This window comes from Streptomyces sp. NPDC007971 (genome assembly GCF_042958635.1).
GTDB lineage: Bacteria > Actinomycetota > Actinomycetes > Streptomycetales > Streptomycetaceae > Streptomyces.
In genome coordinates, this window is sequence record NZ_JBIBJK010000002.1 from 493,709 (window position 1) to 551,379 (window position 57,671).

The following is a 57,671-nucleotide window of genomic DNA, read 5'->3' on the forward strand; positions in this document are numbered from 1 at the left end:
TCCTACCGCTGGGTGTACTACGGCAACTCAACGACCGGCTTCGCCACCAGCGCGGCCGACCACGTCGACGTGCGCTGACGCCCTGCAGCGGCGGGTCCCGCGCAGCCCTCGGCCCCGGCCGGCGTGATCCTCGCTCGGTCGCGTAGCCCGCGTCCCGTCACGGCGGCCACCTCGGCGGCGGTCGCTGGGGTGCCTGTGGGGCAGATGGGGTCTGTAGATCCACCGCGTCGCCGCAATCGGGCCGCCCCCGGGCCGTCCCTGGGCCGTCCGAGAGGGACTGGCAACGGCCGCTGACGACCAAGGACACACAACGAGGGCACGGCTGCCAGCCGTGCCCTCGTTGTGTGTCCACGCAGCTAGACCCAGGTGTCCAGCCACATCCGCGAGCGCCACGAGTCGATCGGGATCGCCGTCCCCGTGTACAGGGGCCAGAAGTAGATGAAGTTCCAGGTGATGAGCAGGACCAGGACGCCCGCCGCCGATGCGCCGATCACGCGGCGGGTGTCGGACGAGCCCGGCGGGCCGACGATCGCGCCGATCAGCATCGCCACCGCCAGGCACAGGAACGGCAGGAAGACGACCGCGTAGAACAGGAAGATCGTCCGCTCCTGGTACATGAACCAGGGCAGGTACCCGGCCGCGATCCCGCAGGCGATGGCGCCGGCGCGCCAGTCGCGGCGCAGCAGCCACCGCCACAGCACGTACAGGATCGCGAAGCAGGCCGCCCACCACAGCAGCGGTGTGCCAATGGCCAGCACCTCCCGGGCGCACTTCTGTCCGGCGTCGGCCGGGCAGCCGTCGGCGCCGGGCGAGGGGGACTCGTAGAAGTACGACACCGGGCGGCCCAGCACGATCCAGCTCCACGGGTTGGACTGGTAGGTGTGCGGGGACGACAGGTGGACGTGGAAGTTGTAGACCTCGTGCTCGTAGTGCCACAGGCTGCGCAGCCAGTCCGGCAGGAACGTCCAGTTACCGCCCTTGCCGTCGGTCTCCGCCCAGTTGCGGAAGTAGCCGCCGTTGCCGTCCGTGGGGGACAGGATCCAGCCGATCCAGGACAGCAGGTAGACACCGATCGCCACCGGGACCGTCGCCAGGAAGGTGAGGCCGGTGTCGTACTTGAGGGCCGCCCGGTACGGGTGCCGGGCCCCGGCCGTCCTGCGGGCACCGACGTCCCACAACACCGCCATGACACAGAACGCGGCCAGGACGTACAGGCCGTTCCACTTCGTGCCGAAGGCCAGGCCCAGCATCAGTCCGGCAGCCCAGCGCCAGGGCCGCAGACCGAAGCGGAAGGTGTCGCCGACGTCCGCGTCCGGGCGGACCCGGCCGTCCGCGCCCGCGGGCAGCGCCACCGCCAGTCTCTGCCGCGACCGGTCCCGGTCGACGACCAGGCAGCCGAACGCCGCGACCACGAAGAACATCAGCACACCGTCGAGCAGCGAGGTCCGGCTCATCACGAAGTGCAGGCCGTCCACCGCCATCAGCGCGCCCGCCAGGCAGCCGAGGAACGTCGAGCGGAACATCCGGCGGCCGATCCGGCACAGCAGCAGGACGGAGAGGGTCCCGAGCAGCGCCGTCATGAACCGCCAGCCGAACGGGTCGAACCCGAACACCAGCTCGCCGAGGCCGATGACGTACTTGCCGACCGGCGGGTGCACGACATAGGCCGCGTCCGTCGGAATGGCGAGGTGCCCGTGGCTCTGCAGGACGAGGTCGTTGGCGTTCTTGTCCCAGTTGACCTCGTAGCCGCGGTGGACGAGCGCCCAGGCGTCCTTGGCGTAGTACGTCTCGTCGAATATCACCGCCCGCGGGCTGCCCAGGTTCCAGAACCGCATCACGCCCGCCATCAGCGTCACCAGCAGCGGACCGCCCCAGCCGGACCAGCGGGTGATCCGCTCCGCGAGGACCGGCGGGAGGCCCAGCACCTGCCACAGGCGCGGGCTCGGCTCGGCGTAGGGCGGCACCAGCCGGTCGCGTACGTCGCCCGAGGGGGCGTCCTGGGCGGGCGTGTACCCGAATCGTCGCAGCCGCTGCTGCCAGGACGGCCGCTGGTCGTGCGGCGCCTGGCCCTGCCGGAGGTCCGTGGAGGACGCGGTACTGGTCACCGCGCCATCGTAGGGAACCCGTCTGTGTGAGTCCCGTGCATGGGTGGTACCGGTTGGGGCGAGGTCGTTCCCGGCCGCCTCCTGCCTCGGGCCGGTGAGCCCTGCGGGAGGGGCCCGGCCGGGCCCTGCGCAGCGCCCCCCGAGAGCCGGGAGCGCCGCTCGGTCCCGTCCCCGAGAGCCGGGAGCGCCGCTCGGCCCCACCCCGCCCCCCCCGAGAGCCGGGAGCGCCGCCCCCGGGTGCCGGGAGGAGCTTTTCCGGGGTCCTGGGAGGATGGGGGCGTGACTGGAACCCTTGTCCTGGCAGGTACCCCCATCGGCGACATCGCGGACGCACCGCCCCGGCTGGCCGAGGAGCTGGCGGGCGCCGACCTCGTCGCCGCCGAGGACACCCGGCGGCTGCGCCGGCTCACCCAGGCGCTGGGCGTGACGCCCAGAGGCCGCGTCGTGTCGTACTTCGAGGGCAACGAGTCCGCCCGCACGCCCGAGCTGGTCGAGGAGCTGCTCGGCGGCGCGCGCGTGCTGCTGGTCACGGACGCGGGGATGCCGTCGGTCTCCGACCCCGGCTACCGGCTCGTCGCGGCCGCCGTGGAGAAGGACATCCGGGTCACCGCCGTCCCCGGGCCCTCCGCCGTGCTCACCGCCCTCGCCCTGTCCGGGCTGCCCGTCGACCGGTTCTGCTTCGAGGGCTTCCTGCCCCGCAAGGCCGGGGAGCGGCTGTCCCGGCTGCGCGAGGTCGCCGCCGAGCGGCGGACGCTCGTCTACTTCGAGGCCCCGCACCGGCTCGACGACACCCTCGCCGCCATGGCCGAGGTCTTCGGCGCGGACCGGCGGGCCGCCGTCTGCCGCGAGCTGACCAAGACGTACGAGGAGGTACGCCGCGGTCCGCTCGCCGAGCTGGCCCGGTGGGCCGCCGAGGGCGTCCGCGGGGAGATCACCGTGGTCGTGGAGGGCGCCCCCGAGGCTGGTCCCGAGGAACTGGACGCCGAGGAGCTGGTGCGGCGGGTGCGGGTCCGCGAGGAGGCGGGCGAGCGGCGCAAGGAGGCCATCGCCGCGGTGGCGGTGGAGGCCGGGCTGCCCAAGCGGGTCGTCTTCGACGCGGTGGTCGCGGCGAAGCGGGTCGGCGAGTAGGCCGGTTCGGGGGAGCGCCGCCGGGCTGTTTACTTCTGGTGGGGGAGCGCCGTCAGGTTTGTTCCCTTCAATGGGGGAGCGGCGTCGGGCTGGTTCCTTTCGGTGGGGGTGCCGTCGGGCTGGTTCCTTTCGGTGGGGCGGGCCCGTGTGTGGCTGGTTGCGCTCTTGCGGCGGAGCCCCGGATCGGCGCGGAACCGCGCTCCACATCGGGGGTGCCGCGCGCCCCCGGCCCGGGGGCCGCGCGCCTTGGGTGCCTGCCTTTATTTGCCCTCTGAGCAGGGCGCTTCTCCCATGAGCGCGCGCCCCATGCGAGGGCAAAAGGGGGGCGCGAAAAGCAAAGACCAGACCCCCTGCCAGGGGCTCCTTTGGCAAGCACCTTCCAAATCGCCTCCAACACTCGACAGGCCTGATGCATTCGGTCCCGTGGAGGCGTCCACTGGTCGAAGGGACGCACCCGTCCCTCGTCCCAGGGATTCCGGGGGGAATCCGTTCAGGGGCGCTTGTCCAGCGGACAAGAGGAGCTGGCATGAGTGAGATCGCAGGGCAGACCGGCCTCCGGGGTACGGCCACAGCCGTTGTTCACGAGTCGTATGCGTTCGCGTGCATGCGCTGCGGGCACGGCTGGGAGCAGTCGTACGAGATAGAGCACCACACGGACGCCGACGGTCACGAGTTCGTCCAGTACGTCGCCGAGGGCCGCATCGTGCCGTCCCCGCTGAGCCGGCCCGCGTGCCAGAACTGCGACGGCCACGTCGTGCGGATCATGCGCGCGGGGCAGGTCGCTTCGGTGCGCAGCGCGGCCCACCACCGTCACGAGGTGCCGCCGGCGGGACCGGTGGAGGTGCCCGTCGTGCCGGACGGGCCCGCCGCGGACGGCGGCGACGGCGGGACCGGGCGCCACCACTGGCACCTGTCCGATCTCCTGCACCCCTTCCACCGCAAGGCGAGCTGACCCCTCGCACGACGGGCGGTCCGGACGCCCGGCCGGCCCGTCGTGCCCCTTTCGTAGGATCGGGGCATGCCTTCGAACGCCGGGCGCGCCGCCCAGGACAAGAACGACAAGAGCGCCGCACCGCCGCTCCCGGCCCCTCTGCGGGTGCCCGTCGCCGACTCCCACACCCACCTCGACATGCAGTCCGCAACTGTCGAGGAAGGGCTCGCCAAGGCGGCGTCGGTGGGCGTGACGACGGTCGTCCAGGTCGGCTGCGACGTCAAGGGCTCGCAGTGGGCCGCCGAGACGGCCGCCGCGTACGAGAACGTCCACGCCGCCGTCGCCCTCCACCCCAACGAGGCCCCGCGCATCGTCCACGGCGACCCCGACGGCTGGTCCCGGCAGGGCGCCCGCGAGCCGGGCGGCGATGCCGCGCTGGACGAGGCCCTCGCCGAGATCGACCGGCTCGCCGCCCTGCCGCACGTCCGGGGCGTCGGTGAGACCGGCCTCGACCACTTCCGCACCGGCCCCGAGGGCAAGGCGGCCCAGGAGCGGTCCTTCCGCGCCCACATCGAGATGGCCAAACGGCACGGCAAGGCCCTCGTGATCCACGACCGCGACGCCCACGACGACGTCCTGCGCGTCCTGAAGGAGGAGGGCGCCCCCGAGCGCACCGTCTTCCACTGCTACTCCGGCGATGCCGAGATGGCCCGGATCTGCGCGCGCGAGGGATACTTCATGTCCTTCGCCGGCAACGTCACCTTCAAGAACGCCCAGAACCTGCGCGACGCCCTGGCCGTCGCCCCGCTGGAACTCGTCCTCGTGGAGACCGACGCGCCCTTCCTCACCCCGGCGCCGTACCGCGGACGGCCCAACGCCCCGTATCTCGTTCCGGTCACGGTGCGCGCGATGGCGGCCGTGCGCGGCATGGACGAGGATGCGCTGGCGACAGCCCTGGGCGCGAACACCGCCCGCGCTTTTGATTACTGAGAGTATTCGATTCGTCACCGAAGGGTAACGCTCGGCGAGGCTCCGAGCCCCTTGTGGCTACTTTGTGTAGTCGAGTCGCTTTGGAGAGTGACCGACCCTCCGCTAGGTTCTGGGCCCGATCCGGACCCCTCTGGCCCCCGGGAGTGTGTCGGCGTGAGCAACTCGCAGTACGAGCGGTACGAGGCATACGGCCCCTACAGCGCACCGGGCGGTGCGTACGACGGTGCACCGGGCGGTGCGTACGACAGCGCGCCCGGCGGTGCGTACGGCGGTGCGTACGACAGCGCGTACGACGGTGCGCCCGGCAGTGTGTACGACGGCGGTGCGTACGGCGGTGGGTGGCCCGGTCTGCACGACGCGGAGACGGTCGCGTACGGAGTGGCGCACGGCGTCGCCTACGGCATGACCTACGGGGTGATGTACGACGACACCTACCGTCCCGCGTACGAGATGCAGCCGCCCGCGCCGGCCCAGCTGCCGACGCGGACCCCGGGGTACGCACGGGTGAGGGAACCCGTGCTGCCACGACAGCACGGGAGCGCCTTCGAGGGCGACGGGGGCACGCTCGTCGACGAGGAGAGCCCCGTCCACGACGGCGGGAGCCCGCTCGCCGAGGGGACCCCGTTCGCCGAGGGGACCCTGCTCGCCGAGGGGACCCCGTTCGCCGAGGGGAACCCGTTCTACGAGGACGAGGGCCCGTTCCACGAGGACGAGGGCGGCGGCGCGTTCCCCGACGACGGGCGTGCGGCGGGTGAGGAGGCGCGCCGGCGTCGTGCCCGGGCCGGGGCGAGGCGGCGGGTCGCGCGCCGGCGCCGGGCACGCTCCGCCGAGCGCCCGGAGTCCGCGGTGCGCCGGCTGCTGCCGCAGGCGCTGGTCGTCGCGTTCCTCGCCGGCGGCACCACCGCCTTCGTCGCCGAGGACAAGACGATCGAGCTGAGCGTCGACGGCAGGCAGCGCACCCTGCACACCTTCGCGGACGACGCGTCGGAACTGCTGGCCGCGGAGGGCGTGCACGTCGGGGAGCACGACAGGATCGCGCCCGCCCCCGGCACGGCGCTCGCCAGCGGCGACCAGGTCGCGGTGCACTACGGGCGCCCCGTACGGCTCACGCTGGACGGCCAGCCGCGCGAGGTGTGGACCACGGCACGCACGGTGGACGGTGCGCTCAAGGAGCTGGGGGTCCGCGCGGAAGGCGCGTACCTGTCGGCCTCGCCCTCCCGGAACATCGGCCGCACCGGGCTCACGCTCGACGTACGCACCGAACGCGCCGTCACGATCATGGCGGACGGCCGCACCCGCACCATCCGCACCAACGCGGCCAGCGTCCGCGAGGCCGTCGAGGAGGCCGGCGTCACCCTGCACGAGCAGGACATCACCTCCGTACCGCTCACCAGCTTCCCGCGCGACGGGCAGACGGTGAGCGTGCTGCGGGTGACCGGCGTCACCGAGGTGCGCGAGCAGCTGATCCCGTTCGGGGTGGAGCGGACCGAGGACCCCACCCTCTTCAAGGGCACCGAGGTGATCGAACGGCTCGGCCGGCCCGGACTGCGGCGCATCACCTACCTCCTGCGCACTGTCAACGGTGTCCAGGAGAAGCCGCGCCAGGAGAACTCCGAGGTGGTGCGCAAGCCGGCCAAGCAGGTGGTCAAGGTGGGCACCAAGCCCCGGCCGAAGTCCGTGAAGGGCGCCGACCACCTCAACTGGCACGGCCTCGCCGCCTGCGAGTCCGGCGGCCGCCCGGGCGCCGTCGACCCCTCGGGGACCTACGGCGGGCTCTACCAGTTCGACGCGAGCACCTGGCACAGCCTCGGTGGCAGCGGACGGCCGCAGGACGCGACCTCGGAGGAGCAGACCTTCCGCGCGAAGAAGCTGTACGTGCGGCGCGGCACGAGCCCCTGGCCGGCCTGCGGGGCGCGACTGCACGGGTGAGCGGGGAGCCCGAGGCCGTCCAGCCGGGGCAACCGGGGGCGTGGCCCGGCTGCGGGTGCGTGGGGGGTTGGTCGCGCCCACGCGGCGGAGCCGCATGCCGTCACGGCCCCGCGCCCCTTCGGGTTCGGGGCCGCCCGGCCGAGGGCGGCCGTGCGGGCCCCCGCGAGCGGCCCCCGGGCACCCTGGCCGCCCCGGCATCCACACCCCCGTACCCTTGTCCCGTGAGCAGCCCCACCCCCGACGCCCTTCTCGGACCGGCCGACATCCGTGAACTCGCGGCAGCGCTCGGTGTCCGTCCCACCAAACAGCGCGGCCAGAACTTCGTGATCGACGCGAACACGGTCCGCCGTATCGTCCGCACCGCGGAGGTCCGCCCCGAGGACGTGGTCGTCGAGGTCGGCCCGGGACTCGGCTCCCTCACCCTCGCGCTGCTGGAGGTCGCCGACCGGGTCACCGCCGTCGAGATCGACGACGTGCTGGCCGCCGCGCTGCCCGCCACCGTCGCCGCCCGCATGCCGGAGCGCGCCGACCGGTTCGCGCTGGTGCACTCCGACGCCATGCACGTGACGGAGCTGCCCGGCCCCGCACCGACGGCCCTGGTGGCCAACCTGCCCTACAACGTGGCCGTACCGGTGCTGCTGCACATGCTCGACACCTTCCCGGGCATCGAGCGCACCCTCGTGATGGTCCAGTCCGAGGTCGCCGACCGGCTCGCCGCCGCGCCCGGCAACAAGGTGTACGGCGTGCCGTCCGTGAAGGCCAACTGGTACGCCGAGGTGAAGCGCGCCGGCGCCATCGGGCGCAACGTCTTCTGGCCCGCGCCGAACGTCGACAGCGGGCTGGTCTCGCTGGTCCGGCGGACCGAGCCGATCAGGACCACGGCCTCCAAGAAGGAGGTCTTCGCGGTCGTCGACGCGGCGTTCGCGCAGCGCCGCAAGACCCTGCGGGCGGCTCTCAGCGGCTGGGCCGGGTCCCCCGCGGCCGCCGAGGCGGCCCTGGTCGCGGCCGGCGTCTCGCCGCAGGCGCGCGGCGAGTCCCTGACGGTGGAGGAGTTCGCTCGCATCGCCGAGCACAAGGAGGCGGGCAAGTGAGCGTGACGGTCCGGGTGCCGGCGAAGGTCAACGTCCAGCTCGCGGTCGGCGCCGCCCGCCCCGACGGTTTCCACGACCTCGCCAACGTCTTCCTCGCCGTCGGCCTGTACGACGAGGTCACCGTCACCCCGGCGGACGAGCTGCGCATCACCTGCGAGGGGCCGGACGCCGACCAGGTCCCGCTGGACGGCACCAACCTCGCCGCACGCGCTGCCGTGGCCCTCGCCGCGCGCCGGGGCATCGAGCCGGCCGTGCACATCCACATCGCCAAGGACATCCCGGTCGCCGGCGGCATGGCCGGCGGCAGCGCGGACGGCGCGGGCGCGCTGCTCGCCTGCAACGCGCTGTGGAGCGCCGGCGCCTCCCGCGCCGAACTCCTCGCCATCTGCGCCGAACTGGGCAGCGACGTCCCCTTCAGCCTGGTCGGCGGCGCGGCCCTCGGCATCGGGCGCGGCGAGCAGCTGACCGCGCTGGAGACCGGCGGCACCTTCCACTGGGTGTTCGCGATGGCCGGACGCGGCCTGTCGACCCCGGCCGTCTTCCGCGAGTTCGACCGCCTCGCCGAGGGACGTGACATCCCCGGACCGGTCGCCTCGCAGAGCCTCCTCGACGCGCTCGCCGAGGGGGACGTCGACGCGCTCGCGGCCGCCGTCTCCAACGACCTGCAGCCCGCCGCGCTCTCCCTCTTCCCGGAGCTGGCCGACACGCTGGACGCGGGCCGCGGCGCCGGCGCCCTCGCCGCACTCGTCTCCGGCTCGGGTCCCACCACGGCCTTCCTCGCCCGCGACCCGGAGTCGGCCGCGAAGATCGCCGACGCCCTCGGCTCCTCCGGCACCTGCCGCACGGTACGCACGGCGACGGCGCCCGCACCGGGCGCCACGGTGACGGGCCTCCCCACCGGGCGGTAATCCGGCGGCCTCACCGGGTGGGTAATCCGGCTGCCCCACCGGGCGGCATCCGGGTGCCTCACCGGGCGGTAATTCGGCTGCCCCCGCCGAAGGGATCCCTCTAGGCTCGCCCGGCCGGTTCCGCGGGGGAGCGGCCGACGGCAAAAGGGGCACGCATGGGGGACGGGGGACGGCTCGTCGCAGCCGTACGGAGCGGGGACGCGGAGCAGGTCCGGGAGCTGCTGGACGCCGGGGCCGATCCGGACACGCTCGACGAGAGCACGGACCTGCCCGTGCTCTGCTCGGCGATCGCCGCGTACGACGAGCCGGTCGCCGAGGCTCTGGTGGAGTACAGGGCCGACGCGCTGCGGCGGCTGCCCGACGGCACCACCCCGTTGCTGCGGGCGGTGGAGAGCGGCTCGCTGTGGCTGATGTGGGCCGTGTTCCCCGAGGTGGCGCAGCGTCCCGGCCCGGCCCGCGAGGAACTGCTGGACCGGGCCCGCCACTGGGCACGGACCGATCCGGAAGCCGAGCTGCGGCGCAGGGCCGGCCTGCCGGGCCCCGTCGAGCGCACCAGGCTGGAGGACGAGACCGGCTGCTGGTACGAGAGGCTCACGCTCGGCGGGCAGACGCTGCACGACGGACACCTGGCGATCCTCACCTCCCTGGAGGCGAAGCTCCGGCTGCGCACGCCCTTCGGTGAACTCCTCGCGCGCGCCCGGGCCCATCCGGACCGGGATCACCAGACGTGGTCGGAGACGGTGCTGGCGCTGGGCAGGCGGCTGGACGACGAGACCTGGGCCGCGGCCGAGGACCTGAGCCGCGACCCCGACCCGCTGAACCGTCTCTTCGCCGCCGACGCGCTGCTCTCCCTGATCGTCGGTGACCCGGTGCGAGGGGACCAGCCGTTCCCGGACCGGGCCAAGGAGCTGGTCCCCTGGGCCGGACGGGAGCGGGACGTGGAGGTTCTCGATGTCCTGCTCAACGCGCTGACCTGGGCCGAAGACCTCGGGACCAAGGGGGTCGGCCTGCGCTGCGCCGCACATCCGGATCCCCGGATCCGTTCCTGGGCGCCGGAGCTGCTGGACGTCGACGAGGACCGGCTCAGCCCGCAGAGCCTGGCCGTCCTTCTTACCCTGGCGCGCGACCCGGACGCCGACGTGCGCGCCCGGACGTGCCACTGGCTCGAACACCACCGAGGTCCCGAGCCGGAGATCGGGGACGCGCTGCTGGAACTCACGCGCGACGAGCGGCAGCTCACCCGGATCCACGCCGTCGCCGGTCTGGCCCACCGCGACGACCCGCGCTGTGTGGAGGCCGAGGCACGCATCGGCCCCCTGGAGGCGGACCTCGGCGAGGTGGAGCCGCCGCTGCTGGCCGTCCGGTACTACCGGCGGCGCCAGGAGGAGCAGAAGAGCGAGGGCTGACCTCCGACTACCCTGGAGGGTCGATCCATCCCCCGGGGCAGGAGTGAAATGGCCGTCAACCTGGTCAATGTCGAGAACGTCAGCAAGGTGTACGGCACCCGTGCCCTGCTGGACGGCATCTCGCTCGGCGTGTCCGAGGGCGACCGCATCGGCGTGGTGGGTCGCAACGGCGACGGCAAGACCACCCTCATCCGGATGCTCGCCAAGCTGGAGGAGGCGGACACCGGACGCGTCACCCACTCCGGCGGGCTGCGCCTCGGCGTGCTCACCCAGCACGACTCCCTCGACCCCGCCGCGACCGTCCGCCACGAGGTCATCGGCGACATGGCCGACCACGAGTGGGCGGGCAACGCCAAGGTCCGCGACGTGCTGACCGGACTGTTCGGCGGGCTCGACCTGCCGGGCTTCCCCAAGGGCCTGGACACCGTCATCGGACCGCTGTCCGGCGGCGAGCGGCGCCGCATCGCGCTCGCCAAGCTGCTCATCGAGGAACAGGATCTCCTCGTCCTCGACGAGCCCACCAACCACCTCGACGTCGAGGGCATCGCCTGGCTCGCCCGGCACCTGCAGAACCGGCGCTCGGCGCTGGTGTGCGTGACCCACGACCGCTGGTTCCTCGACCAGGTCTGCACCCGCATGTGGGACGTGCAGCGCGGCGACGTGTTCGAGTACGAGGGCGGCTACTCCGACTACGTCTTCGCACGCGCGGAGCGCGAGCGGATCGCCGCCACCGAGGAGGCCAAGCGGCAGAACCTGATCCGCAAGGAGCTGGCCTGGCTGCGGCGCGGGGCGCCCGCCCGCACCTCCAAGCCGCGCTTCAGGGTCGAGGCCGCCAACGAGCTGATCGCGGACGTGCCCCCGCCCCGGGACACCAGCGAGCTGATGAAGTTCGCCTCCACCCGCCTCGGCAAGACGGTCTTCGACCTGGAGAACGTCACCGTGCAGGCCGGCCCCAAGGTGCTCCTCCAGCACGTCACCTGGCAGCTCGGCCCCGGCGACCGCATCGGCCTGGTCGGCGTCAACGGCGCCGGCAAGACCTCCCTGCTGCGGGCCATGGCGCAGGCGGCCCGCACCGAGGGCGAGGCGCAGCCGGCCGGCGGGCGCGTCGCCGTCGGCAAGACCGTCAAGCTCGCCTACCTCTCCCAGGAGGTCGCCGAACTCGACCCCGCCCTCAGGGTCCTGGAGGCCGTGCAGCAGGTCCGCGAGCGCGTCGACCTCGGCAAGGGGCGCGAGATGACCGCCGGTCAGCTGTGCGAGACCTTCGGCTTCAGCAAGGAGAAGCAGTGGACGCCGGTCGGCGACCTCTCGGGCGGCGAGCGCCGCCGCCTGCAGCTGCTGCGCCTGCTCATGGACGAGCCGAACGTCCTCTTCCTCGACGAGCCCACCAACGACCTCGACATCGACACCCTCACCCAGCTGGAGGACGTCCTCGACGGCTGGCCCGGCTCGATGATCGTCATCTCCCACGACCGGTTCTTCGTGGAGCGCACCACGGACCGGGTGTTCGCCCTCCTCGGTGACGGCGCCCTGCGCATGCTGCCGCGCGGCATCGACGAGTACCTGGAGCGGCGGCAGCGGATGGAGGAGGCGGTCGCCGCACAGACGGCCGCCGCTGCGCCCAGGGCCGCCTCGCCGGAGAAGAGCGCCGCCGACCAGCGCGCCGCCAAGAAGGAACTCCAGAAGATCGAGCGCCAGTTGGACAAGATCTCCGAGAAGGAGTCCAGGCTGCACGCCCAGATCGCCGAGAACGCCACGGACTTCGGGAAGGTCGCCGAACTCGACGGCCAGCTGCGGGACCTGGCCGGTGAGCGTGAGGAACTGGAGCTGCGCTGGCTGGAACTGGCGGAGGACGCATAGGGGGCGCGAACCGGCCGGGCCATGCTGTTGCGTGCGCCGCGTGAAGGGGGCGTGAAGGCGCATAACGGCGGCGTCACAGGCGGGTCCTCCCTTGGGAACAGCGGCACCCTGGCGCCCGTGCACTGTCGGTGCCGGGTGATAGAAAGAGCCGTCTGAGAACTGTCTGAGTACGACCTTGGGTCCGTGAGCGAACCTCGGGGCGTGGCTAAAAATCAGTGAACGAGGGGGAAGAGCGCTGATGACTCAGCCGCCCAACCAGCCGCCGCAGGGTGGCTTCGGAGCACCACAGGACCAGCCACCGCACGGCGGCGGATTCGGCGCCCCGCAGTCGCCGCCTCCGCCGCCGGCCCAGCCGCCGCAGGCACCGGCTCAGCCCCCGCAGCCCCAGCCCGGCTACGGTTACCCGTCCCAGCCCGGCCCCTACGCCCAGCCGGGCCCGTACGGCCAGCCCGCGCAGCCCGGCCCGTACGCGCCGCAGGCCGGCCCGTACGCCGCGCAGCCCGGCTACGGCCACCCGCAGCAGCCGCAGTACCCGGGCCAGCCGCAGTACCCGGGCGCGCCCGGCACCCCGCCCGCCGGCCCGCCGGCGTCCAAGGGCCGGACCGCGCTGATCATCGGCGCGGCGGCGGCCGCGCTCCTCGTCATCGGCGGCACCGTCTACGCGGTCACGAGCGACGGCGGTGGCGGCAAGAAGAAGCCGGTCGCCGAGAAGAGCGACGACGGCAAGCAGTCCTCCTCCGGCGAGCCTGCCGACCCCGGCAACGGCAAGGGCAACGGCGGTGCCGACCCGGAGAACCTCAACGACGGCCGCAAGCCCGGCGAGGCGAAGGTGCTCTGGTACAAGTCGGCACCCGACGCCCCGGGTTCCGGCGCGGACGCACCCGGCATGTGGATCACCGGTACGACGGCGGTCAAGGCTGCGTACAAGCAGGTCTTCGCCTACACCGTGGGCAACGGCAACGCCGCCTGGGACCCGATCGCCTTCCCGCAGAAGATCTGCGCGGTCACCCCGCAGAAGACGGCCGACGACAAGATCGTCGTGGCGTACATGAACGGCGTCAGCAGCCGTGCCAAGTGCAACCAGCTCCAGCAGATCGACCTGGACACCGGCAAGAAGGGCTGGAGCGGCGAGGTCGCCGACGGCGGCCTGTTCGACAGCGCGATCAGCATCGAACTGACCGTCAGCGGCAAGACGCTGATGGTGGGCCGCTCGGAGTCGGGCACGGCGTACGACATCGACAGCGGCCGCAAGCTGTACGACAAGGAGAAGTACGGCTCGGCCTGCTTCCCGGCCGGGTTCGCGGGCGGCTCCGGCCGGCTGGTCCAGGTGGCCTCCTGCGGCGCGGGCGGCAGCAACGCGCACGACGAGCTCCAGGAACTCGACCCGGCCACCGGCAAGGTCAAGTGGACGCAGCCGGTCAAGAAGGGCTGGCAGGTCTCGCGGGTGTACTCCCTCGACCCGCTCGTGGTCTATCTGACCAACCAGGACAAGAAGGCCTGGAACATCTCCACCTTCACCAAGGCCGGCAAGTTCCGCTCCGAGGTCAAGGTGGACGAGAAGTTCGCCCCGCGCTGCGACCTGTCGTTCCTCGCGCGCGACCTGCAGGGCTGCCAGGGCGTCGCCGCCGACGCCGACACGCTCTACCTGCCCACGAGCGCGACGACCGGCGCCAACCAGATCGTCGCCATCAGCCTCGCCAACGGCAAGGCGAAGTGGCGCGTCAAGTCGCCGGCGGACGAGTCGATGTTCCCGATCAGGACCGAGGGCGGCAAGCTCATCGCCTATGTGCAGCCGTCGTACGACACCGGCGGCCAGATCGTGTCCGTCCCGGTCACCGGCGGCTCGCACGGGACGACCAAGCTGCTGCAGAACCCTTCGGGCAGCGCGGAGATCGAGAACAGCTTCTTCCAGGGCGCCATCGACTGGGCCGGCGGGCGCTTCTACATCTCCTCCACCCGGCTGACCGGCAGCGACTCCTCGAAGGAGAAGCTGATGATGGCCTTCGGCAAGTGAGCCACGGCCCGTTCTCCGTCCCCCTTCCGCCGTCCGGCCCCGAGCGTTTCACCGAGGTACCTCCGTCATGACCCAGCCGCCCCCTCCGCCGCCGAACCAGCCGCCCAACCAGCCCCCGCAGCAGGGTGGTTTCGGCCCGCCCCAGGACCAGCCGCCCACGGCCCCGGCGATGCCGCCGGCCCCCACCGGCCCACCGGCACCCCAGCCCCCCACCGGCCCGCCGGCATCCCCGACCCCGCCCGGTCTGCAGAAGGGCGGCCCCCAGCCCGGCTACGGCTACCCCCAGCAGCCCCCGGCGCCCCAGCAGCCCCAGCCCGGCTACGGGCACCCGCAGCCCCAGTCCGGTTACGGGCACCCGCCGCAGGCCCCCCAGCCGCCGCAGCCCGCCTACGGCTACCCCCAGGCCCCGCAGCAGCCGCAGCCCGGCTACGGCTATCCGGGCGCGCAGCAGAACCCGTACGGCCAGCCCGGCGCGCCGACCAGCCCGTACGGCCAGCCGGGGTACGGCCACCCGGGCGCGCCCACCGCGCCGATGCAGATGCAGCCCGCGCCGACGGGCGGCGGCCGCAACAACGCCACGGTGGCCATCGTCGTCTCGGCGCTCGTCGTGATCGCCCTGATCGTCGCCGGCGGTGTCTGGTACGCCAAGTCCTCCGGCGGCGACGACAAGAAGCACGACACCGCGAGCTCCGGCGGCGGCACGGGCGGCAAGGACGGCTCCGGCGGGACGACCGGCGGCAAGGAGAAGGTGCCCTCGGACCCCGCCGCCAAGGTCCTCTTCCAGGTCCCGATGCCGACGACGAGCGACACCGTCGTCACCACCGGCTCCTGGCTGACCGACAAGGTGTACGCCAAGAGCGGCGTCGCCGAGGTCGTCGGCTACGACCCCGCCAAGGGCACCAAGCTGTGGACGCTCAAGCTGCCCGGCCCGGTGTGCGCGGCCACCAAGCACGTCACCGCCGACAACAAGACGGCGATCGCCTTCCAGCCGAAGATGCCCGCGAAGAACAGCACCGCGGGATGCAGCCAGATCGCGGCCATCGACCTCGACCGGGGCGCCCGGCTGTGGACCAGGACGGTCAAGAACGGTGACTCCCCGATATTTTTGGACAACGTGACGGTCGCCCAGCACACGGTCGCGGTCGGCAGCAGCGACGGCGGCGCGGCGTTCGACATCGACTCCGGCAAGGTGCTGTGGCAGCCCAAGCCGGGCGACACCTGCTACGACGACGGGTACGGCGGCGGCACCAAGCTGGTCGCGGTGCGCAAGTGCGGCAGCTACGACAACCGCCAGCTGCACATCCAGAACATCGACCCGGTCTCCGGGAAGGTGATCTCCGAGTACAAGATGGACCCGGGCATCGAGTACGCCGCCGTCGTCTCCACCGACCCGCTGGTGGTGGCCGCCCGGGTGGGAGACAGCGGCGGCGGTGACGACGGCTTGGACTACTTCTCCATCGACAACAAGACCGGCAAGCTGCTCAGCCACATCTCCGCGCCCGGCGACACCTACGGCGGCCGCTGCGACGGCATCACCCGTGTCGAGGACTGCAAGGAGATCGTCGCCGGCAACGGCAAGCTGTACGTGCCGACGGTGGAGCACGACGGCACCGGGCAGTACAGCAAGACCAACGAGATCATCGCCTTCGACCTGAACACCGGCAAGGAGACCGGCCAGAAGGCCGACGCCGGCGACGGCTACACGATCTACCCGCTGCGCATGGACGGCGGCAACCTGCTCGCCTACAAGCACCCGCCGTACGACAAGGGCGGCCAGGTCGTCAGCATCGACGGAGGCTCCTTCAAGGCGACCAAGCTGCTGGAGAACCCGGCCGCGCAGGACGCACGGCAGGCGGAGAGCACGATGCTGCCGGACTACGCGGAGTTCCTGTACGGGGACGGCCGGCTGTACATGTCGTCGGTGTTCGCGCACAAGGCGTCCTACGGCAAGGAGTACCTGCTGCTCGCCTTCGGCGCGGGCGCCTGACCGTACGCCTCCCGGCGCTTCCGGGCGCCGGGCCCCATACGAGGGATTACCAGGGGAGTGCCCCGGATTTCATCGATCCGGGGCACTTCTCCTGCGTAGGGGCAGCGCGACGTCGAACAAGCGTGTAGCTTCCGGGGGCATATGGAGGGCGGGGTGCCGGGGGGCCCTCTGTCCTTGTGGTCCCGTGGGCGTCCATAGTGGGGCATCCATGGGGGGGACTGGGGGGTTGCTCTAATGGGAGTGCGGCTCATGGTCGTCGACGACCACCGGCTGCTCGCGGAGGCGCTGGCGTCGGCGCTGAAGCTGCGCGGGCACCGGGTGCTGGCTGCGGCTGCGCCGGCCGCGGGCGCGGCGGATCTGGTGATCGCGCGGGCGCCGGAGGTGTGCCTGCTGGGCACGGCGGCCCCGGCCGAACCGGGGACCTTCGATCCGGTGGTGAAGATCAAGCGGGAGCGGCCGCAGGTCGCGGTGCTGGTGCTGGGCCCGGTGCCGTCCCCGCGGGGCATCGCCGCCGCCTTCGCCTCCGGTGCGTCGGGGTACGTACGGCACGACGAGCGGATCGAGGGCGTCGAGCGGGCCATCATGAAGGCCAGGGCGGGGGAGGCGGCGGTGGCGCCTCAGCTGCTCCAGGGCGCCTTCGGTGAGCTGCTCAACCCGGCGGCCCAGCCCGACGACGAGGGGCAGCGGCTCTTGCAGATGCTGACGCCGCGGGAGGTGGAGGTGCTGGTCCGGGTCGCCGACGGCGAGGACACCCGGCTGATCGCGGCCGGCATGGGCATCGCGCCGAGCACCGCGCGTACGCATGTGCAGCGGGTGCTGATGAAACTCGGCGTGGGCTCCCGGCTGGAGGCGGCGGCCCTGGCCGCGCGGACGGGCCTGCTGGACCGGGCGGGGCCGCTGCCGGACTCGTCGGGGCCGGAGCTGTAGGCGACTTTGCGCCCCTGAGGGCGCGGGGCCGTATCGATGTGCGGCTTCGCCGCGTGGGCGCGATCGGCCACGGCGGCCCCGCGACCGGGGACTGCCTGCAGTACCACGGTGCTGCGACCGGTCCCCGGGTTACTCCTTCTCCTCCGGCAGCCCCTCCTGAGGAACCGGCGGCGGTGTGGGCCGCAGCTTGAGCCAGGCCAGGAAGAAGATGCCCAGCAGCAGCATGCCGATGCCGGTCCACAGGTTGATGTTGACGCCCTCGGCCTTGTCGATGGCGGCCTGGGAGTCGGTGATGCCGGTGATCGTGACGATGACGCCGTAGAGCACGAACAGTCCGCCGATGATGCGGCGCAGGTCGAAGATGCGGGCCGCCGTCGCGGACTTGGTCTCCAGGTCGGAGACCTCCCGCTGGACGTCCGCCTCCGAGTAGTGGAAGTGCTCGTGGGGGCGGTCGGGGTTTTCGGTCATGGTTTCCTCATCCTCCCGCGGTCAGAACGAGAACGGGATGTAGCAGGCGGCGGCCAGGACGATCGCGCCCCAGCCCAGCAGGGCGGGCCTGCGGTACCAGGCCTCGTCGCCGGGGGCGGGCGGTTCGGACATGCCGGGGGAGCGGGTGCCGTAGACCAGACCCTGAAGTTCCTGCTCCGGCTTCGGCTTCGTGAACAGGGACACGGCGAACATGACGACCGCGCCCGCGACGAAGCCCGCGATCGCGGAGACGAAGTTGGCGCCCTGGTCGGTGGGGATCGAGATGATGCCCTTCTTGTAGAGGACGAAGTAGTTGACCATCGCCGTGACCGTGCCGGCGAGCAGGCCCCAGAAGCCGGACTTGGCGGACGCCCGCTTCCAGAACATGCCGACGATGAAGACGACGAACATCGGCACGTTGAAGAAGGAGAACAGCGTCTGCAGGTAGCTCATGATGTTCGAGAACGAGGACGCGAGGAACGCCGTGCCGACCGATGCGGCCACGCCGATCGCGGTGATGAGGCGGCCGAAGCGCACGTAGTACCCGTCCTCGCGGCCGCGCACGACGTAGCGGCCCCAGATGTCGTTGGTGAACACCGTGTTGAACGAGGACACGTTGGCGGCCATGCCGGCCATGAACGCGGCGAGCAGACCGGTGACGGCGATGCCGAGCACGCCGTTGGGCAGCAGCTCCTGCATCAGGTACGGGATCGCGTCGTTGTACTGGTAGCCGGAGCCGGAGGTGCCGAAGTTCGGGACGACCGCGGCGGCGACCAGGCCGGGGATCATCACCAGGAAGACGATGAAGATCTTCGGGTAGGCGGCGATCAGCGGGGTGCGCTGGGAGGCGGAGAGGTTCTTCGCGGACAGGGCGCGCTGCACCTCGGCGAAGTTGGTCGTCCAGTAGCCGAAGGAGAGGACGAAGCCGAGGCCGAGGACGATGGTCAGCCAGTTGGCGCCGAGCGGGTTGGCGCTGCCGATGCCGGTGCCGCCCCAGGCGGTGGTGAAGTGCTGCCCGTGGGTGGCGGTGAGCTTGTCGGTCAGCCCGCCCCAGCCGCCGACCTTCTTCAGGCCGAGGATGGTGATCGGGATGAGGGCGGCCAGGATCACGAAGAACTGCAGCACCTCGTTGTAGATCGCGGAGGACAGGCCGCCGAGCGTGATGTACGCCAGCACGAAGGCGCCGGCGACCACGATGGCCACCCACTGCGGCCAGCCGAGCAGGGCTTCGACGACGATCGCGAGGGCGTAGAGGTTGACGCCGGCGATCAGGATGGCGGCGAAGGCGAACAGGATCGAACTGAGCAGGTGGGCGCCCCGGTCGAAGCGCAGCAGCAGGAACTCGGGGACCGAGCGGACCTTGCTGCCGTAGTAGAAGGGCATCATCACCAGGCCCAGGAAGACCATGGCAGGGATGGCGCCGATCCAGTACCAGTGCACGGTGTAGGCGCCGTACTGGGCGCTGTTCGCGGCCATGCCCAGGATCTCGGTGGCTGCCAGGTTCGCGGAGATGAAGGCGAGGCCGGTGATCCAGGCGGGCAGCGAGCGTCCCGACAGGAAGAAGTCGAGGCTGGTCTTCACCGAGCGGCGGGCCGCGAAGCCGATGCCGAGGACGACGACGAAGTAGATCGCCAGGATCGTGTAGTCCAGCCAGTTGGTGGGGAGCCGTAGCTCCGCCGCCAGTTGGAGGGGGGCTTGTGTGGGGGTTTGCATGAGAACTCGCTTCGTTGCGCGAACTGATCCAGAGCGGAACCTACGCCTCTGTGTTCAGTAATTGAACACTTCTGTTGATGTTCTTTGTTTGATTGTGATGGTCCTAGGTGTTGTCGGGTTGTGGTCTGTTATGTTTGATTGTGTTGAGTGATTGGGTGCGGACACCTCTCGGCCGCTCTCCGTGACCCTCGGCACAGACGAAAGGCGAGTTGCTGTGAAGAAGACCTCGACCCGGCTCGCCGACGGTCGTGAGCTGATCTACTACGACCTCCGCGACGACACCGTGCGGGACGCGGTCGACCGCCGCCCGCTGGACCGAACGGTCACCACCTCCGAGATCCGCCGTGACGTGCTGCTCGGCGACTCGGTCGCGATCGCCTCCCACCGGCAGGGCCGCACCTACCACCCGCCGGCCGACGAGTGCCCGCTGTGCCCGACCCGGGGCGAGCGGCTCAGCGAGATCCCGGACTCCTCCTACGACGTCGTCGTCTTCGAGAACCGCTTCCCCTCGCTCGCCGGCGACTCCGGGCGCTGCGAGGTGGTCTGCTTCACCTCCGACCACGACGCCTCCTTCGCCGACCTCACCGCCGAGCAGGCACGCCTGGTGCTGGACGCCTGGACGGACCGCACCTCGGAGCTGTCGCACCTGCCCTCCGTCGAGCAGGTGTTCTGTTTCGAGAACCGGGGTGAGGAGATCGGCGTAACGCTCGGTCACCCGCACGGTCAGATCTACGCCTACCCCTTCACCACGCCCCGCACCGCGCTGATGCTCCGCTCGCTCGCCGACCACCGGGAGGCGAGCGGCGGACAGAACCTGTTCGACGCCCTCCTGGAGCGGGAACTCGCCGGGCAGCGGGTCGTCCTTGAGGGTGAACACTGGGCGGCCTTCGTGCCCTACGCGGCGCACTGGCCCTACGAGGTCCACCTGTACCCGAAGCGCCGCGTGCCCGATCTGCTCGCGCTCGACGAGGCGGCACGCACAGAATTCCCCCAGGTCTATCTGGAACTCTTGAGGCGCTTCGACCGGATCTTCGACGGAGGGGACGGAGGGGAGGACCCGGTGGACGAGCCGCCGACGCCGTACATCGCGGCCTGGCACCAGGCCCCGTTCGGCGCGCTGACGGGGTTCGACGGTGTGACACGGGACGACTTCGCGCTCCACCTCGAGCTCTTCACCATCCGCCGCACTGTTGGCAAGCTGAAGTTTCTCGCGGGTTCCGAGTCCGGCATGAGTGTGTTCATCAACGACGTGCCGCCGGAGCGCGCGGCCGAGCGACTGCGAGAGGTAGCGAGTTCATGAAGTACCTGGTGACGGGTGGCGCGGGTTACGTCGGCAGTGTCGTGGCACAGCATCTGCTGGAGGCCGGCCACGAGGTCACCGTCCTCGACAACCTCTCCACCGGCTTTCGATCGGGCGTGCCCGCCGGTGCCGCCTTCGTCGAGGGCGACATCCGCGACGCCGCGAAGTGGCTCGACCCCTCCTACGACGGCGTGCTGCACTTCGCCGCGTCCTCGCAGGTCGGCGAGTCGGTGGTGAAGCCGGAGAAGTACTGGGACAACAACGTGGCCGGCACCATGGCCCTGCTCGGCGCGATGCGCGAGGCGGGCGTGCGCACGCTGGTCTTCTCCTCCACCGCGGCCACCTACGGCGAGCCGGAGCAGGTCCCGATCGTGGAGAGCGCCCCGACCAGGCCCACCAACCCCTACGGCGCCAGCAAGCTCGCCGTCGACCACATGATCACCAGCGAGGCGAACGCCCACGGCCTGGCCGCGGTGTCCCTGCGCTACTTCAACGTGGCCGGCGCGTACGGGGCCTACGGCGAGCGCCACGACCCCGAGTCGCACCTCATCCCGCTCGTCCTCCAGGTCGCCCAGGGCCGCCGCGACGCGATCTCCGTCTACGGCGACGACTACCCGACCCCGGACGGCACCTGCGTCCGCGACTACATCCACGTCGCCGACCTGGCCGAGGCCCACCTGCTGGCCCTGACGGCCGCACAGCCCGGCGAGCACCTGATCTGCAACCTCGGCAACGGCAGCGGCTTCTCCGTCCGCGAGGTCGTCGAGACCGTCCGCAAGGTCACCGGGCACCCGATCCCCGAGGTCGTCGCCCCGCGCCGCGGCGGCGACCCGGCGGTGCTGGTCGCCTCGGCGGACACGGCCCGCGAGAAGCTGGGCTGGAACCCGTCCCGCGCGGACCTCGCGGGGATCGTCGCGGACGCGTGGGAGTTCACGCGGCGCATCGCAAAGGAGCACTAGTGAGGGCAGAGCAGGTCCGGGAGCGCTTCGCCGAGCTGTACGGGGCCGGGCCGGAGGGAGTGTGGGCGGCGCCGGGCCGGGTCAACCTGATCGGCGAGCACACCGACTACAACGACGGCTTCGTGATGCCCTTCGCGCTGCCGCACCGCGCGACGGCGGCCGTCTCCCGCCGCACCGACGGCATCCTGCGCCTGCACTCGGCGGACGTCGAGGGCCCGGTCGTGGAACTGCCCCTGGACGCTCTCGCCCCGCAGAGCGACGAGAACTGGACGGCGTACCCGGCCGGCGTGGTCTGGGCCCTGCGCGAGGCCGGGCACCCGGTCACCGGCGCCGACGTCCACCTCGCCTCCACGGTCCCCACCGGTGCGGGCCTGTCCTCCTCCGCGGCCCTGGAGGTCGTGATCGCCCTCGCGCTGAACGACCTGTACGACCTCGGCCTGCAGCGCTGGCAACTGGCCCGCCTGTGCCAGCGCGCCGAGAACGTCTACGTCGGCGCGCCCACCGGGATCATGGACCAGACGGCCTCGGCCTGCTGCGAGGAGGGGCACGCGCTCTTCCTCGACACCCGCGACCTGTCCCAGCAGCAGATCCCCTTCGACCTGGCGGCCGAGGGACTGCGCCTGCTGGTGGTCGACACACAGGTCAAGCACGCCCACAGCGGCGGCGAGTACGGCAAGCGCCGGGCCGGCTGCGAGAAGGGCGCCGCCCTGCTCGGCGTCGACGCCCTGCGCGACATCGCCTACGCCGACCTGGACGCGGCCCTTGCCCGCCTCGGCGACGAGGAGGAGGTCGTCCGCCTGGTGCGGCACGTCGTCACCGAGGACCAGCGGGCGGAGCGGGTCGTGGACCTCCTGCGCGCCGGGGAGACCCGGGCCATCGGCCCGGTCCTCACCGAGGGCCACGCCTCCCTGCGCGACGACTTCCGCATCTCCTGCCCGGAGCTGGACCTGGTCGTGGACACCGCGCTGGCGAACGGCGCGCTCGGCGCACGGATGACCGGCGGCGGCTTCGGCGGCTCGGCGATCGTCCTTTCGGAGGCCACCGACGTCGACACGCTCACCAAGGCGGTCGAGGAGTCCTTCGCCGCGGCCGGCTTCACGGCCCCGCGGGTGTTCGAGGCGGTGCCTTCGGCGGGGGCACGGCGGGCCGGCTGAACCTGCCCGTCAGCCCAGCCGCTTCGTCAGCGTGAACTCCGTGATCCCCGGCGGGTAGTCGGGGATCACGCACACCACGTCGTAGCCCTGCCTCCGGTAGAACTCCGGCGCCTGGAAGTCCCAGGTCTCCAGGCGTGCCGAGACGCAGCCGCGGTCGGCACGGGCGACGCGCTCCGCCTCGGCGAGGAGGCGGGAGCCGAGGCCCGCGCCACGGTGACGGGCGTCGACCCACAGATAGGTGATGTGCAGCCAGGTCGTCCAGGTGTGCCCGACCAGGCCGCCGGCCAGGTCGCCGGAGCCGTCCATGGCCCAGACGTGCAGGGGCACTTCGCGTTCGCCGGGTGTGCCGCGCAGGGCCGCCAGCACCGGCGACGCGGCCGTGTTGGTGTCCCGCAGCCGGCCGCGGAGCAGATCGCGTCGCCCTTTGTCGACTTCTGCCTCAATACGAAACATGCGGCACACCATAAACGTGCCGGACGGCCAGTTCTGCAAATCGACTTCCGCTCACTGCTCCCGTCCGTACTCTGATGAACAGCACCGGTGGGGGCCGGTGCTGATCAGGGGGCGAGACAGGCGGGTACGGCGCCTGTGGTGGGGGTAGCACTTTCCGAGGCGGCGGCGGCCGTCCGGTCGGCATTCCTTCCGCAGGTGTCGTGCCCGCGCGAGTCGCCGTTCTCCGGACCTTGGCTATCCCCTGCTCCGTGCGGAGCCCGGGGAATGGGGGTTTCGTGGTTCGTATCCGAGTCCTGGTCGTCGACGACCACCGCATCTTCGCCGAGTCGCTCGCGGCCGCCCTGGCGGCCGAGCCCGACGTCGACGTCTCCGCCGCGGGCAGCGGCCCGGCCGCGCTGCGCTGCCTGGAGCGCGCGGCCACCGAGGGCCGCCGTTACGACGTCCTTCTGGTCGACGCCGACCTGGGCGCCAACCTGACCGGCATACGCCCGGCCGTGTCCGTGCAGGACGGCGACGAGGACGGCCTGGTCGACGGCATCTCGCTGGTCGCGGGCGTCCGCTCGGCGCAGCCGGCGGTACGCACCGTGGTCCTCGCCGAGAAGGACGACCCACGGCGCGCGGCTCTCGCGCTGCAGGCCGGCGCCTCCGGCTGGGTCGCCAAGGACTGCTCGCTGTCCCGGCTGCTGGCGGTGATACGCGGGGTGCTGCGCGACGAGACCCATCTGCCGCCCGCGCTGCTCACCGGCGTCCTCAAGGAGCTGACGGCGGCGCGCAAGCACCGCACCGAGAGCGAGCGGCTGGTGGAGTCGCTGACCCCGCGCGAGCGGGAGGTGCTGCGCTGCATGGTCGCGGGCCTCGGCCGCAAGGCCGTCGCCGAACGGCTGTTCCTCTCCCCGCACACCGTGCGCACCCATATGCAGAACGTCCTCGGCAAGCTGGGCGTCCACTCGACGCTGGCCGCCGTGGCGCTCGCGCGGCGGGCGGGCGTGGGACCGGTCGATCTGGGGCCTGCCGGGCGGGTCGTGCCGGAGGAGACGAACAGCGCCTGATCCGCCCACCGCGTCTTCGGCAGGAGCCGCCCGGCAGGTCCCTAACCGGGGATGTTGTCGAACGGGGCGGTCAACTGGCGTAGCAGCCCGGCCAGTTCGGCGCGCTGGGTGCGCGACAGCTCGGCGAGGATCGCCCGCTCCTGCTCCAGCAGGCCCGCCAGCGCCTGGTCCGCACGGTCGCGGCCCGTGTCGGTGAGCCGGACCAGCACGCCGCGCCGGTCGCTCGGGTCGGGCAGCCGCTCGACCAGGCCCTTCTTCGCGAGCCGGTCGATCCGATTGGTCATCGTGCCCGAGGTGACCAGGGTCTGCGTCAGCAGCTGCCCGGGGGAGAGCTGGTACGGCGTGCCCGCGCGCCTGAGCGCGGTCAGCACGTCGAACTCCCAGGGCTCCAGCTGGTGCTCGGAAAAGGCGAGCCGGCGTGCGCGGTCCAGGTGCCGGGCCAGCCTGCTCACCCGGCTGAGCACCTCCAGCGGCTCCACATCGAGGTCCGGACGCTCCCGGCGCCACGCTGCGACCAGCCGATCGACCTCGTCCTCCATGGAGATCAGTGTAGTGGTTGTGTCGACATGAAGTCTCTTGATCTCAAGTCTCTTGACATCAAGATATGCGGGGCGGACAGTGGAGCACATGACGACGCCCACCTGGGACCCCGCCCAGTACCTCCGCCACGCCGGCCACCGCGCCCGCCCCTTCACCGACCTGCTCGCCCGCATCCCCGCCCTCCCTAACGAGCGACCCCGTATCGCCGACCTCGGCTGCGGCCCCGGCAACGTCACCGCCCTGCTCGCCGACCGCTGGCCCACCGCGCACATCACCGGCTACGACAACTCGCCCGAGATGCTCGACCAGGCCCACGTCGACCACGAGGGCACCACCGCCGGCGGCGGCCGCCTCGACTTCGCCCCTGCCGACGCCCGCACCTGGACGCCCGAGGAGCCCTGCGACCTGATCGTCTCCAACGCCACCCTCCAGTGGGTACCGGGACACCTCGACCGCTTCGCCGACTGGACCGCCGCCCTGAAACCCGGCGGCACCCTCGCCCTCCAGGTCCCCGACAACACCGACGCCCCGCTGCACGCCCTGATGCGCGACCTCGCCGCCACACCCCGCTGGAAGACCCGCCTCGCCGACGTCCTGCGCCGCACGGACTCCGTCCACACCCCCGGCACCTACCTGGACCGCCTCGCCCGCCTCGGCTGCGCCACGGACGTCTGGCAGACGACCTACTTCCACGTCCTCACCGGCGAGGACCCGGTCCTCGACTGGGTCAAGGGCACCGGCCTGCGCCCCGCCCTGACCGCCCTCGCCGACGACCCCGAGGCCCGCGACGCCTTCGTCACCGAGTACCGGGACCTGCTCCGCGACGCCTACCCGCGCGCACCCCACGGCACGGTCCTGCCCTTCCGGCGCCTGTTCGCCGTGGCCCGTACGGGGCAGTGATCAGGGGGTGCGGCCCAGATGGGTGACGAGGACGCGGATGACGGCGTCGTCGATGACGTACAGGACGCGGTAGTCGCCGACGCGGAGGCGGCGGATGTCCGGCCCGTAGGCGGTGGAGTTGAGCGGGCGGGGCTGCTCGGCGAGCGCGTCGACGGCTTCGTAGACGGCGGCGAGCCCTCCCGGGTCGTCCTTCAGGAACCGCACGGCCGCGTTCGTGGCCTCCGGTTCCCAGGTGATGCGGTAGGTCACGGGCGAAGCCCCAGCATGCGCCCCACCTCTTCGTGCGGGATGCCCTCGCCCAGCTCTCCCTCGGCCTTGCGCCGCCGGTAGTCGGCAACGGCCAGGGCGTCTTCGAGGTCCTCTATCACCTGTGGGGACACGAGCAGCGCGGCCACGTGGCCGTGGTCCGTGAGGGCGATGGTCTCGCGGCTGTGGGCGGCCCGGCGGACCAGGTCGCCGAGCTGGGCCCGGGCTGCGCTGATCGTGATCTCGCTCATGCAGTAATGGTTGCACAAGGTTAATCTAGTGCGCTACTGATTCAGCTCTTCCGGTGACCTATCAACCGCGGCTTCGGCTCCAGCCCGTCCAGGCCGTGCCAGGCCAGGTTCACCAGATGGGCCGCGACCTCCGCCTTCTTCGGACGGCGCACGTCCAGCCACCACTGCCCCGTCAGCGCCACCATGCCGACCAGGGCCTGCGCATACAGCGGCGCGAGCTTGGGATCAAAACCGCGGGACTTGAACTCACGGCCCAGGATGTCCTCCACCTGGGTGGCGATGTCCGAGATCAGCGACGCGAAGGAACCCGTGGACTGCGGAATGGGGGAGTCACGCACCAGAATGCGGAAACCGTCCGTGTACTCCTCGATGTAGTCCAGAAGAGCGAAAGCGGCCTGCTCGCACAGTTCACGCGGGTGGCCCGCCGTGAGGGAACCGGTGACCATGTCCAGCAGACGGCGCATCTCGCGGTCCACCACCACCGCGTACAGCCCCTCCTTGCCGCCGAAGTGCTCGTACACCACCGGCTTGGACACCCCGGCCTTCGCCGCGATCTCCTCCACCGACGTGCCCTCGAAACCCTTCGCCGCAAAGAGGGTGCGACCGATCTCCAGCAGCTGCTGCCTGCGCTCGGCACCCGTCATACGGGTCCGGCGCGCTCGCCGCGGCTTGTCGGTACTGGGGGTGCTGGAGTCGGTCGCCACGGCGTCAATCATGCCGCCTCAACGGTCTCCTTCCGGCGCCGAGAGCCGCCATCCCCGGTATTGCGCCGCGAATCGATACGTGAGCGTGACGGCCAGCGCACGTCGTACGCCCAGCCCAGCAGCTCGAACCAGCGGATGATCCGCGCGGAGGAATCGATCTGGCCGCGCATCACACCGTGGCGCGCGGAGGTCGGGTCGGCATGGTGCAGGTTGTGCCAGGACTCCCCGCACGACAGCACCGCCAGCCACCACACGTTGCCCGAACGGTCCCGCGACTTGAACGGCCGCTTGCCCACCGCATGACAGATCGAGTTGATCGACCACGTCACATGGTGCAGCAACGCCACTCGCACGAGTGACCCCCAGAAGAGTGCGGTGAACGCACCCGTCCAGGACATCGTCACCAGCCCGCCGATCAGCGGAGGCAGCAGCAGGGACACGGCCGTCCACAGCACGAACTGACGGGAGACCGCACGGATGGCACCGTCCCTGACCAGGTCCGGCGCGTACTTCTCCTGCGAGGTCTGCTCCTCGTCGAACAGCCAGCCGATGTGCGCCCACCACAAGCCCTTGATCAGCGCGGGAACCGTCTCCCCGAACCGCCACGGCGAATGCGGGTCACCCTCGGCGTCGGAGAACTTGTGATGCTTGCGGTGATCGGCCACCCAGCGCACCAGGGGGCCCTCGACGGCCATCGAACCCATGATCGCCAACGCGATCCGCAGGGGCCGCTTGGCCTTGAACGAACCATGAGTGAAATACCGGTGGAAACCGATCGTGATGCCGTGGCACCCCAGGTAGTAGAAGAACACCAGCAGGCCCAGATCGAGCCAGCTCACCCCCCAGCCCCAGGCCAGCGGCACAGCCGCCACAAGTGCCGCGAACGGCACCAGGATGAACAGGAGCAGCGTGATCTGCTCGATCGAACGCTTCTGCTCGCCGCCCAGCGTGGCGGAGGGGGTGGTCGTGTCGGTGGCCTGACGGGCTTCTTCGATCACATCGGAACTTGAGGTCATGCGCGTCCCCTGTGGGGTTCGAGGGTGGAAGCAGCTGCCGTGGTGCCCGCGGACCGGACGGGACAGGAACGGAACCTTCCTACGGTTCCGTAACCTACGGCGTCGTAAGTATGGCAGCGCATCGCCCGGCGGCAAGAGCCCGAGAACCTGCGCGTCCGAGTGGACACCTATCCTGGAAGTCGGTCGGACAGCGCGGTCCGCTCTGAATCCTTCCCGGACCATCCGGCCCGTATGCGGCACCCGCCGCGTGGTGGATCGATGCCCGGGTTCCCTCCCAGACGAGCTTCAACACTGCAAGGAGCCGCACCTGTGAGCAGTGCCGACGACCAGACCATCACGACCAGCAGCGAACTGCGCGCCAACATCAGGCGACTGGGTGACCTCCTGGGCGAGACCCTTGTACGGCAGGAGGGCCACGAACTCCTCGACCTGGTCGAAAAGGTCCGCCGCCTCACCCGGGAGGACGGCGAGGCCGCCGCCGAGCTGCTGCGGGGCACCGAGCTGCAGACCGCCGCCAAGCTGGTCCGCGCCTTCTCCACCTACTTCCACCTGGCCAACGTCACCGAGCAGGTGCACCGCGGCCGCGAGCTGCGCGCCAGGCGCGCAGCCGAAGGCGGCCTGCTCGCCCGCACCGCCGACCGCCTCAAGGACGCCGACCCCGAACACCTGAGGCAGGCCGTCGAGCACCTCAACGTTCGTCCGGTGTTCACGGCACACCCCACCGAGGCCGCGCGCCGTTCCGTCCTCAACAAGCTCCGGCGCATCGCCGCGCTCCTGGACACCCCCGTCCTCGACTCCGACCGCCGCCGCCACGACGTCCGCCTCGCCGAGAACATCGACCTCGTCTGGCAGACCGACGAACTGCGCGTCGTACGCCCCGAGCCCGCCGACGAGGCCCGCAACGCCATCTACTACCTCGACGAGCTGCACGCCGACGCCGTCGGCGACGTCCTGGAGGACCTCACCGCCGAACTGGAACGCGTCGGCGTCAAGCTCCCCGACACCACCCGCCCCCTCACCTTCGGCACCTGGATCGGCGGCGACCGCGACGGCAACCCCAACGTCACCCCCCAGGTCACCTGGGACGTCCTCATCCTCCAGCACGAACACGGCATCAACGACGCCCTGGAGATGATCGACGAACTGCGCGGCCTGCTCTCCAACTCCATCCGCTACGCCGGCGCCACCGAGGAACTCCTCCAGTCCCTGAACGCCGACCTGGAGCAGCTGCCCGAGATCAGCCCCCGCTACAAGCGCCTCAACGCCGAAGAGCCCTACCGCCTCAAGGCCACCTGCATCCGGCAGAAGCTGGAGAACACCAAGCAGCGCCTCGCCAAGGGCACCCCGCACGAGGTCGGCCGCGACTACCTCGGCACCGGCGAACTGCTCACCGACCTCAGGCTCATCCAGACCTCCCTGCGCGAACACCGCGGCGCCCTCTTCGCCGACGGCCGCATGAGCCGCACCATCCGCACCCTCGCCGCCTTCGGCCTCCAGCTCGCCACCATGGACGTCCGCGAACACGCCGACGCCCACCACCACGCCCTCGGCCAGCTCTTCGACCGCCTCGGCGAGGAATCCTGGCGCTACGCCGACATGCCCCGCGAATACCGGGCCAAGCTCCTCGCCAAGGAACTGCGCTCCCGCCGCCCGCTCGCCCCCACCCCCGCCCCCGTCGACGCGGCCGGCGCCAAGACCCTCGGCGTCTTCGAGACCGTCAAGCGTGCCCTCGAAGTCTTCGGCCCCGAGGTCGTCGAGTCCTACATCATCTCCATGTGCCAGGGCGCCGACGACGTCTTCGCCGCCGCCGTCCTCGCCCGCGAGGCCGGACTCGTCGACCTGCACGCCGGCTGGGCGAAGATCGGCATCGTCCCCCTCCTGGAGACCACCGACGAGCTGCGCGCCGCCGACACCATCCTCGAGGACATGCTCTCCGACCCGTCCTACCGGCGCCTGGTCGCGCTGCGCGGCGACGTCCAGGAAGTCATGCTCGGCTACTCCGACTCCTCCAAGTTCGGCGGCATCACCACCAGCCAGTGGGAGATCCACCGCGCCCAGCGCCGACTGCGCGACGTCGCCCACCGCTACGGCGTACGCCTGCGCCTCTTCCACGGCCGCGGCGGCACCGTCGGCCGCGGCGGCGGCCCCTCCCACGACGCCATCCTCGCCCAGCCCTGGGGCACCCTGGAGGGCGAGATCAAGGTCACCGAACAGGGCGAGGTCATCTCCGACAAGTACCTCATCCCCTCCCTCGCCCGGGAGAACCTGGAACTGACCGTCGCGGCCACCCTGCAGGCCTCCGCCCTGCACACCGCCCCCCGCCAGTCCGACGAGGCCCTCGCCCGCTGGGACGCGGCCATGGACGTCGTCTCCGACGCCGCCCACGCCGCCTACCGCCGCCTGGTCGAGGACCCCGACCTGCCCGCCTACTTCTTCGCCTCCACCCCCGTCGACCAGCTCGCCGACCTCCACCTCGGCTCCCGGCCCTCCCGCCGCCCCGACTCCGGAGCCGGACTGGACGGCCTGCGCGCCATCCCGTGGGTGTTCGGCTGGACCCAGTCCCGGCAGATCGTCCCCGGCTGGTTCGGCGTCGGCTCCGGCCTCAAGGCCCTGCGCGAGGCGGGCCTGCGGCAGGAAGGGGACACCGTCCTCAACGAGATGCACCACCAGTGGCACTTCTTCCGCAACTTCATCTCCAACGTCGAGATGACCCTCGCCAAGACCGACCTCAGGATCGCCCAGCACTACGTCGACACACTCGTCCCCGACGAGCTCAAGCACGTCTTCGACACCATCAAGGCCGAACACGAGCTGACCGTCAGCGAAGTCCTGCGGGTCACCGGTGAGGACGAGCTCCTCGCCGCCCAGCCCGACCTGCGGCAGACCTTCACCGTCCGCGACGCCTACCTGGACCCGATCTCCTACCTCCAGGTCACCCTGCTCAAGCGGCAGCGCGACGCCGCGGCCGCGGACGCCGAGCCCGACCCGCTCCTGTCCCGCGCCCTCCTCCTCACCGTCAACGGAGTGGCGGCCGGCCTGCGCAACACCGGCTGACGACTCCGCCCGCACAGGGGTGTGCCCCCGGGTTCGAACGAACCCGGGGGCACACCCCTGTCACCGTGGGGCCGCGTCACCGTGCGGCGCGGGGCCGCATCACTGCAGGGCCAGGAACGCCGCCGTCAGCAGCGCGGCCCCCGAACCGCCCAGCACCCACGCCGCCCGCGTCAGCCGCATCCCGCCCGCGACCACCACCGCGGCCAGCAACAGCGCCCCGCCCAGCGGCACCCACGCGTACAGGATCCCCGCCGGCCCGGACCGCACCGCGTCCCCGGTACCCGGCTTCAGAACGACGTCGTACGTCGGGCCCTTCTTCACCGCCACCGAATCGTCGATGACCGCCCGGTCCCGCCCGGCCGCGCCCTTCGCCGCCGGCGTGAACCGCCCCGAACACGTGTCCCCCTCGCACCGGGTGACCTGGAGCGTGCCGCGCTCGCGGCCCTTCGTCAGCATCACGTACTGCGCGGTTCCCCAGGAACCCCACACCCCGGCGAACACGATCAGGGCGGCGAGCGCACCCATCGATGCGACCCGCCCGAACCGCAACGCGGTCACGGAGGCCTGGCGAGCGGTGGCGGCAGTGGCAGGCATGGCCGGGATCATTGGCCATACCCACACGGCAGGTCAACTCCACCGGGAGCCATGCCGGGACAAGTCAGGAGTTGTGGGGCCCCCGCGCACCCTCAAGCGACCTACGACCTTCGCGCACCGTCAAGCGGCCTACGACCCTCGCGCACCGTCAAGCGGCCTACGACCCTCGCGCACCCTCAAGCGGCCTACGGCGCCCGAGTATCCCCAGGGCGTGCACGACGCCCCTCCATCCTCAGGAGTTGTACGTGCTCTGCGCCCGCTCCAGCCCCTCGATCACCAGACACTCCACCGCGTCCGTCGCACGGTCCACGAAATAGTCCAGCTCCTTGCGCTCCGCCGAGGAGAAGTCCTTCAGCACGAAGTCCGCGACCTGCATCCGCCCCGGTGGCCGGCCGATCCCGAACCGCATCCGGTGATAGTCCGCGCCCATCGCCTTCGTCATCGACTTCAGACCGTTGTGCCCGTTGTCGCCACCGCCCAGCTTCAGCCGCAGCGTCCCGTAGTCGATGTCCAGCTCGTCATGGACCGCGACGATGTTCGCCACCGGCACCTTGTAGAAGTCCCGCAGCGCGTTCACCGGGCCGCCGGACAGGTTCATGAACGACATCGGCTTGGCCAGGATCACCCGACGGTTCGCCGGCCCGACCGGACCGATCCGCCCCTCCAGCACCTGTGCCTGCGCCTTGCCCGCCCGCTTGAACTTCCCCCCGATCCGTTCCGCGAGCAGATCCACCACCATGAACCCGACGTTGTGCCGGTTCATGGCGTACTCCGGCCCGGGATTCCCGAGTCCGACGATGAGCCAGGGTGCGCTGGCGGGGGTGGTCACGTCCATGTCTCCTTGATACGCGTCAGCCGCTGCTCCCCCAAGGGAAGCAGCGGCTGATTCCGCTGTGGCAGCCGAATCGCTGGTACCACTCCGGTCCGGCCGGACCGCTGTACCACTCGGTCCGGCCCAATCGTTGCTACCGCTGTGCTACCGCTGTGGGCAGTCGTCCCGCAGGGCGGAACGGGTGGGCACAGCCGACAGTGCCGGGTGCCCGGAAAGCACCGTCACGGCAGCCACGGCCGAACCGCCGGTCGGGCAGCCTCAGGCCTCGGCAGCCTCTTCGCCACCCTCGGCACCCGCGCCCTCGGCGGCCTCCTCGGCCTGCGCCTGCAGAACCTGCAGAACGACCGCGTCCTCCTCGACGGCCAGGGTCACACCGGACGGCAGCTTGATGTCCTTGGCGAGGACGGAGGCACCGGCCTCCAGGCCCTCGACGGAGACGGTGAGCGCCTCGGGGATGTGCGTGGCCTCGGCCTCGACCGGAAGCGCGTTCAGCACGTGCTCCAGCAGGTTGCCGCCGGCGGCCAGCTCACCCTCGGCGTGCACCGGAATCTCGACCGTGACCTTCTCGCCACGCTTGACCAGCAGCAGGTCGACGTGCTCCAGGAAGCCCTTGACCGCGTCGCGCTGCACGGCCTTCGGGATCGCCAGCTCGTTGGTCTTGCCGTCGATGTCCAGGGAGATCAGGACGTTCGGCGTACGCAGCGCCAGCAGCAGGTCGTGGCCCGGCAGGGTCAGGTGCAGCGGGTCGGAGCCGTGGCCGTACAGAACGACGGGCACCTTGTTGTCGCGGCGGATGCGGCGGGCGGCACCCTTGCCGAACTCGGTGCGGGTCTCGGCGGCGAGCTTCACCTCGGACATGCTGATCACTCCTCGTAGGAATCGCAATGATGACGATGGGGGTCCCCCCGCTCGAACGGAGTCGAGAGTGGGGAGGTCACCCGGCCACGAACGGCCTGCTACGAAGAGCGCGTCGATAACGGACAGCCGCAGTCGCACACACGACTACGGCCTCCCTCGCCGAGCAACTGCAGCAGTCTACTCGGAGGGGAGGCCGCACCCAAAAGGATCTTCAGTGAGCGCTAGCGGCGAGCACTAGTGCAGAAACCTCACTGCTCGTCGAAGAGGCTGGTCACCGACCCATCCTCGAACACCTCACGCACCGCACTCGCAATCGTCGGAGCGATCGACAGCACCGTGATCTTGTCCAGATCCGCACTCAGCTCACCCGGCGTCGGCAGCGTGTTCGTGAACACGAACTCACTCACCCGCGAGTTCTTCAGCCGGTCCGCGGCCGGACCCGACAGCACACCGTGCGTCGCCGTCACGATGACGTCCTCCGCACCGTGCGCGAACAGCGCGTCCGCAGCGGCACAGATCGTGCCACCCGTGTCGATCATGTCATCGACCAGCACGCACACCCGGCCCTTGACCTCACCCACGACCTCGTGGACGGTCACCTGATTCGCCACGTCCTTGTCACGCCGCTTGTGCACGATCGCCAGCGGCGCCCCCAGCCGGTCGCACCACCGGTCCGCCACCCGCACCCGGCCCGCATCCGGCGACACGATCGTCAGCTTGGCCCGATCCACCTTCTCGCCCACGTAGTCCGCCAACAGCGGCAGCGCGAACAGATGATCCACCGGACCGTCGAAGAAGCCCTGGATCTGGTCCGTGTGCAGGTCGACCGTCAGAAGCCGGTCCGCACCCGCCGTCTTCATCAGATCAGCGATCAGACGCGCCGAAATCGGTTCACGACCCCGGTGCTTCTTGTCCTGCCGCGCGTAACCGTAGAACGGCACGATCACCGTGATGGAGCGCGCCGACGCACGCTTCAGCGCGTCGATCATGATCAGCTGCTCCATGATCCACTGGTTGATCGGAGCCGTGTGGCTCTGGATCACGAAGCAGTCCGCACCGCGCGCCGACTCCTGGTAACGGACGTAGATCTCACCGTTCGCGAAGTCGAAGGCCTTCGTCGGGACAACCCCGACACCCAGCTGCTGGGCGACCTCCTCGGCAAGCTCGGGGTGGGCGCGGCCGGAGAAGAACATCAACTTCTTCTCGCCGGTCGTCTTGATCCCGGTCACAGCACTGTCTCCTCAGAGGTTCTCAGCCAGCCGACTGCTCAGGCGACCTCTCGGCTGGGCATGAGAGGCCGTATCAGCTGGTAGGGGTGCGGGTATGCACTCGTGCGGATGTGCACTTATCACGGTACGCCGACTTTGACGCACCCGTTTCCGGTCAGCCCTCGGCCTCACCCTGCCGCGACGCCGCCTCGGCCGCCTTCGCAGCCGAACTCCCAGGACGCTTCCGGGCCACCCAACCCTCGATATTCCGCTGCTGACCACGGGCCACGGCCAGCGAACCCGGCGGCACATCCTTCGTGATCACGGACCCGGCAGCGGTGTAAGCACCGTCCCCGACCGTGACAGGAGCCACAAACATGTTGTCCGAACCCGTCTTGCAGTGCGACCCGACCGTCGTGTGGTGCTTGCTCTCACCGTCGTAGTTCACAAACACACTGGCCGCACCGATGTTCGTGAAATCACCGATCGTCGCGTCACCCACATACGACAGATGAGGAACCTTCGTCCCCTCACCGATCGCCGCGTTCTTCGTCTCCACATACGTGCCGATCTTGGACTTCACTCCAAGACGAGTACCCGGCCGCAGATACGCATACGGCCCCACCGACGCCTGCGGACCGATCCGCGCCCCGTCCGACACCGTGTTGTCCACCCGCGCCCCCGCGCCCACCCGAGTGTCCTTCAGCCGGCTGTTCGGCCCGACCTCCGCACCCTCACACAGGTGCGTCGAACCGGTGAGCTGCGTGTTCGGGTGCACGAGCGCATCCTGCTCGAACGTCACCGTGACATCGACCCACGTGCTGGCCGGATCCACGACCGTCACACCGTCCAGCATCGCCCGCGTCAGCAGCCGGTCATTGAGGATCCGACGCGCCTCGGCGAGCTGCACACGGTTGTTGATGCCGGCGATCTCCCGGTGATCACCGGCCACCGAAGCCCCGACCCGGTGCCCGGCCTCCCGCAGAATCCCCAGAACATCGGTCAGGTACTCCTCACCCTGACTGTTGTCCGTCCGCACCTTCTTCAGCGCATCCGCCAGCAGCTGCCCGTCGAAAGCGAACACCCCGCTGTTGATCTCCCGGATCGCCCGCTGCACCTCGGTGGCGTCCTTGTGCTCCACGATCGCCGTCACGGCACCGCTCGCCCCGTCGCGCACGATACGGCCGTAACCCGTCGCGTCCGGAACCTCGGCCGTCAGCACGGTCACGGCATTGCCGTCCGCGTGATGGGTGGCGGCCAGCTGCGTCAGCGTCGCGCCCGTCAGCAGCGGCGTGTCCCCGCACACGACGACCACGGTCCCGTCCACGGCCCCGCCCAGCTCCTCCAGCCCCATCCGCACGGCGTGACCGGTCCCGTTCTGCTGCGCCTGCACGGCGGTCCGCACGGCCGGGTCGATCTCGGTCAGGTGCTCACCGACCTGCTCACGGGCGTGACCCACGACGACGATCAGGTTCGCGGGGTCCAACTCACGGGCGGCGGCCAGCACATGGCCGACCAGGGAACGGCCGCAGATCTGGTGCAGGACCTTCGGTGTGGCCGACTTCATACGGGTGCCCTCACCCGCTGCGAGAACGACGACGGCTGCCGGGCGAATGGCGCTCACTGAGTTGCCCTTCGGCTCTGGATGGGTGGGGGTGACAGCCGCAGGATACCGGGGTGGGGTTGGGGGGATATGAGTGCGGGCCCTGACGGTGCTGTCAGGGCCCGGGGTCGGGTCTCGCGCGCTGTTGCTCCCCTGCCAGGACTCGAACCTGGAACAAATCATCCAAAGTGACCCGTGTTGCCGATTACACCACAGGGGATGGCATAAGTTACCTAAACGGACATTTGATCAATCCGTTGAGGCTGCGGCACCTACTATGCCGCACCATCAGCCCTCGATGCGACGGTACAAGTCGGCTCCCTTCGGGACTTTGATCACCAGACACCCTCGACAGGTCTCACCGACGTTCTTGCGGACCGTCTTGGGGTTGTGCGTGACGTTCTCGCGCCGGTCGCAAGGCTTGTCCTTCGAGCCCTTCCGGGCGATGGCTGCCGATTCCTCCGGGGTGCCGTAACGCCACCGCTCGCTAGCGCAACCCCTCGAAGTCCTCGTACCTGCCGTTCTTGCCGCCGTTCTTGCCGTGCACATGTGTCACAGGCATAGCGTCCGGGCGGAATGTGATGTTCCGGTGTCGAACGGGTGTGGTTCAGCGGTTCGAGGGATTCCTGTGGGTTCCGGCGTCATTCGATTACGGAGTGTGGTCCAGGCCAGTAGGCGAAAGTCACCGGAAATGCCGTGGTGCGCGCCCGTACGCTGGAGGCATGACCACGACGGGGGAAGAGCACGCCAGGGCCCTGACCGGCCCGTGGTGGTGGGCCAGGTGGCGCAGTGCGGTGCTCGACGGGAGTCTCGCGCTGGTGTCGGCCGTGGAGTGCGGCGCGGAGGGGATTCCGTTCGCCCGGGATGCGGGGATCCCGGTGGCGGTGGGGATCGTGTTCGGGCTGATCGCCGGTTCGGTGCTGCTGGTGCGCAGGAAGTGGCCGATCGCGGTCGTGCTGGTCGCGATCGCGATCACGCCGGCCCAGATGGGCTTCCTGATGGGCATCGTGGGCCTGTACACGCTGGCGACGTGTGAGCTGCCGCGCCGGATCATCGTGGCGCTGGCGGGGATGTCGTTGCTGGGCACGATGATCGTGACGCTCGTGCGGGTGCGGCAGGACATGGCGCGGGGGGATCTGACCCTCGGTGACTGGTTTGTTCCGTTTGCTTCGATCACGACGTCGCTGGGGCTGACGGCTCCGCCGTTGCTGCTCGGGTTGTACGTGGGGGCGCGGCGTCGGCTGATGGAGAGCCTGCGGGAGCGTGCGGACAGTCTGGAGCGGGAGCTTCAGCTGCTGGCGGAGCGTGCGGAGGAGCGGGCCGAGTGGGCGCGGAACGAGGAGCGGACGCGGATCGCGCGGGAGATGCATGACGTGGTCGCGCACCGGGTGAGTCTGATGGTGGTGCATGCGGCTGCGTTGCAGGCGGTTGCACGGAAGGATCCCGAGAAGGCGGTGCGGAACGCGGCGCTGGTGGGGGACATGGGGCGGCAGGCGTTGACCGAGTTGCGGGAGATGCTCGGGGTGCTGCGGGCGGGGGAGGGCGCGGGGGGTCGTGCGGCTTCGGCGCCGTTGGTGGCGGTCGGGGTGGCTGCTGCGGAGGCGGCGTCGCGGGCGGCCGGTGAGGACGGCGGTGTCGAGGGGCCGTGTCTGTCGGAGCTGGAGGAGCTGGTGGGGCAGTCGGCCGAGGCGGGGATGGTGGTGGATCTGTCGGTGCAGGGGGAGGTGCGCTCGTATGCGGCGGAGGTGGAGCAGACGGCGTACCGGGTGGTGCAGGAGGCGTTGACGAACGTCCACAAGCATGCGGCGGGTGCGAAGACGTATGTGCGGCTGGCGCATCGGGGGGAGGAGATCGCGATGCAGGTGGAGAACGAGCCGCCGCCGGAGCCGGCGTCCGCGTCGGCGGTGCGGTTGCCGTCGGGTGGCAATGGTCTGGTGGGGATGCGGGAGCGGGTCGTGGGGCTGGGTGGCGTGTTTGTGTCGGGGCCGACGGATGCGGGTGGTTTCCGGGTGTCGGCGGTGATTCCCGCGGCGTAGGCCTGTGGCGCCCGTGGCGGCCCGTGACGACCTGTGGTGTTCTGCGGCGTGCCGGGGCTCGGTGGGATCAGCCGGTGGTGAGGCGGGCGGGTTCCATGCCGACGACGAGGGTGGCCAGGGCGTGGTCGATGTCGGGGCCGACGTACCAGTCGCCGGTGTGGTCGAGGGTGTAGACGCGGCCCTGGGCGTCGATGGCGAGGAGGGCGGCGGTGTCGGTCTCCTCGCCGAGGGGGCAGACCTCGGTGGCGAGGGCGCGGCCGAGGTCGCCGAGGGTGCGGGCGAGGTGGAGGCCGTGGAGGGGGTCGAGGTGGAGGGTGGCGGGGGCGATCTGGCGGCCGGGGCCGGTGGGGGCGATGCGGAGGCCGCCGAATTCGGCCCATGCTTCGACGGCGGCGGGGAAGACGGTGTGCCGGTGTCCTGCGGGTGAGGTGTGGTCGCGCAGGGTGTCGGCCCAGATTTCCGCCTGCTTTATGTCCCAGCGTCCGGGTTGCCAGCCGGCGGCGCGCAGGGCGGCGTCGACGGGTACGGGGAAGCGCGTGGTGGAGGTGCGGTCGGGGTGCATCTGCCCTTCGATCGTCGTGCTTGCTGGGTCGTGCCGCGCGGTGCCGGGGCGGGTCGGCGGGTGCCGGGGTTCGGTCGCCGGTCCGGTGACCGGGTCGGTCGTCGGTGCGGTGGCCGGTCCGGTCGGTCGTCGGTGTGGTGGTCGGGCCGACGGGTCGTCGGTGTGCTGGTTCGTGGTCGGTTCTCGTTCGGCGGTTCAGTCTCCGGTGGTGGCCGGGTCGACGATGCGGACGCCGAAGTGGGAGCTGAGGGCGGTGCAGGCGCGGCAGGGGGTGGCGAAGCTGCCGTGGAGGGGGTCGCCGTCCTCGCGTATACGGCGGGCGGTGAGTTTCGCCTGTTTGAGGGTTTTGCGGGCTTCGCCGTTGGTCATGGGCTTGCGGGCGGACCGTTTGGAGCGGGCCGCGTCGGCGGCGGCGATGTGCCGGGAGATGAGGATGGTTTCGGCGCAGCGGCCGGTGAAGCGGTCGCGCTGCCCGCTGGTGAGGGTGTCGAGGAAGTCCTGGACGAGGGGGTGCAGGGGTGGCGGCTGGTCGCCGCGGGCGGCGGTGCCGGTGAGGGTGGCGCCGCGGACGGAGAGGGCCGCGGCGACGGTGGGCAGGATGCCGTCGCGGCGGTGGAGGAGGGCGGGGGCGGGGGGAGTATCTGTGCCGCTCCAGCCGATGCGAGGATCGCCGGCCCGCACGTCGTTACCTCCGGTCTGCAAGGTATTCATGATCGCCTTCCCCTCCCCGGGCGTCCCCCGAAGGACACAGAGTGCCAAATGCCGTGGCTGGTCGGGAAGCTGGGGCGGTGCGACACGCCCGGGTTTGGGCGGGCTGTCACGGCGGGGTGACGGCTGGTCACGGTTGTGGGGGGTCCGTGGGTGGCGGGATCCGGGGGCGGGTGGGCCCGTGGATGCGGTGGGCCGGTGACCGGGGTTCGTGTACCGCATAGGCTGTCGCCATCCGCGATCGACACCGCCGTTCAGGCCAGAGAGAACGCCGCAGGGGGCAACCGCCATGACGACAGGTCGGCTCGGGCTGGGGGCGCCGCCCAGCGGCCAGACCGGGGGACAGGCCGTGCCGCCGAACGCGGCCTACGCCGGGCAGGTCGTGCACTTCCCGGATCCGGTCCGGGCGGCACGTCACCCGAGAGGGGTACGGGTCGACGAGCGTGGTCACCCGGATTTCTCGGCGTACGCGCGTGCCGCGGCGGAGATCGCCGATCCGCCGGAGGGTTTCGGTGTCGACGAGTTGCGGCTGACGGACTATGTGTCGGCGAACGCGGCGCTCGCGGCGTCGGGGCACGAGTTGTGGGACACGGTGGCGGATGTGGCGACGCCGCACGGCTGGACGTGGCATCACGTCGTGGGTTCGCGGCGGCTGGAGCTGGTTCCGGTCGAGGTGAAGGCGTTGCTGCGGCACCACGGTGGGATCGCGACGGCTCGGGTGGACCAGGGCAAGCGGGGGACGCGGCCGTTGCAGGAGACGCGTCCGGCGCACTTCGGGCTGCCGAAGTCGGGTGTCGCGGTGACGGAGTCGCAGGTGCAGAGCGTCGAGGAGGAGCTGGGGTACCGGCTGCCCGGCGCGTACCGCTCGTTCCTGAAGGCGGCGGGCGGCTGTGCGCCCGTGGGCACGGCGCTGGTGGCCGAGTTGGGGCTGCTGCTGGACCAGCCGTTCTTCACGGTGCGGGAGGAGGCGGCGGTCAATGACCTGGTGTACGTCAACAAGTGTCTGCGCGACCATCTGACGAAGGACTATCTGTGCGTCGGCTTCGTGCAGGGCGGTCTGCTCGCGGTGAAGGTGAAGGGCGACCGGCTGGGGTCGGTGTGGTTCTGCGCGTACGACGATGCGCGGGACGTGGATCCGTCGTGGCCGCCGGCCGCGCGGGTGGAGCGGCTGCTGCTGCCGTGCGGTGACGATTTCGACGCCTTCCTGTCGCGGCTCGCGGGTAATCCGCCGGAGTTGGAGACGGTGGCGAACCTGATGGTGGACGGCGGTTTCGCGCGTGCCGTTCCCGTCTCTTCCGAGGGGGAGTGAGCTTCGGCGATGGTGACGTTTGCGCAGGCGCAGGAGCGCGCCGAGGAGTGGATCAACGGGGACGTCCCGGCGTACCAGCATCGTGAGGTGCGGGTGCGGGAGTTCGAGCTGGGCTTCGTGGTGTGGGGCGAGGACCGTGCGGAGGGCCCGCGTTCGGATGCGGGCGGGCAGCGGCTGGTGATCGCCCGGGACAGTGGCGAGGCGACGCTGTGGCCGGCGTTGCCGGTGGGTGAGGTGATCCGCCGGTACGAGGAGGAGTACGGCCGTGCGGACGAGGCAGAGGAGGCGGTGCCGGCGCCGCCTCCCGCGCGGGTGGACCTGAACCAGACGTCGTTCCTGCTGAGTCCACCGGAGTGGTTGCAGGAGGCGGCGGACAAGCTGGGTCTTCCGGACCGGCGTTCGGGGGAGGACTCGGGCGCTGCGGTTGCGGCTGCGGCCGGGGCTGATTCCGGTACGGGTGCGGGTTCGGGTGCCGGCTCGGGTGCGGGTGCCGGTTCTGGTTTCGGTGCTGGTGCTGGTGCTGGTGCGGTTGCGGCTGCTGCCGGTGGGGGTTCCGCCGGGGGCGGGGCGCTTGCCCAGACGCAGGCCGGGGTGCCTGGGGTGCCGGGCGCCGCGGCTGCTGCCGCGGCTTCGGGCCCGGCGGGTGTGCCTGGTGCGCCCGGCGTGCCCGGTGCAGCCGGTGCGCCCGGTGCACCGAGCGTGCCTGGTGCGGCGCCCGGTGCGCCGGAGGTGCCTGACGGGGCGACGCCGTGGGCCGGTACGGACACGAACGCCGACGCAGGTGAGGACCGCTCGGTGCCGTTGCCCGCGACGGTGTTCGCGCCTCCGTTGAGTGAGCAGGACGGCCCGGTTCCGCGGCCGCCCGCGGCGCCGGATGCGAAGACGGCACTGATGTCGGGGGGCAGTCACCTGCCCCCGACGGCCGTCGCACCGGCGCTCGATGCCCAGAACGTGCCGGGGGCGCAGAACTTCCCGCCACCGGGAGCACAGAACTTCCCGCCGCCCGCTGCACAGGACTTCCCGCCGCCGGGAGCGCCGTACGGCACGCCTGCGCCGGGCACCCCGGTGGCTCCGGGAGCCCCGGGCGTTCCGTCGAGCAGTACGCCTCCGCCGTCTGCGGGCAGTACCCCTCCGCCGCCTCCGGGTGCGCCGTCGTACGGCTACCCGCAGGGTCCGGCGGTCCCGGGCACGCCTCCGCCGGGCGCGCCGGTCTACTCCGCGGCGCCCGGCGCCCAGCCCCCGCCCCCTGCGGCTCCCGGTGTGCCGGGCGTTCCGCCGGGCAGCACGCCGCCCCCTGCGGGCAGCACGCCGCCCCCTGCGGGCAGCACGCCTGCGCCGCCTCCGGCCGGGCCGACGTACGGCTACCCGCAGGGTCCGGGTGCGCCGGGTGGCCCGCAGGTCGCCCCCGGTTACGGCTATCCGCAGGCGCCGGGCGGTGCCCCGCACGCGCCGCAGCCTCCGGCCGGTCCCGGGCGGTCGCTCGCGCCGAACGCCGGGGACATCGCGGACGCCGCGACGAGCAAGGCCGCGCCGCCGCCGCGCAAGGCGCGCGGTGGGGCGGGTGCGCCTCCGCCTCCGCCGGGCGTTCCTGGTGCGCCGGGCGCGCGTCCGGGGCATCCCGCGCCGCCCCCCGCGCCGGGGGTGCCCGGTGGGCCCGCGGGCGGGTACGTGCCGACGCAGCTCGTGTCCGCGCTCGGGCCCGAGGGGCCCGAGGGACAGGGCGTTCCGGGTGCTCCCGCCGGGCCGGGGGGTGCGCAGGTGCCGCAGGCTCCGGGTGCCCCCAACCCGCCCGGTGCGCCGGGTGCTCCTGGCACGCCTGCGGGCAACGTCCACCACGCGGCCACGGTGCTGGCCGACCCCAGCCGGCTGGGAGCGGGCGCGCCACAGGCTCCGGGTGCGCCGACGCCTCCTGGTGTTCCTGGTGTTCCTGGTGTTCCTGGAGCGCCGGGCGCTCCCGGCATGCCCCATGCGCCCGGCGTTCCCGGGGCTCCGGGCTTCCCCGGCGCCCCGCACCCCCCGGCCGGCCCCGGTGCTTCCGGAGGTCCGCACGGTGCCGTGCACCATGCGGAGACCATGCTGGCCGCGCCCCCCGTGGGCGGGCCGGGCGCGCCTTTGCCGCCCGCCCCGGGCGCTCCCGGCATGCCTGCGGGTGCTCCGCAGCCGATGCCGCCGGGTGCGATGGCGCCGCCGGGCGGTCCGCTGCCGGGACAGAACCCGTCGTACGGCTATCCGCCGCAGGCGCAGCCGACGGTGGGTCCGGGGTACCAGGCCGTGCTGCGCTACCGCGCGCAGGACGGTTCGGAGCAGCAGCTGATCCGGCGTTCCGCGCCGGGCACGCCGCACCCGGAGTGGCAGATCTTCCATGAGCTGCGGTCGATGAACGTGCCGCCGGACCAGGTGCTGGAGCTGCACACGGAGCTGGAGTCGTGCGAGCTGCCGGGTGCGTACTGCGCGCGGATGATCCGGGAGCAGTGGCCGCAGGCACGGATCACGAGCATCGCGCCGTACGGCACGGATCACGCGAGCCGGCAGCAGGGCATGCAGCAGTTGCTGGCGCACCAGGGCGAGTTGCACCAGGTGGCGGACGGGCCTGCCCGCCCGGCGCCGGTGCGGGCGCCGTTGCCGCCGGTGCAGGCCGCGCCGCCCGTCCCGCCGGAGGCGATCGCGCAGGAGCTGGCGGCGGCGTTCGGGCCGGGGGTCTTCCGGTTCGAGCAGCAGGCGGTGTCGCGGCAGGGTGTGCCGCCGATCGTGGCGCACACGCTGGTGGTGGCCGGCCTGCCGGTGGATCTGGGCCCGTTCTTCTGGGCGCAGGCCCAGCCGGGCCGTCCGGTGCCGACGCTGGCGGAGCTGGCTGCCGAGCGCGGGGTGCAGCCGGCCGCGGACGCGGGCTCGTACCTCGTCATGGGCACCGACTTCGGCAGGGCGCTGTGTGTGCAGTACGGCACGGCGAACATCGTGGCCGTGCCGGTGGAGGCCGGGCCAGGTGGTGCTCCGGTGCCGCCGCAGTTCGTGAACACCGGGCTGCCGGAGTTCGCGCGGTGCCTCGCGCTGCTGGGCCGGATGTGGCGGCTGCGGCTCGGTCTGAACCAGGAGCAGGCGGGCCGCTGGACCGTCGACTTCCAGGCGCAGCTGGCCGCCCTGGACCCGGCGGCGCTCGGTTCGCCGGAGGGCTGGTGGTCGGTGCTGCTGGAGCAGCTGTGGGACGGACTGCTGTGAGGCAGGCGCCGTAGCCTCGGTGCGGCCGGGCGGTGTGGTGTGGTGCCGCGCGGTGTCTGCGGCGTCCCGCCGTTCCGGCGATGCTGCTCAGTAGTCCAGTCCGGCGAACCATTCGCCGCGGCCGTCCGGGGTCAGGTCGAGCAGGTGCCAGACGGGGGTGAGCAGGTCGATGCCGCGCTGGTCGATGTCCTCGGCCATGCGCGGGTGCATGGAGTAGAAGTGGCGGACGGTGCCGTCGCCGTCCCGGGTGAAGACCGAGACGGTCGAGTCCTGTTCGCCGTTCTCGTCCTCGCTGCCCAGGTCGTACTTGAAGGTGCTGTCGTCGCAGCTCAGCAGGCGCAGACCGGTCCAGCCGCGGTTGCGGGCGTGGGCGCGCAGGGTGGGCAGGTCGGCGGCGGCGGCGATGGCGAGGTCGGCGTTCTGGGCGATGTGGCGGGCGACGCCGTTGTAGCCGTCGATCCACATCGTGCACATGGGGCAGGCCTCCTTCTGGAGCTTGCCGTACATGAAGTGATAGATGATCAGCGGCCGGTCCGGGGCGGTGAACAGCTCGCTCAGGGTGACCTCGCGGGCCGGCGCGTCGCCCGCGTCGAGGTCGGCGGGGCCCTCCAGGAAGACGTAGTCGTCGACCGGCGGACCCGGCGGCAGTGCCCGGCGCCGGGCCGCCACCTGCTCGCGGTGGCGCATGAGCTCGATCTCGGCGAGGCGGAGTTCTTCACGGGCGGCGAGGTAGTCCGCGGACTCGCCGGGCAGTCGGGTGTGCCGCAACATCGCGTCCTCCTGGGTGGGACCCCCGGATGGGTCGAGTCTAGGGCCGCTCCACCGCCGTCGCCGGAAGCACGCGCGGCCCGGCCCGGCGCCCGCTGCACGGGACGCACGGCCGGTACGGCGCGTACGGCGCGCGCGGGGCGTACGGCGCGCACGACTGTACTGATCGCGACCGGCCGTGACGTCCGGCCGGAGTGTCGCGTTATGAGCCTTTCCACCCCGTACATCAAGATGTGCGCGAAATCATCGTCTCGTGGTCCGTTCGGTGGAGAGGGGTTCCAGGATGAGCGGCGCACCGGTATCGCCCCACGGCTTCGGCTTCGCCTTCACGGCCGGGCGTGGGCGTGGTTACCGTCCCGACCAGGTCGATGCGTACGCCACCGCCCTCTTCGACGACCGGGACGCCGCGTGGGAACGGGCCGCGCGGCTGACGGTGCTCGCGCGGCAGATGGAGGAGGAACTCCTGCGGCTGCGGGAGGTCGTGGCCCGGCTCGCGCCGCAGACGTACGAGACGCTGGGTGAGCGTGCGCGTCAGATCTTCCAGCTCGGGCAGGAGGAGGCGACGGCGGTCCGCGAGGGCGCACGGCGGGAGGCGCAGTGCCTGGCGGACGAGGCGCGCGCGTACGCGGAGAGCCTGCGGAGCGAGGCGCAGGCGTACGCCGATGCCCTGTGCGCCGAGGCGGACGAGTTTGCGCGGCAGCGGCTGCTCGCGGCGCGCGCCGAGGAGGACCACATCCGTGTCTCCACCCGGCGCGAGGTGAAGGAGGGGCGCAGCGAGGCGCTCGCCGATCTGCGGGAGACGCGCCGGCGCTGCTCCGTGATGCTGACCGGGCAGCAGGAGGAGTTCGTCGGCCGACTGGCCGAGGCGGAGCGCGAGGCGGAGGAGGGTTTTGCCGCACTCGACGTCCACTGCACGGAGCGGATCGCGCGTGCCGAGGCCGAGCTTGCCGAGGCCGAGCAGACGCTCGCCGATGCCCGGCACTCCGAGGACCGGTGCCTGGGCGAGGCACGCGCGCGTGCCGACGAGATGCTCGCGGAGGCGCGGGCGCGCGAGGAGCGGATCGCCCGGGAGACGGAGCGGGTGCTGCGCGAGCACGGGGAGACGTGGGACGAGGTGCAGGCCCAGATGGACCATGTGCGCAGCAGCCTCATGACCCTGACCGGGAGGGTGCCGGTGGAGGTGGACTGGGAGGGCGGCGGGACGGAACCGGTGGAGCCGGACTGGGAGGACACCCGGAGGGCACCGGTGGAGTAGAGCCGGGGACGCAGCATGTGGAGAGCGCCGGTGGAGCCGGGAGGGCGTCGGCGGAGCGAGGCCGGGAGCGTGCCGGTGGAGAACGGGGCCGGGAGGGCGCCCGCGGAGCGGTGGGATGCGCTCGCGCGGGCGTACGCCCCCTCGCCGGCACCGTGGGTGTCAGCCGCTTCTGCGCACCGCCCCGGCGAGGATCCATCCCTCGACCGCCTCGTACTGGCGGCGCTGTTCCTCCGCCTTTCTGCGCCCCGAGACGACCGTGCCCGCCCAGCCGAGGGCGAAGCCCAGCGGGATGGTGACGAGCCCCGTGGTCGTGAAGGGGAACCAGTTGAAGTCGGCGTCCGGGAACAGCGCGGTCGGTGAGCCGGAGACCAGATTGGTGCCCGGCATCAGCGCCAGCACCGCCAGCGTGCCGCCGATCAGGGTCCACAGCAGGCCCGCACGGGTGTAGCGGCGCCAGAAGAGGCCGTAGACGAGGGCCGGGGCGATGGCGGAGGCGCCGAGGCAGAAGGAGAGCGTCACCAGGGGCTGCAGATTGCGGTGCTGGACCTGGGTGGACAGGAGGATCGCCGGGATGCCGACGGCCAGCGCCGAGACGCGGGCCAGGGTCATCTCGCGGCGGGCCGGCATCTGTGGGGCGCGGGCCGCGAAGACGTCGTGGGCCAGGGAGTTGGCGCAGGCCAGGATCATGCCGGCCACCGAGGCCAGCAGGGTCAGGAAGATCGCGGTCGTCACCGTCGTGAACAGCAGGGTCTCCGCCGTGGACACGTCCGGGCCGAAGGCCGCCCTCGACCCCAGCAGGTACGCCGTGTTGCCCTGCGGGTCTGCGGCCGCGATCGTCGCGCGTCCGATCAGTGCGGTCGCGCCGAAGCCGACCACCGTGACCACCAGCACGAACAGCGCGACCGCCGACACCGCCCAGGACATCGAGCGCCGCACCTGACGGGCGCTGGAGGCGGTGTAGGTGCGCATGGTGATGTGCGGCAGACAGGCGCCGCCCAGGACGACGGTCAGCTCCGAGGTGATCATGTCCAGGCGTGGATTGGTTCCGCCCGCGAACTCCAGGCCCGAGTGCAGGAAGGCGTCGCCGACCCCGCTCCGCTGCGAGGCCGCGTGGAACAGCGCACCGGGGTCCCAGGCGAACTGGCGCAGAATGAGGACGGCGACGACGGCGCCGGAGCCCAGCAGCATCACGATCTTCAGGATCTGGATCAGGGCGGTGCCCTTCATCCCGCCGATCGCCGCGTAGCTGATCATCAGCAGGCCCAGCCCGACCACGCATCCGGTCTTCAGCGAGTCGTTGGAGAAGCCGAGGATGAACGCCAGCAGTTGTCCGGCGCCCGCGAGCTGGACGAGCATCAGCGGCAGCAGTGCCGCGATCGTCACCGCGCACGCCGTCATCCGCACCGCGCGGCCCGGCATGCGGCGGGCCAGCGCGTCGCCCATCGTGAACCGGCCCGCGTTGCGCAGCGGTTCGGCCAGCAGGAACATCAGCAGCATCAGCGACAGGGTCGTGCTCAGCGCCAGCACGATCCCGTCGTAGCCGCACAGCGCGATCACTCCGCCCGTGCCCAGTACGGACGCCGCGGAGATGTAGTCACCGGCGATGGCCAGGCCGTTGCGCATCGGCGACAGGAACCCGTAGCCGGTGTAGAACTCGTCCAGGCCGTCGCGGTCCGGGCCGGTCATCACGCACAGCAGCAGCGTGATCGTCGCCACCGAGGTGAAGGCGACCAGTGACATCGTCTGCGCGGAGTCGCTGAAGCCCGTCATCGGCCGGCCTCCCGTCGTGCGTCCACCTCGGCGAGTCTGCGGATGCGGTCCGCGAGCGGGTCGACGTAGCGCCGGGCGGTGTGCTCGTAGAGCGCTATCGCCAGCCAGGTGACGGGGAGCTGGGCCAGGGCGAGCAGCAGTCCGGTGGGCAGGCCGTCCACCGCACGGCTCGTCATGAACGAGGGGGCGAACGCCGACAGGACCAGGAACAGGCTGAAGTAGCCGAGCGCCGTGAGCCCGGCCACGCGGCGCTGCCAGCGGGAGGCCGAGCGCAGGATGCGCAGGTCGCTGTGGTTGCCCAGGGCGGGGGGCGGGGTGCGGCGCGGGGCCGGTTCGGGGGCGGGTTGCTGGGGCTGCCAGGGGTAGGTGAGGTGCGGCGGCCCGGGCTGGTGGGCCGGGTACGGGTGCGTCGGGTTGGGCTGCCGCGGTGGGTACGGGTACGACGGGGACGGTTCGTAGGACATCCCGGTCTCCTTGCGTGGCTCGGGTCCGTGGCGGCGGACCGCAGGGAGTTTGGGGGGTGCGAGCCACGCACGCTACTCGCCCGTAACCGGAACGCGGAAGCTTTTCACCAAACTGGCCAGTCGGTACGCGCTTACTGTGCCGGTACGTGCTGACCTGGGGTGTTACCCCGATTAACTCAGACCTTTGAAACGGTGCCTCGGCGACGGGAGCGGCGCCTTCGGTGACGAACCCCGGCCGGACGGGGCAAGGAGGACGATCGCCGCGTACCGCTCCCTCGGCCTGCCTTCCGCGCGGACTCCCCTGGTCCGACCTCCGCGCGAACTCTTTTCGGCCTGCCTTCCTCCCCTCGCTCCGGCCTCCGCGAGGAGCCCCTCGGTCCGGCCTCCGCCGACCTCGCCGGCGTGCTCCGCCGTCCGCCGGTCCTGCCCTCCGCGATGTCGCCGCGCGCGTGGACGGCAGGCGGGGGGAGGGTGCCCGGCGGGTTCCTCGGGGCTCAGCCCTTCAGGACGCTCAGTCCTTCAGGACCGGGAAGCGGCGCGGTGCGAGGAGCAGCAGTACCAGGAACGCCAGCGCCGCCGCGCAGGACGCCCCCGCGTACACGGCGTGCACCGCCTCCGCGACGGCGCGCCGCGTGGCCTCGGGCGCCGTACCGGAGGCCAGCCCGCGCGTGACGGAGTCCAGGTCGCCGGCGCCGCCCAGGCGCGCGGCCAGGACGCCGTTGGCCACCGCGCCGAAGACGGCCGCGCCGATGGTCTGGCCGGTCTGGCGGCAGAAGAGGACGGACGCCGTGGTCGTACCGCGTTCCGCCCAGCCCACTGTCGACTGCACGCCCACGAGCAGCGGGAGCTGGAACAGTCCCAGCGCCGCCCCGAGGAGCGTCATCAGCAGCGTCGGCTGCCATGCCGCCCCCGGGTACGGCAGGAACGGAAACGCCAGCAGGATCAGCGCCGCCGCGCCGATGCCGAGCATCGCGGTGTTGCGGAAACCGATCCGCCGGTACACGTGCTGGCTGAGCGCCGCCGACACGGGCCAGGTCAGCGTCCAGACGGAGAGCACGAACCCGGCGGCGACCGGAGTCAGGCCCAGCACCGCCTGCGCATAGGTCGGCAGGAAGACGGTGGGAGCCACCATCAGCAGGCCCAGCGCGCCGAGCGCCAGGTTGACCGCGGCGATGGTGCGGCGGCGCCACACCCAGCCGGGGATGATCGGCTCGGCCGCCCGGCGCTCGACGACGACCACCAGCGCCACGAGCGCGAGCCCCGTGGTGAACAGCGCGAGGGAGGGCGCGGACCACCACGGCCACGCAACCCCGCCCTGCACCAGCGCCGTCAGCAGTACGCCCCCGCACGCGAACACCGCCAGCGCGCCCGCCCAGTCGATGCGTGCTCCGGTGCGCAACTCCCGTGCCGGCTCGTGCAGATGACGCACCACCAGCCACAGCGCCAGGGCGCCGATGGGCAGGTTGACCAGGAAGATCCAGCGCCAGTCGGCGTAGGCCGCGAGCACGCCGCCGATCGCCGGTCCCGCGATCGCCGACACCGCCCACACCGTCGACAACTTGGACGTGATCTTGGGGCGCTCCTCCAGCGGGTAGATGTCGGCGGCGAGTGTCTGCACCGTGCCCTGGAGCGCGCCGCCGCCCAGGCCCTGCACGACGCGGAAGGCGATCAGCGCGCCCATGTTCCAGGCGAGCGCGCACAGCAGGGAACCGAGCAGGAAGAGGCCCGCGCCGGCGATCAGCACCGGCTTGCGGCCGAAGGTGTCGGAGAGCTTGCCGTAGACGGGGAGCGTGACGGTGACGGCGAGCAGATAGCCGGAGAAGAGCCACGAGAAGACGGAGAAGCCGCCGAGGTCGCCGACGATCTGCGGGACGGCCGTCGAGACGATGGTGGCGTCGAGCGCCGCCAGCGCCATCGCGAGCATCAGGGCGGCGACGACGGCGCCGCGTCGGTTTGGTGCGGTGTGCTGCGCGGCGGCGTCGCGTATCGCAGGCTTCGTACCCCCCACGGGATTCCTTCCCCTTGCATCGATCGGCCCCGCACCAGCTTCCCACTTGACCCTCACGCGACGGGAGGGTGGAGCCTTGCTGGGCCGGAGGGTGGAGTCGACCCCGAGATGGACTCCACCCGGCGGTGGACCACCCCTAGGGGTATCTCCGTACTACGGCTCGGGGAGGGTTCGTACGTCCGGAGGACGAGACGGGGCAGGTGCCGTCCTTAACCTGGCTTTACGCCGCTGGGGGGCGGCGGACCGCACCGAGTGGGGCGGTTGACCGCACCGACGGGGGTGGGGTTTACCCCCGCACAAGAGGGGGCTCCGCGCCAGTGCGCGGCACACCCGCCGGACGCGAGACTCACCGACGTACCCACAACGACGCACCGGACACCCGGGCGCATCTACCGATCTGCGAACCGATATAGGAGACATACCGTGACTTCGGCTGTGACCATTCCCAGGCACGGGGGCACTGGAGGGCGTACGGCCGTTGCCGCGCGGGCGCGGCAGGTCGTGAAGGCGTACGGGTCCGGCGAGACCCGCGTCGTCGCCCTGGACCACGTCGACGTGGACATCGCCCGCGGCCAGTTCACCGCGATCATGGGCCCCTCGGGGTCCGGCAAGTCCACGCTGATGCACTGCCTCGCCGGGCTCGACACCGTGACCGGCGGTCAGATCTACCTGGACGAGACCGAGATCACCGGCCTGAAGGACAAGAAACTCACCCAGCTGCGCCGGGACCGGATCGGCTTCATCTTCCAGGCGTTCAACCTGCTGCCCACCCTGAACGCGCTGGAGAACATCACGCTCCCCATGGACATCGCCGGCCGCAAGCCCGACAAGGCGTGGCTGGACCGGGTCGTGGAGACCGTCGGCCTCGCCGGACGGCTCAGGCACCGGCCCACCCAGCTCTCCGGCGGCCAGCAGCAGCGCGTCGCCGTGGCCCGCGCCCTCGCCGCCCGCCCGGAGATCATCTTCGGCGACGAGCCGACCGGAAACCTCGACTCGCGCGCGGGCGCCGAGGTCCTGGGCTTCCTGCGCCGTTCGGTGGACGAACTGGGCCAGACCATCGTGATGGTCACCCACGACCCGGTCGCCGCCTCCTACGCGGACCGTGTGCTGTACCTGGCCGACGGCCGGATCGTCGACGAGATGTACCAGCCGACGGCCGATCAGGTCCTGGACCGCATGAAGGACTTCGACGCCCGGGGGCGCACGTCATGACCGTCCTGAAGACCTCGATGCGCAACTTCTTCGCGCACAAGGGCCGCATGGCCCTCTCGGCGGTCGCGGTGCTGCTGTCGGTCGCCTTCGTCTGCGGCACGCTCGTGTTCACCGACACGATGAACACCACCTTCGACAAGCTCTTCCAGGCGACCTCCTCGGACGTGACGGTCGCCGCCAAGGGCTCCTCCGACACCGGCCAGACCACCTCCCGCACCGGCAGGCCGCCGGTGATGCCGGCCTCCGTGGTCGGCGAGGTCCGGGGCGCCCAGGGCGTCAGGAAGGCCGAGGGCACGGTGTTCTCGACCTCGGTGACCGTCGTCGACCACCACCTGGACAAGCTCTCGCCCAGCAGCGGTGCGCCGACCATCGTCGGCAGCTGGAACGGCAACGACGCCCGCACCATGAAGATCACCTCGGGTTCGGCGCCCAAGGGCTCCGGCCAGATCATGGTCGACGCGGACACCGCCGACAAGCACCACATCAAGCTCGGTGACGACATCGGTGTGATCACCGTCGTGGGCACGCACCACGCGCGTGTGTCCGGCATCGCCACCTTCACCGTCACCAACCCCGGCGCGGCGATCTTCTACCTGGACACGAAGACCGCCCAGCAGACCCTGGTCGGCCGCACCGGCGTCTACACCAACGTCAACGTCACCGCCGCCAAGGGCGTCACCGACGCGCAGCTGAAGAAGAACGTGACCGCCCGGCTCGGCCACGGCTACAAGGTGCAGACCGCCAAGGAGGTCGCCGACGCCAACCAGAAGGACGTCAAGAGCCTCCTGGACGTGATGAAGTACGCGATGCTCGGCTTCGCGGGGATCGCCCTCCTCGTCGGTGTCTTCCTGATCGTCAACACCTTCTCGATGCTGGTCGCCCAGCGCACCCGCGAGATCGGCCTGATGCGCGCCATCGGCTCCTCCCGCCGCCAGGTCAACCGGTCCGTACTCGTCGAGGCCCTGCTGCTCGGTGTCATCGGGTCCGTGCTGGGCGTCGGCGCCGGTGTGGGCATCGCCGTCGGCCTGATGAAGCTCATGGGCGCCACGGGCATGCACCTGTCCACCGACGATCTGACCGTCGCCTGGACGACACCCACGGTCGGCCTGCTGCTGGGTGTGATCGTCACCGTCCTCGCCGCCTACCTGCCCGCCCGGCGCGCCGGCAAGGTCTCCCCGATGGCCGCCCTGCGCGACGCCGGGGTTCCGGCCGACGCGAAGGCGGGCCTGATCCGGGCGCTGATCGGCCTGGTCCTCACCGGCGCCGGCACGTACAGCCTGTACGTGGCTGCCACCGCCGACAAGGCCAAGGACGGCTCGGCCCCGCTGGGACTCGGCGTGGTGCTGACCCTGATCGGCTTCGTCGTCATCGGCCCGCTCCTCGCGGGTGGCCTGGTCCGCGTCCTCGGCATGGTCATCCTGCGGATCTTCGGCCCCGTCGGACGGATGGCCGAGCGCAACGCGCTGCGCAACCCGCGCCGCACCGGCGCCACCGGCGCCGCGCTGATGATCGGCCTCGCCCTGGTGGCCTGTCTCTCGGTGGTCGGCTCCTCCATGGTCGCCTCGGCCACCGACCAGCTCGACAAGACCGTCGGCACGGACTTCATCATCCAGCCGGACAACGAGCAGCTCATCAACTCCCAGGAGGTCAAGCTCATCAGGAGCACCCCGGGTGTCGCGCGGGCCACCGAGTACCGGCCGATCCAGGCCGATTTCATCACCCCGGACGGTCAGAAGGTCAAGGACACGGACGTCACGGCGGCCGACCCGACCTACGCGACCGACCTGCGAAAGAAGACCGTCGCCGGCAACCTCAAGGACGCCTACCTGCCCGACTCGATGTCCGTCCACGAGAAGTTCGCCAAGGCCCACGGCATCCACCTCGGCTCGAAGATCACCGTCGCGTTCCGGGAAGGGTCCACCGCCCACCTGACGGTCCGCGCGATCACCAGCAGCGACGAGGTGATCGACCAGGGCGCCAAGTACACGTCCCTCGCCACGCTGGCCAAGTACGTGCCCGCCGGCAGCATGCCGCTCGACCAGATGGTCTTCGCCACCGCCAAGGACGGGCAGCAGGCGGCCGCCTACAAGGCACTGAAGTCGGCCCTGCACCGCTACCCGCAGCTCACCGTGCGCGACCAGACCGACTACAAGAAGGCGCTGAAGGACCAGATCGGCCAGCTGCTGAACATGATCTACGGCCTGCTGGCGCTCGCGATCATCGTCGCGGTCCTCGGTGTGGTGAACACGCTCGCCCTCTCCGTGGTCGAGCGGACCCGGGAGATCGGCCTGATGCGGGCCATCGGACTCTCCCGGCGCCAGCTGCGCCGCATGATCCGGCTGGAGTCCGTGGTGATCGCCGTCTTCGGCGCCCTGCTCGGCCTCGGCCTCGGCATGGGCTGGGGCGCGACCGCCCAGAAGCTTCTCGCCCTGGAAGGGCTGAAGATCCTGGACATCCCCTGGCCGACGATCATCGCCGTCTTCATCGGCTCGGCCTTCGTGGGCCTGTTCGCCGCCCTGGTCCCGGCGTTCCGGGCGGGCCGGATGAACGTCCTGAACGCCATCGCGACGGAGTAGCAGCGGCGCACCAGGAGCCGGCCGAAGACCACCGCATACGGGGGTTGCGGGGGAAGACCCGGTGCCGGGAAGTCACCAAGACTTCCCGGCACCGGGTTCTTTGCCCGCCCGCACACTGCTGCCGCCCCGGCCGGACCACGACCGGTCCGGATCCGGGGACGGGGACGGGGACGGGGGCAGGGACTCTTCCGCGGAGACCGGGCCGGATCTTCGCGGGGTCGCCCATTCCGGTGACCGGGTCGGACGTTCGTGTGGGCTGTTCTTGTGGGGACTGGGGCGGGTCTTCGTGTGGGTTGTTCTCGTGGTGACCGGGTCGGACGTTCGTGCGGGCTGTTCTTGTGGGGACCCGAGCGGATGTTCGTGCGGGTCGTCCTTCTGGTGACCGGGGCGGATCTTCGTGGGCCGCCTTTCCGGCGCCCGGTCCGGATCTTCGTGGGGGCGTCCTTCTGCCGACCGAGGCGGGGCCTCGGGGAGTCTCGGGGGCCTCGGGGAGCCTTTGTGCCGACCGAGTCGGGCGGTGGGTGGGCGGAGGTACGGGGGTCCAGGGGGCGGAGGCCCCCTGGTTGTCCACAGGCTCCGACGGCAGCGCCGACAGCGTCGTACGCTGGACACCCCCGGTCGCCACCCGCATCGGGCCCTTCGCGTTGCCCCATACCCGGACGGAAAGCCTCCTCCATGAGCCTGCACGGTCTGCTCGACGCCGTCGCCAAGGACCCCGCCCTCGCGGAAGCGATCGACGCGGCCGCGGACGGCAACCGCATGCACATCGACCTCGTCGGCCCCCCGGCCGCCCGCCCCTTCGCGGTCGCCGCCCTCGCCCGCGAGGCCGCCCGCACGGTGCTCGCGGTCACGGCGACCGGCAGGGAGGCCGAGGACCTCGCCGCCGCCCTGCGCTCGCTGCTGCCCGCCGAGGGCGTCGTGGAGTACCCCTCCTGGGAGACCCTCCCGCACGAGCGCCTCAGCCCGCGCAGCGACACCGTCGGCCGCCGTCTCGCCGTCCTGCGCCGCCTTGCCCACCCGCGCCGGGACGACCCCGAGACCGGCCCGGTCTCCGTGGTCGTAGCCCCCGTGCGCTCCGTGCTCCAGCCGCAGGTCAAGGGCCTCGGCGACCTGGAACCGGTGTCCCTGAAGACGGGGCAGAGCGCCGACCTGAACGCCATCGTGGAAGCCCTCGCGGCCGCCGCCTACGCGCGCGTGGAGCTGGTCGAGAAGCGCGGCGAGTTCGCCGTACGCGGCGGCATCCTCGACGTGTTCCCGCCCACCGAGGAACACCCCCTGCGCATCGAGTTCTGGGGCGACGACGTCGAGGAGATCCGTTACTTCAAGGTCGCCGACCAGCGCTCCCTCGAAGTCGCCGAGCACGGCCTGTGGGCCCCGCCCTGCCGCGAACTGCTGCTCACGGACGACGTACGCGCACGTGCGCGTGCCCTCGCCGAAGAGCACCCGGAGCTGGGCGAACTGCTCGGCAGGATCGCCGAGGGCATCGCGGTGGAGGGCATGGAATCCCTCGCGCCCGTCCTGGTGGACGACATGGAGCTGCTGCTCGACGTCCTGCCCAAGGGCGCGATGACCCTGGTCTGCGACCCGGAGCGGGTCCGCACGCGCGCCGCCGACCTCGTCGCCACCTCCCAGGAGTTCCTGCAGGCGTCCTGGGCGGCCACCGCGGGCGGCGGCGAGGCGCCCATCGACGTGGGCGCGGCCTCCCTGTGGTCCATCGCCGACGTCCGCGACCGCGCGCGCGAGCTGGACATGATGTGGTGGTCCGTCTCGCCCTTCGCCGTCGACGAGGAACTGACGGACCCCTATGCCGCCGACGCGGCGGGCGACACCCTCAAGCTGGGCATGCACGCTCCCGAGACCTACCGCGGCGACACCGCGAAGGCGCTCGCCGACACCAAGGGCTGGCTCGCCGACGGCTGGCGCACGGTCTTCGTCACCGAGGCCCACGGCCCGGCCGCCCGCACCGTCGAGGTGCTCGGCGGCGAGGGCATCGCGGCCCGCCTCGACGCCGACCTCGCCGAGCTGAGCCCCGCCCTGGTGCACGTCTCCTGCGGCTCCATCGACTACGGCTTCGTGGACCCGGCGCTCCGGCTCGCCGTCCTCACCGAGACCGACCTGACCGGCCAGAAGGCCGCGGGCAAGGACGGCGCCCGCATGCCGGCCCGCCGCCGCAAGACCATCGACCCGCTCACCCTGGAGCCGGGCGACTACATCGTCCACGAACAGCACGGCGTCGGCCGCTACATCGAGATGGTGCAGCGCACCGTGCAGGGCGCCACCCGCGAGTACCTGGTCGTGGAGTACGCCCCCGCCAAGCGCGGCCAGCCCGGCGACCGCCTCTACATCCCCACCGACCAGCTGGAACAGATCACCAAGTACGTCGGCGGCGAGGCCCCCACCCTGCACAGACTCGGCGGCGCCGACTGGACGAAGACCAAGGCGCGCGCGAAGAAGGCCGTCAAGGAGATCGCCGCCGACCTCATCAAGCTCTACAGCGCCCGCATGGCCGCCCCCGGCCACACCTTCGGCGCGGACACCCCCTGGCAGCGCGAGCTGGAGGACGCCTTCCCGTACGCGGAGACCCCCGACCAGCTCACCACCATCGCCGAGGTCAAGGAGGACATGGAGAAGTCGGTCCCCATGGACCGCCTGATCTGCGGCGACGTCGGCTACGGCAAGACCGAGATCGCGGTCCGCGCCGCCTTCAAGGCCGTACAGGACGGCAAGCAGGTCGCCGTCCTCGTGCCCACGACCCTGCTGGTCCAGCAGCACTTCGGTACGTTCTCCGAGCGGTACTCGCAGTTCCCGGTGAACGTACGGGCGCTCTCCCGCTTCCAGACCGACACGGAGGCGAAGGCGGTCCTGGAGGGCCTCAACGACGGCGCCGTGGACGTCGTCATCGGCACCCACCGCCTCTTCTCCTCCGAGACGAAGTTCAAGGACCTGGGCCTGGTCATCGTCGACGAGGAACAGCGCTTCGGTGTCGAGCACAAGGAACAGCTGAAGAAGCTCCGGGCCAACGTCGACGTGCTGACCATGTCCGCCACCCCGATCCCGCGCACCCTGGAGATGGCGGTCACCGGCATCCGCGAGATGTCCACGATCACCACGCCCCCGGAGGAGCGGCACCCGGTGCTGACCTTCGTCGGACCGTACGAGCAGAAGCAGATCGGCGCGGCCATCCGCCGCGAACTGCTGCGCGAGGGCCAGGTCTTCTACATCCACAACCGGGTCGAGTCCATCGACCGCGCGGCGGCGCGCCTGCGCGAGATCGTCCCCGAGGCACGCATCGCCACCGCCCACGGCCAGATGTCCGAGACGGCCCTGGAACAGGTGGTCGTCGACTTCTGGGAGAAGAAGTTCGACGTCCTGGTGTCGACCACGATCGTCGAGTCCGGCATCGACATCTCCAACGCCAACACCCTGATCGTGGAGCGCGGCGACACCTTCGGCCTGTCCCAGCTGCACCAGCTGCGCGGCCGCGTCGGCCGTGGCCGCGAGCGCGGGTACGCCTACTTCCTGTACCCGCCGGAGAAGCCGCTGACCGAGACGGCGCACGAGCGTCTGGCCACCATCGCCCAGCACACGGAGATGGGCGCGGGCATGTACGTG

The 57,671-nt window shown here is 71.4% G+C and carries 44 protein-coding genes, 1 tRNA gene and 1 pseudogene (2 of these 46 running past the window's edge); 25 read left to right on the forward strand and 21 right to left on the reverse strand.

Annotated features, from left to right (window positions below; all coding sequences use genetic code 11):
- Positions 1–78 (forward strand): annotated as a pseudogene (locus ACFZCP_RS06075) (hypothetical protein) (its annotated part extends 138 nt beyond the left edge of the window); the annotation flags it as partial.
- Between the two features lie 278 nt (positions 79–356).
- Here the strand turns inward: ACFZCP_RS06075 and ACFZCP_RS06080 are convergent.
- Positions 357–2,105 carry a phospholipid carrier-dependent glycosyltransferase gene (locus ACFZCP_RS06080; protein ID WP_391424458.1) on the reverse strand — a complete coding sequence of 583 codons (1,749 nt, stop codon included), beginning with the start codon at positions 2,103–2,105 and terminating at the stop codon, positions 357–359.
- A gap of 279 nt (positions 2,106–2,384) precedes the next feature.
- Here ACFZCP_RS06080 and rsmI point away from each other — a divergent pair, with 279 nt between their 5' ends.
- The 11 genes from rsmI (at position 2,385) to ACFZCP_RS06135 (ending at position 17,273) form a co-directional block, all read left to right on the forward strand.
- Positions 2,385–3,233 (forward strand): 16S rRNA (cytidine(1402)-2'-O)-methyltransferase, encoded by an 849-nt coding sequence (rsmI, locus tag ACFZCP_RS06085; protein WP_391424460.1) that lies wholly within the window; start codon positions 2,385–2,387, stop codon positions 3,231–3,233.
- Between the two features lie 526 nt (positions 3,234–3,759).
- Positions 3,760–4,185 carry a hypothetical protein gene (locus ACFZCP_RS06090; RefSeq protein WP_391424463.1) on the forward strand — a complete coding sequence of 142 codons (426 nt, stop codon included), beginning with the start codon at positions 3,760–3,762 and terminating at the stop codon, positions 4,183–4,185.
- Positions 4,186–4,251: 66 nt separating this feature from the next.
- On the forward strand, positions 4,252–5,154 hold the full coding sequence (locus ACFZCP_RS06095; protein WP_362680741.1) for a TatD family hydrolase: 903 nt from the start codon (positions 4,252–4,254) through the stop codon (positions 5,152–5,154).
- A 450-nt stretch (positions 5,155–5,604) separates the two neighbouring features.
- Positions 5,605–7,083 (forward strand): ubiquitin-like domain-containing protein, encoded by a 1,479-nt coding sequence (locus ACFZCP_RS06100; RefSeq protein WP_391424723.1) that lies wholly within the window; start codon positions 5,605–5,607, stop codon positions 7,081–7,083.
- 221 nt (positions 7,084–7,304) lie between these two features.
- A complete protein-coding gene (gene rsmA, locus ACFZCP_RS06105) occupies positions 7,305–8,174 on the forward strand; it encodes a 16S rRNA (adenine(1518)-N(6)/adenine(1519)-N(6))-dimethyltransferase RsmA (RefSeq protein WP_362680738.1) in 870 nt (289 codons plus the stop codon).
- On the forward strand, positions 8,171–9,082 hold the full coding sequence (locus ACFZCP_RS06110; RefSeq protein WP_391424466.1) for a 4-(cytidine 5'-diphospho)-2-C-methyl-D-erythritol kinase: 912 nt from the start codon (positions 8,171–8,173) through the stop codon (positions 9,080–9,082). Before rsmA ends, ACFZCP_RS06110 begins: the two co-directional genes overlap by 4 nt.
- 155 nt (positions 9,083–9,237) lie before the next feature.
- The gene (locus tag ACFZCP_RS06115; RefSeq protein ID WP_391424469.1) at positions 9,238–10,488 is read left to right on the forward strand and encodes an ankyrin repeat domain-containing protein; all 1,251 of its coding nucleotides are present in this window, start codon (positions 9,238–9,240) and stop codon (positions 10,486–10,488) included.
- A 48-nt stretch (positions 10,489–10,536) separates the two neighbouring features.
- Positions 10,537–12,345, forward strand: coding sequence for an ATP-binding cassette domain-containing protein (locus tag ACFZCP_RS06120; RefSeq protein WP_391424471.1), 1,809 nt, complete (start codon positions 10,537–10,539; stop codon positions 12,343–12,345).
- Positions 12,346–12,583: 238 nt separating this feature from the next.
- Positions 12,584–14,359 carry a PQQ-binding-like beta-propeller repeat protein gene (locus tag ACFZCP_RS06125; RefSeq protein ID WP_391424474.1) on the forward strand — a complete coding sequence of 592 codons (1,776 nt, stop codon included), beginning with the start codon at positions 12,584–12,586 and terminating at the stop codon, positions 14,357–14,359.
- 67 nt (positions 14,360–14,426) lie between these two features.
- Positions 14,427–16,346 (forward strand): PQQ-binding-like beta-propeller repeat protein, encoded by a 1,920-nt coding sequence (locus ACFZCP_RS06130; protein WP_391424476.1) that lies wholly within the window; start codon positions 14,427–14,429, stop codon positions 16,344–16,346.
- Between the two features lie 234 nt (positions 16,347–16,580).
- A complete protein-coding gene (locus ACFZCP_RS06135) occupies positions 16,581–17,273 on the forward strand; it encodes a LuxR C-terminal-related transcriptional regulator (RefSeq protein WP_362680719.1) in 693 nt (230 codons plus the stop codon).
- 129 nt (positions 17,274–17,402) lie between these two features.
- Here ACFZCP_RS06135 and ACFZCP_RS06140 read toward each other — a convergent pair whose 3' ends face one another.
- Both ACFZCP_RS06140 and ACFZCP_RS06145 read right to left on the reverse strand, forming a co-directional pair.
- Positions 17,403–17,741, reverse strand: coding sequence for a hypothetical protein (locus ACFZCP_RS06140; RefSeq protein WP_362680716.1), 339 nt, complete (start codon positions 17,739–17,741; stop codon positions 17,403–17,405).
- Positions 17,742–17,762: 21 nt separating this feature from the next.
- Positions 17,763–19,454, reverse strand: coding sequence for a sodium/solute symporter (locus tag ACFZCP_RS06145; RefSeq protein ID WP_391424479.1), 1,692 nt, complete (start codon positions 19,452–19,454; stop codon positions 17,763–17,765).
- A gap of 214 nt (positions 19,455–19,668) precedes the next feature.
- Here ACFZCP_RS06145 and galT point away from each other — a divergent pair, with 214 nt between their 5' ends.
- Genes galT through galK form a run of 3 tightly spaced genes read left to right on the forward strand, consistent with a single transcriptional unit; the run spans position 19,669 to position 22,867 of the window.
- Positions 19,669–20,754 carry a galactose-1-phosphate uridylyltransferase gene (galT, locus tag ACFZCP_RS06150; protein ID WP_391424481.1) on the forward strand — a complete coding sequence of 362 codons (1,086 nt, stop codon included), beginning with the start codon at positions 19,669–19,671 and terminating at the stop codon, positions 20,752–20,754.
- On the forward strand, positions 20,751–21,713 hold the full coding sequence (gene galE / locus ACFZCP_RS06155; RefSeq protein WP_362680707.1) for a UDP-glucose 4-epimerase GalE: 963 nt from the start codon (positions 20,751–20,753) through the stop codon (positions 21,711–21,713). The genes galT and galE overlap by 4 nt, the downstream gene beginning before the upstream one ends.
- On the forward strand, positions 21,713–22,867 hold the full coding sequence (gene galK, locus ACFZCP_RS06160; RefSeq protein WP_391424484.1) for a galactokinase: 1,155 nt from the start codon (positions 21,713–21,715) through the stop codon (positions 22,865–22,867). Before galE ends, galK begins: the two co-directional genes overlap by 1 nt.
- 9 nt (positions 22,868–22,876) lie before the next feature.
- On the opposite strand, the gene ACFZCP_RS06165 is transcribed toward galK, so the two are convergent.
- Complete coding sequence (locus ACFZCP_RS06165) at positions 22,877–23,332, reverse strand: N-acetyltransferase (protein ID WP_362681957.1); 456 nt, start codon at positions 23,330–23,332, stop codon at positions 22,877–22,879.
- A gap of 263 nt (positions 23,333–23,595) precedes the next feature.
- Between ACFZCP_RS06165 and ACFZCP_RS06170 the strand changes: the two genes are divergently transcribed.
- A complete protein-coding gene (locus tag ACFZCP_RS06170) occupies positions 23,596–24,369 on the forward strand; it encodes a LuxR C-terminal-related transcriptional regulator (protein WP_391424487.1) in 774 nt (257 codons plus the stop codon).
- A gap of 41 nt (positions 24,370–24,410) precedes the next feature.
- On the opposite strand, the gene tamR is transcribed toward ACFZCP_RS06170, so the two are convergent.
- Positions 24,411–24,908, reverse strand: a complete 498-nt coding sequence (gene tamR / locus ACFZCP_RS06175; protein WP_362680698.1) for a MarR family transcriptional regulator TamR — start codon at positions 24,906–24,908, stop codon at positions 24,411–24,413.
- Between the two features lie 88 nt (positions 24,909–24,996).
- Between tamR and ACFZCP_RS06180 the strand changes: the two genes are divergently transcribed.
- Positions 24,997–25,809 (forward strand): trans-aconitate 2-methyltransferase, encoded by an 813-nt coding sequence (locus tag ACFZCP_RS06180; protein ID WP_391424490.1) that lies wholly within the window; start codon positions 24,997–24,999, stop codon positions 25,807–25,809.
- On the opposite strand, the gene ACFZCP_RS06185 is transcribed toward ACFZCP_RS06180, so the two are convergent.
- From ACFZCP_RS06185 to ACFZCP_RS06200, 4 genes are read right to left on the reverse strand one after another with little or no spacing between them, the layout of a single operon-like run.
- A complete protein-coding gene (locus tag ACFZCP_RS06185; RefSeq protein ID WP_391424492.1) occupies positions 25,810–26,058 on the reverse strand; it encodes a type II toxin-antitoxin system RelE/ParE family toxin in 249 nt (82 codons plus the stop codon).
- Entirely contained in the window at positions 26,055–26,306 is a 252-nt protein-coding gene (locus ACFZCP_RS06190; RefSeq protein WP_391424494.1) for a type II toxin-antitoxin system Phd/YefM family antitoxin, read from the reverse strand. The genes ACFZCP_RS06185 and ACFZCP_RS06190 overlap by 4 nt, the downstream gene beginning before the upstream one ends.
- A 41-nt stretch (positions 26,307–26,347) precedes the next feature.
- The gene (locus ACFZCP_RS06195; protein WP_235458709.1) at positions 26,348–27,022 is read right to left on the reverse strand and encodes a TetR/AcrR family transcriptional regulator; all 675 of its coding nucleotides are present in this window, start codon (positions 27,020–27,022) and stop codon (positions 26,348–26,350) included.
- Positions 27,019–28,026 carry a fatty acid desaturase gene (locus ACFZCP_RS06200; RefSeq protein WP_391424497.1) on the reverse strand — a complete coding sequence of 336 codons (1,008 nt, stop codon included), beginning with the start codon at positions 28,024–28,026 and terminating at the stop codon, positions 27,019–27,021. Before ACFZCP_RS06200 ends, ACFZCP_RS06195 begins: the two co-directional genes overlap by 4 nt.
- A 309-nt stretch (positions 28,027–28,335) precedes the next feature.
- Here ACFZCP_RS06200 and ppc point away from each other — a divergent pair, with 309 nt between their 5' ends.
- Positions 28,336–31,080 (forward strand): phosphoenolpyruvate carboxylase, encoded by a 2,745-nt coding sequence (gene ppc / locus ACFZCP_RS06205; protein WP_391424499.1) that lies wholly within the window; start codon positions 28,336–28,338, stop codon positions 31,078–31,080.
- 99 nt (positions 31,081–31,179) lie between these two features.
- Here the strand turns inward: ppc and ACFZCP_RS06210 are convergent, their stop codons facing one another.
- From ACFZCP_RS06210 to ACFZCP_RS06235, 6 genes are all read right to left on the reverse strand, one after another.
- Positions 31,180–31,686 carry a hypothetical protein gene (locus ACFZCP_RS06210; RefSeq protein WP_391424725.1) on the reverse strand — a complete coding sequence of 169 codons (507 nt, stop codon included), beginning with the start codon at positions 31,684–31,686 and terminating at the stop codon, positions 31,180–31,182.
- A gap of 220 nt (positions 31,687–31,906) precedes the next feature.
- A complete protein-coding gene (gene pth / locus ACFZCP_RS06215) occupies positions 31,907–32,509 on the reverse strand; it encodes an aminoacyl-tRNA hydrolase (RefSeq protein WP_362680684.1) in 603 nt (200 codons plus the stop codon).
- Between the two features lie 255 nt (positions 32,510–32,764).
- Positions 32,765–33,364 carry a 50S ribosomal protein L25/general stress protein Ctc gene (locus ACFZCP_RS06220; protein ID WP_391424502.1) on the reverse strand — a complete coding sequence of 200 codons (600 nt, stop codon included), beginning with the start codon at positions 33,362–33,364 and terminating at the stop codon, positions 32,765–32,767.
- 248 nt (positions 33,365–33,612) lie between these two features.
- The gene (locus tag ACFZCP_RS06225) at positions 33,613–34,593 is read right to left on the reverse strand and encodes a ribose-phosphate diphosphokinase (protein WP_391424504.1); all 981 of its coding nucleotides are present in this window, start codon (positions 34,591–34,593) and stop codon (positions 33,613–33,615) included.
- 154 nt (positions 34,594–34,747) lie between these two features.
- Positions 34,748–36,196, reverse strand: a complete 1,449-nt coding sequence (gene glmU / locus ACFZCP_RS06230; RefSeq protein ID WP_391424506.1) for a bifunctional UDP-N-acetylglucosamine diphosphorylase/glucosamine-1-phosphate N-acetyltransferase GlmU — start codon at positions 36,194–36,196, stop codon at positions 34,748–34,750.
- Positions 36,197–36,323: 127 nt separating this feature from the next.
- Positions 36,324–36,395 (reverse strand) — tRNA-Gln (locus ACFZCP_RS06235).
- Between the two features lie 502 nt (positions 36,396–36,897).
- Between ACFZCP_RS06235 and ACFZCP_RS06240 the strand changes: the two genes are divergently transcribed.
- Entirely contained in the window at positions 36,898–38,211 is a 1,314-nt protein-coding gene (locus tag ACFZCP_RS06240) for a histidine kinase (protein WP_391424509.1), read from the forward strand.
- Positions 38,212–38,278: 67 nt separating this feature from the next.
- Here ACFZCP_RS06240 and ACFZCP_RS06245 read toward each other — a convergent pair whose 3' ends face one another.
- Both ACFZCP_RS06245 and ACFZCP_RS06250 read right to left on the reverse strand, forming a co-directional pair.
- The gene (locus ACFZCP_RS06245; protein ID WP_391424511.1) at positions 38,279–38,773 is read right to left on the reverse strand and encodes an SUKH-3 domain-containing protein; all 495 of its coding nucleotides are present in this window, start codon (positions 38,771–38,773) and stop codon (positions 38,279–38,281) included.
- Positions 38,774–38,968: 195 nt separating this feature from the next.
- The gene (locus ACFZCP_RS06250; protein ID WP_391424513.1) at positions 38,969–39,484 is read right to left on the reverse strand and encodes a YwqJ-related putative deaminase; all 516 of its coding nucleotides are present in this window, start codon (positions 39,482–39,484) and stop codon (positions 38,969–38,971) included.
- 286 nt (positions 39,485–39,770) lie between these two features.
- Between ACFZCP_RS06250 and ACFZCP_RS06255 the strand changes: the two genes are divergently transcribed.
- Positions 39,771–40,790 carry an HNH endonuclease gene (locus ACFZCP_RS06255; RefSeq protein WP_391424515.1) on the forward strand — a complete coding sequence of 340 codons (1,020 nt, stop codon included), beginning with the start codon at positions 39,771–39,773 and terminating at the stop codon, positions 40,788–40,790.
- Positions 40,791–40,799: 9 nt separating this feature from the next.
- The gene (locus ACFZCP_RS06260) at positions 40,800–44,006 is read left to right on the forward strand and encodes an SUKH-4 family immunity protein (protein WP_391424517.1); all 3,207 of its coding nucleotides are present in this window, start codon (positions 40,800–40,802) and stop codon (positions 44,004–44,006) included.
- Positions 44,007–44,093: 87 nt separating this feature from the next.
- Here the strand turns inward: ACFZCP_RS06260 and ACFZCP_RS06265 are convergent, their stop codons facing one another.
- On the reverse strand, positions 44,094–44,777 hold the full coding sequence (locus ACFZCP_RS06265) for a DUF899 family protein (protein ID WP_391424519.1): 684 nt from the start codon (positions 44,775–44,777) through the stop codon (positions 44,094–44,096).
- A gap of 280 nt (positions 44,778–45,057) precedes the next feature.
- Between ACFZCP_RS06265 and ACFZCP_RS06270 the strand changes: the two genes are divergently transcribed.
- Positions 45,058–46,029, forward strand: coding sequence for a DivIVA domain-containing protein (locus ACFZCP_RS06270; protein ID WP_391424521.1), 972 nt, complete (start codon positions 45,058–45,060; stop codon positions 46,027–46,029).
- Between the two features lie 159 nt (positions 46,030–46,188).
- Here the strand turns inward: ACFZCP_RS06270 and ACFZCP_RS06275 are convergent, their stop codons facing one another.
- The 3 genes from ACFZCP_RS06275 to ACFZCP_RS06285 all read right to left on the reverse strand — a co-directional run bounded on the left by ACFZCP_RS06275 (position 46,189) and on the right by ACFZCP_RS06285 (position 50,271).
- Entirely contained in the window at positions 46,189–47,799 is a 1,611-nt protein-coding gene (locus tag ACFZCP_RS06275; protein ID WP_391424523.1) for a cation acetate symporter, read from the reverse strand.
- Positions 47,796–48,263, reverse strand: a complete 468-nt coding sequence (locus ACFZCP_RS06280; protein ID WP_391424525.1) for a DUF485 domain-containing protein — start codon at positions 48,261–48,263, stop codon at positions 47,796–47,798. Before ACFZCP_RS06280 ends, ACFZCP_RS06275 begins: the two co-directional genes overlap by 4 nt.
- Before the next feature lie 511 nt (positions 48,264–48,774).
- Positions 48,775–50,271 carry an MFS transporter gene (locus ACFZCP_RS06285; protein WP_391424527.1) on the reverse strand — a complete coding sequence of 499 codons (1,497 nt, stop codon included), beginning with the start codon at positions 50,269–50,271 and terminating at the stop codon, positions 48,775–48,777.
- A 423-nt stretch (positions 50,272–50,694) separates the two neighbouring features.
- On the opposite strand from ACFZCP_RS06285, the gene ACFZCP_RS06290 reads away from it, so the two are divergent.
- The 3 genes from ACFZCP_RS06290 to mfd form a co-directional block, all read left to right on the forward strand.
- Positions 50,695–51,483: an ABC transporter ATP-binding protein gene (locus ACFZCP_RS06290; RefSeq protein WP_362680652.1), complete on the forward strand. Its 789-nt coding sequence runs from the start codon at positions 50,695–50,697 to the stop codon at positions 51,481–51,483.
- Positions 51,480–54,059, forward strand: a complete 2,580-nt coding sequence (locus tag ACFZCP_RS06295) for an FtsX-like permease family protein (protein WP_391424529.1) — start codon at positions 51,480–51,482, stop codon at positions 54,057–54,059. Before ACFZCP_RS06290 ends, ACFZCP_RS06295 begins: the two co-directional genes overlap by 4 nt.
- A 675-nt stretch (positions 54,060–54,734) precedes the next feature.
- Positions 54,735–57,671 carry the 5' portion of a transcription-repair coupling factor gene (gene mfd / locus ACFZCP_RS06300; protein WP_391424532.1) on the forward strand. It continues 621 nt past the right edge of the window, so the window shows 2,937 of its 3,558 coding nt (coding positions 1–2,937); it begins with the start codon at positions 54,735–54,737; the stop codon falls past the right edge of the window.

What these genes read in the sequence shown, in the direction of transcription:
- ACFZCP_RS06135 (WP_362680719.1), top strand. Translation starts at nt 16,581, where the DNA reads ATGGGAGTGCGGCTCATGGTCGTCGACGACCACCGGCTGCTCGCGGAG.
- ACFZCP_RS06265 (WP_391424519.1), bottom strand. Translation starts at nt 44,777, where the DNA reads ATGTTGCGGCACACCCGACTGCCCGGCGAGTCCGCGGACTACCTCGCC.
- ACFZCP_RS06190 (WP_391424494.1), bottom strand. Translation starts at nt 26,306, where the DNA reads ATGAGCGAGATCACGATCAGCGCAGCCCGGGCCCAGCTCGGCGACCTG.
- ACFZCP_RS06125 (WP_391424474.1), top strand. Translation starts at nt 12,584, where the DNA reads ATGACTCAGCCGCCCAACCAGCCGCCGCAGGGTGGCTTCGGAGCACCA.
- ACFZCP_RS06120 (WP_391424471.1), top strand. Translation starts at nt 10,537, where the DNA reads ATGGCCGTCAACCTGGTCAATGTCGAGAACGTCAGCAAGGTGTACGGC.
- ACFZCP_RS06095 (WP_362680741.1), top strand. Translation starts at nt 4,252, where the DNA reads ATGCCTTCGAACGCCGGGCGCGCCGCCCAGGACAAGAACGACAAGAGC.
- galE (WP_362680707.1), top strand. Translation starts at nt 20,751, where the DNA reads ATGAAGTACCTGGTGACGGGTGGCGCGGGTTACGTCGGCAGTGTCGTG.
- ACFZCP_RS06275 (WP_391424523.1), bottom strand. Translation starts at nt 47,799, where the DNA reads ATGACGGGCTTCAGCGACTCCGCGCAGACGATGTCACTGGTCGCCTTC.
- ACFZCP_RS06195 (WP_235458709.1), bottom strand. Translation starts at nt 27,022, where the DNA reads ATGATTGACGCCGTGGCGACCGACTCCAGCACCCCCAGTACCGACAAG.
- pth (WP_362680684.1), bottom strand. Translation starts at nt 32,509, where the DNA reads ATGGACGTGACCACCCCCGCCAGCGCACCCTGGCTCATCGTCGGACTC.
- ACFZCP_RS06115 (WP_391424469.1), top strand. Translation starts at nt 9,238, where the DNA reads ATGGGGGACGGGGGACGGCTCGTCGCAGCCGTACGGAGCGGGGACGCG.
- ACFZCP_RS06180 (WP_391424490.1), top strand. Translation starts at nt 24,997, where the DNA reads ATGACGACGCCCACCTGGGACCCCGCCCAGTACCTCCGCCACGCCGGC.
- ACFZCP_RS06240 (WP_391424509.1), top strand. Translation starts at nt 36,898, where the DNA reads ATGACCACGACGGGGGAAGAGCACGCCAGGGCCCTGACCGGCCCGTGG.
- ACFZCP_RS06250 (WP_391424513.1), bottom strand. Translation starts at nt 39,484, where the DNA reads ATGAATACCTTGCAGACCGGAGGTAACGACGTGCGGGCCGGCGATCCT.
- ACFZCP_RS06245 (WP_391424511.1), bottom strand. Translation starts at nt 38,773, where the DNA reads ATGCACCCCGACCGCACCTCCACCACGCGCTTCCCCGTACCCGTCGAC.
- ACFZCP_RS06295 (WP_391424529.1), top strand. Translation starts at nt 51,480, where the DNA reads ATGACCGTCCTGAAGACCTCGATGCGCAACTTCTTCGCGCACAAGGGC.
- ACFZCP_RS06100 (WP_391424723.1), top strand. Translation starts at nt 5,605, where the DNA reads ATGCAGCCGCCCGCGCCGGCCCAGCTGCCGACGCGGACCCCGGGGTAC.
- ACFZCP_RS06130 (WP_391424476.1), top strand. Translation starts at nt 14,427, where the DNA reads ATGACCCAGCCGCCCCCTCCGCCGCCGAACCAGCCGCCCAACCAGCCC.
- tamR (WP_362680698.1), bottom strand. Translation starts at nt 24,908, where the DNA reads ATGGAGGACGAGGTCGATCGGCTGGTCGCAGCGTGGCGCCGGGAGCGT.
- ACFZCP_RS06270 (WP_391424521.1), top strand. Translation starts at nt 45,058, where the DNA reads ATGAGCGGCGCACCGGTATCGCCCCACGGCTTCGGCTTCGCCTTCACG.
- ACFZCP_RS06165 (WP_362681957.1), bottom strand. Translation starts at nt 23,332, where the DNA reads ATGGTGTGCCGCATGTTTCGTATTGAGGCAGAAGTCGACAAAGGGCGA.
- ACFZCP_RS06090 (WP_391424463.1), top strand. Translation starts at nt 3,760, where the DNA reads ATGAGTGAGATCGCAGGGCAGACCGGCCTCCGGGGTACGGCCACAGCC.
- ACFZCP_RS06140 (WP_362680716.1), bottom strand. Translation starts at nt 17,741, where the DNA reads ATGACCGAAAACCCCGACCGCCCCCACGAGCACTTCCACTACTCGGAG.
- ACFZCP_RS06255 (WP_391424515.1), top strand. Translation starts at nt 39,771, where the DNA reads ATGACGACAGGTCGGCTCGGGCTGGGGGCGCCGCCCAGCGGCCAGACC.
- ACFZCP_RS06260 (WP_391424517.1), top strand. Translation starts at nt 40,800, where the DNA reads ATGGTGACGTTTGCGCAGGCGCAGGAGCGCGCCGAGGAGTGGATCAAC.
- ACFZCP_RS06145 (WP_391424479.1), bottom strand. Translation starts at nt 19,454, where the DNA reads ATGCAAACCCCCACACAAGCCCCCCTCCAACTGGCGGCGGAGCTACGG.
- ACFZCP_RS06200 (WP_391424497.1), bottom strand. Translation starts at nt 28,026, where the DNA reads ATGACCTCAAGTTCCGATGTGATCGAAGAAGCCCGTCAGGCCACCGAC.
- ACFZCP_RS06210 (WP_391424725.1), bottom strand. Translation starts at nt 31,686, where the DNA reads ATGATCCCGGCCATGCCTGCCACTGCCGCCACCGCTCGCCAGGCCTCC.
- ACFZCP_RS06220 (WP_391424502.1), bottom strand. Translation starts at nt 33,364, where the DNA reads ATGTCCGAGGTGAAGCTCGCCGCCGAGACCCGCACCGAGTTCGGCAAG.
- ACFZCP_RS06280 (WP_391424525.1), bottom strand. Translation starts at nt 48,263, where the DNA reads ATGTCCTACGAACCGTCCCCGTCGTACCCGTACCCACCGCGGCAGCCC.